Source organism: Streptomyces zingiberis, assembly GCF_012034935.1.
Taxonomy (GTDB): Bacteria; Actinomycetota; Actinomycetes; order Streptomycetales; family Streptomycetaceae; genus Streptomyces; species Streptomyces zingiberis.
Genome location: NZ_JAATEN010000017.1, coordinates 1 through 57,671 on the forward strand (window position 1 = coordinate 1; position 57,671 = coordinate 57,671).

Here is a 57,671-nt window from a genome sequence, read left to right on the forward strand (position 1 = left end):
GCGTTTCGGCCGACCTTGATCGGCTGTTGTTTCCACTGAGAGTCGAGGCGCCCCGTCGGTTCTGCGTCCGAATCGAGGGCGAAGGTGATCTTAACTCCTGCCGGGCGGCCTGTCCAACTGCTCAGGCGCTCGCGGCAATCACAAAAACCTACCTCCCCAGGCTCCCCTTGTCAACAAGGATCCCCTGGGCGAAGAGGAGACTAACAGCTCGGCCGGTGCCGGCGCACATCGACCGCACCGGAAGGACGCGCCTCAGGCCGCGGCGGGCTGCTCCGGACCGCGGTCGGCCGCGGCCACGTCGCCCGTCTCCCCGGCACGGGCGTGCCTGCGGCCCAGGACGAAGACGTAGGCCAGGAACAGCGCCTCGGCCACCACGCCGATGGTGACGCGAGCCCAGGTGGGGAGGGAGGAGGGGGTCACGAAGCCCTCGATGACCCCCGACACGAACAGGACGACGGCGAGGCCGATGGCCATGCCGAGTGCGGCGCGCCCCTCCTGGGCCAGGGCGGTGCGCCGGTCGCGGTGGCCCGGGTCGATCACCGTCCACCCCAGCCGCAGGCCCGTGCCGGCGGCCACGAAGACCGCGGTCAGCTCCAGCAGGCCGTGGGGGAGGACCAGACCGAGGAAGGTGTCCAGACGGCCGGCGGAGGACATCAGGCCGATGCCGACGCCGAGGTTGAGCATGTTCTGGAAGAGCACCCACAGCACCGGCAGGCCCAGGAAGACGCCGAAGACCAGGGAGATGGCGGCGACCTGGGCGTTGTTCGTCCAGACCTGGGCGGCGAAGGAGGTGGCGGCGTGGGTGGAGTAGTACGACTCGTACTGCCCGCCGGGGCGCGTCATCTCGCGGATCTCGGCGGGCGCCGCGATGGCCGATTGGACCTCGGGGTTCGTCGCGATCCACCAGCCGATGGCCGCCGCGACGAGGACCGAGACCAGGGCCGTGGTGATCCACCAGTGGCGCGTCCGGTAGAGGGCGGCGGGGAAGCCCGCGGCGAGGAAGTGCCCGGCGTCACGCCAGCTCGCGCGGCGGGTACCGGCGACGGTGGCGCGGGCGCGGGCCGTGAGCTGGGTGAGGCGGCCGGTGAGCTGCGGATCCGGGGCACTGGACTGGAGCAGCGACAGATGCGTGGCGGTGCGCTGGTAGAGCTCGACGAGTTCGTCGGCCTCCGCTCCGGTCAGCTTGGCGCGGCGGCGGAGCAGGGTGTCCAGCCGGTCCCACTCCGCCCGGTGGGCGGTCACGAAGACATCGAGGTCCATGGACGTCACTCCTGGGGATGCTCGGGACCGGTCCTGCTCCAGCTTGGCAGACCGTGAACTCCCGACGGCAGACTGGTCGCGGGAGCCACCGGGCACGGCGGCTCGGAACCGAGGGAGGAACCGCGTGAGTGAGCTGGTGACCGGTGAGGCGGTGGTGCTCGGGGTCCGCCCGGCGCGGCTGCCGAGCCGCGCCCTGGCCGTCGTCGTCGATCTGGTGGCCGCCTTCTCGCTGTATGTGGCGGTCTCGCTGGCGCTCACGGCCGCGGTGTCCTCGCTGGACGAGGCGGCGGGCGCGGCGGTGTCGGTCGCGACGTTCCTCCTGGTGCTGGTCGGGGTGCCGATCGCCGTGGAGACCCTGAGCCGCGGGCGGTCGCTGGGCAAACTGATGTGCGGTCTGCGGGTGGTGCGGGACGACGGGGGGCCGATCCGGTTCCGGCACGCGCTGGTGCGCGGGGCGGTGGGCGCGGTGGAGATCCTGATGACGTTCGGGGTGATCGCCGTGATCGCGTCGCTGGTGTCGGCGCGGGGCCGGCGGCTCGGGGATGTCTTCGCCGGCACGCTCGTCGTACGGGAGCGGGTGCCGGGGCGGCGCAACGGTCCCGTGCCGGCGGCTCCCGACTGGCTGCGGGGCCGGTTCTCGGGGCTCGATCTCTCCACGGTGCCGGATTCGCTGTGGCTGGCCGTACGGCAGTACCTCACCCGGAAGGAGCAGCTCGACCCGGAGGTGGGCGGACGGCTCGCCGAACGGCTGGCGGCGGACCTCGCGCGGCACACGGGGGCCCCGGTACCGCCGGAGATACCCCCGGCCATGTATCTCGCGGGTGTGGTGGCCGAGCGGCAGACACGGGACGCACGGCGGGTGTGGCCGGGAACGGACGGTGCCGCGGCCCCGGGAGCGCGGCCCGGCGGCGGGGAGGCGGCGGGACGGCCCGGCGGCACCGGTGAGCCGTCCGGGGCGGGGCCGGGGGCGGCCTCCGAGGGGGCTGCCACGCGGCCCGGTACCTCGTTCGTGCCGCCCGGAGGGGCGGTCGGTGCGAGCGCCGGCGGGGCCACCGCCGGTCCGGACCCCTGGGGTGTCTCCGGCGGCGGGGACGGACGGCACGGCGACCCGGACGCGGAGGGAGGGGTCCGGGCAGGGAGCGCACGTCCCGCGGAGGCGCCGCGGGGTGCCGGAGCGGCCGGGACTCCCGGGACGGCCGGGACGGGGTTCGTGCCGCCGGTCTGAGCGGACGGCCTCCGGCGGACGCGCGGTGCGCGGCGGAGGCGGCGGCAGTGGCTGGTGGCCCGGGCGTCGGCGGCGGAGGCTGGTGCCGCCTTGGCGTCGGCGGTACCGGCCGGTCAGGCCGCCGGGGGGAAGGCCGAAGGTGGGGAGTCCAGTTCCTCCAGGTCGACCCCCGGGGCCGCCAGGACGACGTCGCCCGCGATGTGGACCGGTCGCCGTTCGCCGGTGTCCAGGTCCGTGACCTGGTATTCGTCCACGATCAGCGGGCCGTTGTCAGTGGGGTGTGTTTCGCTCCTCGCCAGCGCCCAGGACTGGTCGAGGGTCCGGGGTGCCAGCACGGGGTCGGTGAGGGCGACGACGCGGACACGGACGGCGGGAGCTCCCGGTGCCGGCCGCAGCAGGCGCGCCGTCGCCACGAGGAAGGCGGGGGAGGTCCCGGTGAAGGCCTGGGCCCGGACATGGCCCTCGGTGGCGTGGACGCCGCCGGGGTCGGTGCGTACCCAGGTCAGGCCGTCCAGGGCGGCGCCGCGGACGCGCCAGTCACCGGCCCGCAGTTCCATGCGGATGGGCCGGCCGAGCTGGTCGGTGGTCAGGTCGACGGAGCCCGCCGGGCCGCCCGAAGGGATGGTGGTGCGGGCGGTGTAGCGCCAGCCGGAAGGCCCGGGGGCGCAGTGGAAGTGTTCCTCACCGAGGGGGGTGTGGTCGTGCGGGTCGAACAGGGAGTAGCGGCCGCGGGGCATCAGGGTGTCTCGTGTGCTTCCTCGCCCGGGCGGGCCCCCTGCCTGCGCGCGGGGGCCCGCCGGGTCGGCTCGGCGTTCGTCGGGTCAGTAGCGGTAGTGGTCGGGCTTGTACGGGCCCTCCACCGGCACGCCGATGTACGCCGCCTGCTCCGGGCGGAGCGTGGTGAGCCTGGCGCCGAGGGCCTCCAGGTGGAGCCGGGCGACCTTCTCGTCGAGGTGCTTGGGGAGCACGTAGACGCCGATCGGGTAGGACTCCGGCTTGGTGAACAGCTCGATCTGGGCGATCGTCTGGTTCGCGAAGGAGTTGGACATCACGAACGAGGGGTGTCCGGTGGCGTTGCCCAGGTTCAGCAGGCGGCCCTCGGAGAGGACGATGAGCTTCTTCCCGTCGGTGAAGGTCCAGGTGTGGACCTGGGGCTTGACCTCGTCCTTGACGATGCCCGGGATCGCGGCCAGCCCGGCCATGTCGATCTCGTTGTCGAAGTGTCCGATGTTGCCGACGATCGCCTGGTGCTTCATCCGGGCCATGTCGGAGGCCATGATGATGTCCCGGTTGCCGGTGGTGGTGATGAAGATGTCGGCGGTCTCGACGACATCGTCCAGGGTGGCCACCTGGTAGCCGTCCATGGCGGCCTGGAGCGCGCAGATCGGGTCGACCTCGGTGACGATCACGCGGGCGCCCTGGCCGCGCAGCGACTCAGCACACCCCTTGCCCACGTCGCCGTAGCCGCAGACCACCGCGGTCTTCCCGCCGATGAGCACATCGGTGGCGCGGTTGATGCCGTCGATGAGGGAGTGGCGGCAGCCGTACTTGTTGTCGAACTTCGACTTGGTCACCGCGTCATTGACGTTGATCGCGGGGAAGAGCAGGGTGCCGGCCTGCTGCATCTCGTAGAGGCGGTGGACGCCGGTGGTGGTCTCCTCGGTCACGCCGCGGATCTCGGAGGAGAGCTGGGTCCACTTCTGCGGGTTCTCGGCCAGGGTGCGGTTCAGCACGGTGAGGACGTGCCCGTACTCCTCGCTGTCGGCCGTCGACGGGTCCGGGGCCTCGCCGGCCTTCTCGAACTCGACCCCCTTGTGGACGAGGAGGGTGGCGTCACCGCCGTCGTCCAGGATCATGCTGGGGCCGCCGGTGGGGGTGCCGGGCCAGGTCAGCGCCTGCTCGGTGCACCACCAGTACTCCTCCAGGGTCTCGCCCTTCCAGGCGAACACCGGTACGCCCTTGGGGTCCTCCGGGGTGCCCTCCGGGCCGACGGCCACCGCGGCGGCGGCGTGGTCCTGGGTGGAGAAGATGTTGCAGGAGGCCCAGCGGACCTCGGCGCCGAGCGCCACCAGGGTCTCGATCAGCACGGCGGTCTGCACCGTCATGTGCAGCGAGCCGGTGATCCGGGCGCCCGCCAGCGGCCGGGCCGCGGCGTACTCCGCGCGGATCGACATCAGGCCGGGCATCTCGTGCTCGGCGAGGCTGATCTCCTTGCGGCCGAAGGCGGCCAGGGACAGGTCGGCGACCTTGAAGTCCTGACCGTTCGCAACTGTCGTCATACGGGCTGCTCCTCGAGGTTCGAGTGCGGTACACGGCTGGTCCGCGGCGGCGGGCACACCTGTCCCCCGGCCGCGGCGCAGTCCGTCGGAGGCCCTCTCTCCCTCGGCGGGACCCGGGGACGGGCCCACCGACCGCCATCAGCAGCGACGTCTGTCCGGTCACGAATCTACACCGATCGGCGCAGCGACCCCAGCGCGCCTGCCGGGAACCCGCCACCGGTACGCCTGCCCGGGGAGGGCCGGCCGTATGACCCGGCCGGCCGATGCGGCGGATTCGACCGGTCCACCGGGCTCCGGCCGCCGTTCACCCGGTCCCGCCGGCCCGGCTGTCCGGGCCGGCGGGAGCGACGGGACCCGCAGGAGCGGCGGGACCCGCGGGAGCGGTCATTCCGCGGCGGCCGCCGCCTTGCGGTAGATGTCCGGCTCCAGATAGATCACGCGGGCGATCGGTTCGGCCTCCCGGACACGCGACTCGGCCGCGTCGATCGCGCGGGCGACCTCCGCGGCGGTGTCGTCGTGCTTGACCGCGATCTTGGCCGCGACCAGGAGTTCCTCGGGTCCGAGGTGGAGGGTGCGCATGTGGATGACGCCGGTGACGGTGTCCCCGTCCACCAGCGCCTTGCTGATCCGTTCCACGGCGTCGGGACCGGCGGCCTCGCCGAGCAGCAGGGACTTGGTCTCCACGGCGAGCACCACCGCGATCACGATGAGCAGCACGCCGATGCAGATGGTGCCGACGCCGTCCCAGACGCTGTTCCCGGTGAGCAGCGCCATCCCGACGCCACCGAGCGCGAGTATCAGGCCGACGAGCGCGCCCAGGTCCTCCAGCAGCACCACCGGCAGTTCCGGCGCCTTGGCGCGGCGGACGAACTGGGTCCAGGACTGGCGGCCGCGGAGCTGGTTGGACTCCTTGATCGCCGTCCGGAACGAGAAGGCCTCGGCGACGATCGCGAAGAGCAGGACACCGACGGGCCAGTACCAGTGCTCCAGCGTGTGCGGGTGCTTGATCTTCTCGTAGCCCTCGTAGACCGCGAAGAGGCCGCCGACGGTGAAGAGCACGATGGAGACGAGGAAGGCGTAGATGTACCGCTCACGGCCGTAGCCGAAGGGGTGCTGCGGAGTCGCCTCGCGCCGCGCCCGCTTGCCGCCGAGCAGCAGCAGCCCCTGGTTGCCGGAGTCGGCCACCGAGTGCACGCTCTCCGCGAGCATCGACGAGGAGCCGCTGAAGAGGAACGCCACGAACTTGGCAACGGCGATGGCCAAGTTCGCCACCAGCGCAGCGACGATCGCCCTGGTTCCGCCTGACGCGCTCATGAGTGCCGGTTGTCCTTCCGTCGGGTGCGGCACGGGCGCCGCGCTCTGCTGATGCGGCGCGAGGGCCGCGATGAGGCGGCACATTGTTGCAGCACCGGCTCCGGTCCGGGGTCAGGCGGCCACCGTGGCGCGGAACACGGTTCCCGGGCCCGAGAGTTGGATCTCCTCGCCGGCCGGCACGAAGGCGGACTCTCCCGGGCGGAGCGGGAGTTCACGGCCGTCGCCGGCGGTGAGGAGGGCGGATCCGGCCGTGCAGAGCACGATCTGCGGCCTGCCGGGCGGGAGCCGGCGCGGCGCCTCCCCCTCGGCACGCACGAAGCGGGAGAGGCGGAACTCCTCGGCCGGGGTCTCGTAGGTCTCCTCGCCGTCGACCGCCTCGGGCCGCAGGACGGCCGGCGCGGTGGGCTCGAAACGGGTGACGCGCAACAGCTCGGGGACGTCCACGTGTTTGGGGGTGAGCCCGCAGCGCAGCACGTTGTCGGAGTTGGCCATGATCTCCACGCCGAATCCCCGCAGATAGGCGTGCGGGACCCCGGCTCCGAGGTGCAGTGCCTCACCGGGCCGGAGCTGGACGTGGTGGAGCAGCATGGCGGCGATCACGCCCGGGTCGCCGGGGTGGTGGCGGGCGAGGGAGGCGTAGGCGGCGAGGGCCGCGGCGTGCGGGCCCGGTTCCCCGGCGAGCCGGCCGGCGGCCTCCGCCGCCGCGCGGACGGTCCCGGCCATGGCCTCGGGGTCCGCGGTGAGCACGGCCGTGAAGACCTCCCGGAGCGCGTCACTCGCCGGCGTGGCGGCGCGCAGGATGTCGGCGTAGGGCTTGAGGGAGTCGACCCCGAGGCCGTCGAGGAGCGCGGCGGCCTCCGCGGCCGGGCGGAAGCCGCACAGCCCCTCGAACGGCGTGAGGGCGCAGATCAGTTCGGGCTTGTGGTGGGCGTCCTTGTAGGTGCGGTGCGGGGCGTCCAGCGGCACGCCGCGGCGCTCCTCGTCGGCGAAGCCCGACTCCGCCTGGGCGGGGTCGGGGTGGACCTGGAGGGAGAGCGGCGCGTCCGCGGCGAGCAGTTTCAGCAGGAACGGCAGGCGCGGGCCGAAGCGCCCGGTCACCGCCTCGCCCAGTTCACCGTCCGGGTCGGCGTCGATCACGTCGGCGAGGGTGACCGGTCCGGCGCCGCGGTCCAGCCGGGACGGGGCGCCGGGGTGGGCCCCCATCCACAGCTCGGCCTGCGGCTCCCCGGTCGGCTCGGTGCCGAGGAGGGCCGGGATGGCGGTGGTGGATCCCCAGGCGTAGGGGCGGACGGTGTTGTCGAGTCGGTCCATCACAGTGCTTTCCGGATGAGCTGGGGCGGTGGGGCCGGGGAGCCGCGGAGGCCCGCCGGGACGGTCCGGCGGACGGCCCGCGGTTCACCGGTGGCGCGGCGGCGTGCCCGCGTCCCCCGCGGCGTACGGGAGCGGCCCGGTCCCGGTGGGACGGGACGGCCGGGCCCGGGGGTCGGTGTGCCGTGCCGTGGGGCGTGCGGCCGGCCGCACGCCCAGGGGTCATGATCGCTCGGTGGAGGCGAGCGCCAGGTAAACGGCGGCGAAATCCGTGACGGCCAACAGCTCCGCCGCGGCCTCCAGGACGGTGCCCTCGGCCGGTTCCAGTTCGCTGACCGGGCTGTCGTGTCCCAGGGCGGACTCCCGCGCGGCGGGGGTGGGCGAGCCGGCCGTCAGCGGCTGCTCGCGGAGGAGCACCACGCGGGCGTGGAGGGCGGCCGGGTCCTCCACCCGGTCCCGGAAGAAGTCGTCCGGATCGGCGCCCGCGGCGAAGTCCCCCGACAGCAGCGCGCCGTGCGTCGTCAGCGCCTCCGGCAGGGCCGCGGCCAGCGCGGGGCGCCCGGCGACGGAGGCGAGCGACCGGGCGAAGTGGCGCGCCACCGCCCCGGCCACGGGGCCGTCGCTCCACAGCAGCGGCAGGGAGTCGGCGAGTTCGGCGGCGAGCGTCTTGGCGGGATTGCCGTAGGTGGCCACGGCCGGCCCGCACCGCTCGGCCACCGCGTCGAGCCGGTCGGCGACGAGCTGGACGGTGACCGGCGGCACCGGGTGGAAACCCGTCCGGTCCAGGAGGACCAGGAGGGGCACGAGCATCGCCCAGAGCGTGCCGGGCCGCTCCGCCTCGCCGGTGGCCCGCGGCGGCCGGTCCGGCCGGGCGGGGCCGTCCAGGGGCGGGGCGTCCTCGTTCGGCGGCGGGGTGAGCGGCACCGACAGTCCGTGACGGCCGCCGACCTCGCCGGTGAGGGGTGCGCCGGGCGGGCACACGGAGACGACGGAGCAGCCGCGCCGGTACGCCTGCTCGACGAGGGCGGAGAGGCCCGGTTCGGTGCCCTCGGTGGTGAGGACGATCAGCAGGTCCAGCGGTCCGGCCCAGCCGGGCAGCGTCCAGCGCAGCGCGCCCGGGGCGGCGAGGGCGCCGGTCGCGCGGATACGGCTGACGAGGGTGTTGCCGCCGCTCAGCGCGTCGAGCAGCCCGGTGACCCCGGTGACCAGGCTCCCGGCGGGCTCCGGGCCGGCGACCAGCAGGGCGCGGGGGCGGCCGTCGGGCTTGAGGTCGGCCAGGCCGGCCTCGGCCGCCCCCCGGGCGGCGGTGCGGACCCGGGCCCCGGCCCCGGCGGCGCCGCGCAGCAGCCCCCGGGTGTCGGCGCGGGCGAGTGTCTCCGGTGTGTCGAGGAGCGACTCGTCGAACATCTGGTGGGCCTCCGATCGCCGTGCGGCGGGCGTGCCGGCCGACGGGACGCGCCGGGCCCGTCCCAGGAGCCGTCCGTGCCGTGGTCCGAGCCTAGTGCCCCGGCGGGCGGCGCTCCCCCGTCGCCGGCACGGCACGCCCTCGCGCCTGCCGGGCGCGAGCGCCGGTACACCCGGGGACGCCCCGGCGGGCCCAGGTGGCCCGGGAGGCGGTCCCGGCAGGGGGACGCGGGTGTCAGGCGGGCCGGCGGGCCTCGTCGACGAGGAGCACCGGGATGGAGTCCCGGACGGGGTAGGCGAGTCCGCAGCTCTCACCGGTGCAGACGAGCTCGGTGGCGGCGCCGTCCGCCCCACCGTCACCGGTGTCACCGGTGTCCTCGCGGAGCGGGGCGTGGCAGGCCGGGCAGGCGAGGATGGCGAGAAGGCCGGCGTCGAGCGGCATGGGGGTCCTTCCGGTGAGGTCACCCGCCCCGGGGCGGGATGTTTCGGCCCCGTCAGCGTACCGCCGGGCCGCGCTCCCTCCGGAGTCGCGGCCCGGCGGCCACGGCCGTCACGCGGGCGGGCACGGGCCGCCGGCCACCACGGACGGGCACGGCCCCGGCGGTCACCGTGGACGGCACGGCCCGGCGGCCACCCCTGACGGGCACGGCCTTCCCGCGTGGGGCGGGCGCGCTCAGCCGCGGACGAGGGCGAGCACCTCGTCGCGGACCTTCGCCACCGTCTCCGCGTCCCGGGCCTCGACGTTGAGGCGGAGCAGCGGCTCGGTGTTCGAGGCGCGGAGGTTGAACCACCAGTCGGCGGCGGTGACGGTGAGCCCGTCCAGCTCGTCCAGCTCCGTGCCCGGCCGGCCCTCGTAGGCGGCCCGGACGGCGGCGGCGCGGCCGTCCTGGTCGTCGACCTTGCTGTTGATCTCGCCGGAGGCGGCGTAGCGGTCGTACTGCTCGACCAGGCCGGAGAGCGGGCCGTCCTGCTCGCCGAGGGCGGCGAGGACGTGCAGGGCGGCGAGCATCCCCGTGTCGGCGTTCCAGAAGTCGCGGAAGTAGTAGTGCGCGGAGTGCTCGCCGCCGAAGATGGCACCGGTGCGGGCCATCTCCCCCTTGATGAAGGAGTGGCCGACCCGGGTCCGTACCGGCGTGCCGCCGTTCTCCTTCACGACCTCCGGGACGGACCAGGAGGTGATGCAGTTGTGGATGACGGTGCCGCCACCGTGCTTGGCGAGTTCCCGGGCGGCGACGAGGGCGGTCACCGCGGACGGGGAGACGGGCTCGCCCCGCTCGTCCACGACGAAACAGCGGTCCGCGTCGCCGTCGAAGGCCAGGCCGATGTCGGCGCCGGTCTCGCGGACCTTCGCCTGGAGATCGACGATGTTGGCCGGATCGATCGGATTGGCCTCGTGGTGGGGGAAGGTGCCGTCCAGTTCGAAGTAGAGCGGGACGAGGTCCAGCGGCAGGCCGTCGAAGACGGTGGGCACGGTGTGGCCGCCCATGCCGTTGCCCGCGTCCACCACGACCTTCAGCCGGCGAATGGAGCCCAGGTCCACCAGCCCGCGCAGGCAGGCTGCGTAGTCCCCGAGGACGTCACGCCGGGTGATGGTGCCGGGGTCCGCCACGGGGGCGGGGGCTCCGGACCCGCTCCACTCCTCGACGAGGGCGCGGATCTCGGCGAGGCCCGAGTCCTGGCCGACCGGGGCGGCACCCGCCCGGCACATCTTGATGCCGTTGTACTGCGCGGGGTTGTGGCTCGCGGTGAACATGGCGCCGGGCAGGCCGAGGCTGCCGCTGGCGAAGTAGAGCTGATCGGTGGAGCACAGGCCGATCTCGGTGACATCGGCGCCACGGGCGGCGGCTCCCCGGCCGAAGGCGCGGGAGAGCCCGGGGGACGAGGGCCGCATGTCATGGCCGACGACCACCGCCTCCGCGCCGGTCACCTGGGCGAAGGCGGCGCCGAAGAGTTCGGCGAGCGACTCGTCCCACTGGTCCGGGACCACACCACGCACGTCGTACGCCTTCACGATCTGCGACAAGTCGGGCACTGCCCACCCCTTCCGGGAGTTTCCGGGAGTCCTATCGGTGCGACAAACCTACCCGGATCGGGGGCGCTCACCGCGGCAGGCTCGGAGCACGGGCGCGGGGCCCCCGGGTGGGACGGTGGCGGCGCGCCGGGCCGGGCCGGCGGCCCGCGCCGGCCGCGGCGCGCGGTACAAGAGGCCCGGCGGAGACGGCGGTTCAGGACTCGGGCGAGCGGAGCACCCGCAGATGCCCGCGCCGGGCGACCTCGCGCGGATCGGCCTCCCGGCCTCCGGAACCACCCGTTCCGCCGCCCGCCGCACCGGCGGCGCGCTCCTGCGGGCGGGCCGCCTCACGGACGGCGTTGGCGAGCGCCTCGAGATCGTCACTGCTCGGACGTGACGGGCCGGTGTCGACCGCGAGCCGGACGACCTCCCAGCCGCGCGGCGCGGTGAGCCGCTCGGAGTGGACCGCGCAGAGGTCGTAGCAGTGCGGCTCGGCGTAGGTGGCGAGGGGCCCGAGGACCGCGGTCGAATCCGCGTAGACGTACGTCAGCGTCGCGACGGCGGGACGACCACACGCGGTGCGCGAACATCGGCGTACAGGGCTCACGACGTTGGACGGTACCGCACTCTTGAGCGGGCCGCGACGGATCTCCCCGAGCTCACCCCACCGTGTCGCGCCCCTGAACACAACGGTGTTGACCTGCAGACGGGAAAAACAGGGCGCGGCGGAAGGGCGGCGCGGAGGCGAGGTGTCCCGTTGACGGCGCTTCGTCCCGATCCGGCTCCGGACCGGCTCCGACGCGGCTCCGAACCGAACCGGACCGAACCGAACCGGCCCCGTGACGGTGGCGCGCGGACGGCGGACGGCGGACGGCGGACGGTACCGGCCGCGTGGCGAGGGCCGGCCGGCCCGGTGGTGGGCGCGCCGGGTGCCCCGCGTGTCCGCCCGCGCCCCGCCCCCCGTCACGCGCCGTCCGGTGGGCCCCCGGCACGCCTCGCGGTGAGGTCTCGGGGTGGCCGGGTGAGGGCTACCCTCGGGGGTGATGACCAGTTCCGTGCCCTCTCGTCCCTCCGAGCCCCCGCCGCGCCGCCGCGACCGGCACGGGCGGGGCATGCGCGGGCCGATCGCCCCACCGCAGGTGCCGCTGGCGGTGACCCGGGCGACGGCCTTCACCGACCTGGTGCACGACTCGGTGGAGCGGCTGGAGCGGCACTGGCCGCAACTCTCCGAGGTGGAGTTCGCCGTCCTCGACGTCCCCGTGCTCGACGGCGGCGGGGCGGACCGCTCCGCCGACTGGGAGGACGAGGGGACGGTGCCGCTGGGCCGCGTCAGCGAGGCGGGGGAGGCGGGCCCCGCGCGGATCGTGATCTACCGGCGCCCGGTGGAGATCCGCGCCAAGACCCGCGAGGAGCGGGCACTGCTGGTGCACGAGACGGTGGTGGAGCAGGTGGCCGAACTGCTCGGGCTGGCCCCGGAGTCGGTGGATCCGCGCTACGGGCAGGACTGACGCCGGCGGGAACGGGCCCGGCCGCAGCACCGCCGAGACCCGCACCACCGAGGCCCGCACCACCGAGGCCCGCGGAGCGGCCACGAGCGGCCGGCCGCGAGCGGGGACCGGCCAGAAGCGCGGACGGCCCGGGACGGCGAACGCGCCGGGCCCGTGGCCACGGACGGTGACGGTGAGGGTGACGAACGTCACTCCGCCCCGGCCGTCACCGTCCGCGCGCAGCCGGTGGCCGTCAGCGCATCAGCAGCGAGAGGTCCTCGCGCGCGTCGGGCACGACCACCGTGCCCCGGTCGTCCGGGAGGGTCTGGAGGGTGAACATCGGGGTCTTGCCGGACGGCAGCGCGAGCATCCGCGCGGCGTGGAGGGGACCGCCGGACACCCGTTCCACGGTGAGCGCGTGAACGCCCTTGCCGCCCGAGGGCACGGGGGGATCCACCCGCAGGGTGGTGCCCGCGCGGACGGTGTACTCCTTGCTGACCGGCTCGCCACCACCGCTGCCCGCCGAGGCGGTGACCTTCACCTTCGCCGCCTCGCCGGGTGCGGTGAGCGAGAGGACGGAGCCCTTGGCGCGGTTGTCCGCCGCGGTGGCCCGCCCCTGGACGGGGCCGGCCGCGGGGAGGAAGGCCATCTCGCGGGCGCCGCCCTTACCCCGGATGACCTGGAGGGCGACGGCGAACGGGGCGCTCTCGGCGCCCTCGGCCCGGGTGAGCACCAGGGAGGCCGGCTCGCCCTTGGTGAGGTCGTCGAAGTCGACGGCGGTCACCATGCCCCGCTTCAGATTGAGCGTCTCGTGGCCGGCGGGGGTGAACGAACCCGTGGGACCGGCCAGTTCGACCTTGAGATCGGCGTCGCCGTCACCGGTCGCCAGGGCGACCAGCCGGACGGAGGTGGCGTCCTCCGGGATGCCGGGGAGCACGGCGCTCCCGGTCCCCACCGCGGCGGGGGTGAGCCAGTCGCCGCCGGTGCGCTCGTCGGTGGCGCGGACGGCGGCACCCACCCGCCCGGACCGGGCGACGACGTGCGCCGCGAGATCCGCCGCGCCGCCGGGGGCGAGCGTGGAGAGCAGGACGGAGGTCGCGGAGCGCGGGGGGACGGTGATCCCCTCGCCCGCCTCCGTCTCGACGGGCCCCTTGGCCCCGTGCAGTTCCAGGTCGACGACGGCGGCCGTGTCGTCCGGGTTGGTCAGCTCGATGTAGTCCTGGCGGGTCTCGGCGGCGCTCACGCCCGGGAACCAGAACTCGGAGTCGGGCGCCGCGCAGGCGACGCCGTAGACGCCCCGCCCCTCCCCCGAGCTCACGACCGTGGTCTGCTGGGCGCTCCAGCCGGGGGCGAGGGCGCCGTCGGCGGTGCCCACGAGGGCCGGGGCGCCGCCGCCGTCCGGGGCCGCGGCGGTCACGGGGACGCCGGGCTTCTCCAGCGCCAGGAAGGGGTCCGGCTCGTCACCGGCCTTGCCGGCCTTGCCGTCGTCACCGGCCTTGCCGTCGTCGCCGCCGTCCCCGGACTCCGGCGCCTCCGTGGCGGGCAGGAGCCGGGCGCCGCTCCTGGCGCCGGACCGGTCGCCGGAGCCGCCACCGGGGGTGAAGGCGGTGTAGTCGGTCTCCGCCAGGTCGGAGAGCGAGGGCTGGGGGCAGAGCAGCTCGGAGCGCTCCACGGGCAGCCGGTCGGCCGCGGCCGTGGTGGGCGCCGGTTCCTCGCCGGGGGCGGTCAGGGACGCCACCCCCGTGACCGCGGCCAGCGCGGTGCAGGCGGCGAGCAGGGACAGGGTGGTGCGGTTCACTGCTGGTCGCTCCCGTCGCGGCGGGGGGCGTGCCCGCCCTCTCCGTAGCCCGTGTCGCCCGGTGCCCGGCCGGCGCCGTCGCGGCCGCCGTCCGGGCCGGGGTGGTTCCCGTGGCCGTAACCGTCGGCCCCGCCGTAGCCGCCGGCCTGCCCGTATGCGTCCGTCTGTCCGTATCCGCCGGTCTGCCCGTACCCGTCGGCCGGGCGGTAGCCCGCTTCGCCGCCGTAGCCGCCGCCGTCCGGGTAGGGGCCGGACGGGTAGGGCTCGGCGTACGGGCCGGCGCCGTAACCGCCCTGCTGGTACGGGTCCGCGCCGTAACCGGGGTACGGGCCCTCCTGGTACTGCTGCTGGTCGGCGGCCGCGTAGGTGGCCTGGTCGTACCGCGGTGCGCCCTGGTCCCCGGGGTGCGGGCCGGTCTCCCCGCCCCACGCGTCGTAGGACGGCTGGGACGGCACCTCGGGCGCGTAGGGGGCCGCGGGGTCCTGGGCGGCCCGGAAGGCGTCGAACTCCCCGGCCGTCCCCTGCTCCCCGGGCTGCCCGTGGCCGGCCGTGGTGTGGCCGGCCGTGGCCTGGGCGGCCGTGACGGGCATCGCTTCCGGGTCCGGTTCCGCCACCGCTCCCCCTTCCGGGGCCCGGCCGGCCGCCTCCGCCTCGGCGGCGGCCCGCAGCCGGCGTGCCCGGCGCCCCTCGCCCTCCACGGGCTCCACGGACACCGGCGGCTCGGCCCCGGCCTCGGGGAGGTCGTCGTCGACGTCCCGGCGGCGGCCCGGCAGGGCGAGCACCACGAGGACGAGGGCGAGCAGGCCCTGCGCGCCCAGCCAGAGGGTGTGGCCCAGCGGTGCCTCGTAGCTCAGCTCCAGCCGCCCGCCGGACGCGGGCAGCTCGAAGCCCTGGGCCCACTCGTCCACGGTGGTGGGGGTCAGCGGCCGGCCGTCGAGGGTGGCCGTCCAGCCGGGCGCGGCCCGGTCGGCGAGGCGCAGCACCCGCCCCTCCGGCCCGGCGGGGACGGTGGCCCGGGCCTCGACGGGCCCCGCGGCGACCGGCACCGGGCCGGACCCGCCGCCGCCCTCCGGGTTCTCGACGGTGACGCGGGCGACCCGCCGGTCGAGGCGCCAGAGGGAGCTGCCGTCCTCCTGGCTGAGCCGGGTCAGCCCGGGGGTGTTGTCCAGGACGCGGCGCAGTTCGCGCGGCGCGCCGTCGCGGACCAGGACGTAGCGCACGGCGTACCCGCCGAGCTGGGCGGTCTGGTCGGCGCCGGAGCCGGCGACGAGGTTGGCGACGACGGCGTCCAGCCGCAGGTCGTCCCCGTCCGCCGTGGCGAGGTCGGCGTCGCCGAGGCGGGCGCCGGAGCCGCGCACGAGGGTGTACGAGACGCTGCCGGGCTCGCCGCCGAGGACGAGCGTGCGGGCCTGGTCCTGAGTGCGGCTCTCCTCGGCGACGAACGGCGGCACCTGCACCGGGTCGCGGCGGTCCAGCGGCCCGTCCGCCCCGCCGATCATCCAGCTCGCCGCGGAGAGCAGCGGTGCCGCGGCGGCGGCGAGGGCGACGAGGGCGGCGACCGGCTGGCGCCAGCCGAAGTTCCGCGCGGCGACGCGTTCCCGGGCGTCCTCCGCGCCCACCAGGGCGGCGGCCAGCAGCGCGAGGCCGTAGACGAGCGTGGCCGGCCCGGCCCAGGCGGAGCCGTTGGACAGGGCGGCGAAGAACAGCGCGGCGAGGGCCACCGTCCAGGCGGCACCGGTCGCGCGCCGCCGGTCTCCGCGGAGGAGGGCGGCGAGGGCGGCCGGCACGATCCCCGCGAGCAGCAGGCCGCCGGAGCCCTGGGGGCCGCCGGGGCTCAGCGTCAGCAGGTCCACGGCGGAGGCGGCGCCCGCCCCGTACTCCAGTCCGACCTCACCCAGGAAGGCGGCCGGTGAACCGAGCAGCGACAGCGACCAGGGGGCGAGCACCACCAGGGGCGTGACCAGGGCCACCACGAGCCGCAGCGCGTACGCGGCGGCGCCTTCCCGGCGGCGCACCGCCCGCACCACCAGCAGGGCGCCGAGCAGCAGGGTGAGCGGCCAGACCACCGGGGTGAAGGCGGTGGTGACGGTGAGCAGCAGCGTGTACGCCCACAGGGCGCGCCAGGACGGCCGCGGGGCGCGGGCGGCGCCGGCGTCACCGTCCGCTCCCGCCCGGTCCGCGCCGTCCGCGCCGGCCGCGCCGTCCGCGCCGGCCGCGCCGTCCGCGCCGGCCGGGCCATCGCCGTTCCCGTCCTCACCCGTGCCCCGGCCGGTGTCCTCGGGGTGCTCCCCCCGGTCCCCGTGCGCGTCCCCCGTCCCGCGGCGCGGGCTCAGCCCGCTCGCGGCGACCGCCGCGCGGGCCATCAGCGGCAGCACCACCGCGAGCACCGCGGTACCCAGCCGGCCCCCCGCCAGCGCTCCGGTGACGGCGGGCAGGAAGGCGTAGGCGACGGCGGCCCAGGCCCGCAGCGGCCGGGAGCCGACCAGCGGCCGGGACGCGAAGTAGGCGGTGAGCCCGGCGAGCGGCACCGAGCAGACGAGCAGCACGGTGAGGGCCGCGCCGGTGGAGCCCAGCAGCAGCGTGGCGAGGGTGGCGAGCACGGCCAGGTAGGGCGGCGCGCTCTCGGTGGACCCGGTGCCGACCGGCTGCCAGGCCGCCAGGTAGCGGCTCCACAGGTCGGAGGCCTCGGCCGGGGCGGGCAGCAGCGCACCGCCGGAGAGCGCCCCGGAGCCGAGGAGCCCGCGGCAGGCGACCAGCGAGACCACCAGGAGCAGCAGGAAGAGGACCGGGGCCGGTTTGCGCACGATCCGCTTGAGCCGCGCGAACTGCTCGATCTCCAGATAGTCGGCGTCGTCACCGCCGGGCCCGGACTCGACGGCGCCGTGCCGCCCGCCGGCGGCGAGGTCCGGCTCGGAGCGGCCGGCGAGGTTGCCCACCACCGCCTCGGCGGTGGCCCGGATCGTCGCGCCGGGCGGCGGGAAGAGCGGGCGCAGGTCGGACGGGGCCACCGCCGGGCGGCCGCGCGAGCGCCGGCCGGCGAGGATCCGCCCCGGGCGGAGCAGCACCGCGAAGAGGCCGGCGATCTCGTCCAGCGCCTGCCGGGGCGCCTTGCCGACGAGATACGCCAGGGTCCGCAGCAGCGTGCCGAGAATCATCCGGGGCAGCACGTAGGCGAGCGCGGCGCCCCGGGTGTTGACGAGCATGGTGTAGACGGCACCGGCCTTGTCGACGCGGTGCGGGCCGACCGCCGAGCGGCCGGCGCAGTCGATCGGGCGGCGCTCGCGCGCGGAGGCCTCCGCGTGGCGCAGGACGGCGTCGGGCGCGACGAGCACCTGGTGGCCGGCCGCCTGGGCCCGCCAGCACAGGTCGACGTCGTCCCGCATCAGGGGGAGCCGGCGGTCGAAGCCGCCGAGTTCCTCCCACACGTCACGCCGGATCAGCATGCCGGCGGTGGAGACGGAGAGGACGGGGCGCACCTGGTCGTGCTGGCCCTGGTCCTGCTCGCGGCGGTCGAGCCCGGTCCAGCGGCGGCCGCTGCGCGCGATGCTGACGCCGGCCTCCAGCAGCTGCCTGCGGTCGTACCAGCCGCGCAGCTTGGGGCCGACGATCGCGGTGGACGGGGAGGAGTCGGCGACCCGGAGGAGTTCGGCGAGCGCGTCCGGCTCGGGCGCGCAGTCGTCGTGGAGCAGCCAGATCCACTGCACGGGTTCGCCGTGCGGCAGTTCGGGCATGTCGTACGCCTCGTCGTGCCAGGTCCGGGTGACGGGGTCCCAGCCGCTGGGGCGCTTCAGATAGGGCAGGTCGTCGGGGGTGAGCACCCCGGCGGTGCGGACCGCCTCGTCCACGGCCGTGCCGAAGCCGGAGCGGCGGGCGAGGTGCAGCACCCGGTCGGGCCCGAGGGCCTCGGTGAGCAGTTCGGCGGACGCGTCGGCGCTGCCGGTGTCGGCGGCGATGACGTTCTGGACCGGCCGCTCCTGCCCCACCAGCCCGGCGATCGCCTGGGGCAGCCAGCGGGCGCCGTCGTGGGAGACGAGCACGGCGGTGACGACGTGCCGCGGGTGTGCGGGGGCGGCGGCCGCGGAATGGGCGGCCGGCTGACTGTGCGCCGAGTGGCTGTGCACGGACATCGAGGTACGGGCCCCGGTTCGCTGGACTGTGGTGGACGCGCGCGCTCCGCGGGGAGCCGGGCGCGTCTCGGACGGCCCACCACACTAACGGCTCGGAGCGGGCGTCAGACCCGGCCGCCCGTACAGCAGTCCGCCTCCCACGCCGGTGCGGGGGAGGCGGTGACGAGATCCGTGCGGGGATCTGCGGGGGTCTGTAGGGATATGCAAGGGGGTATGTGGCGGCGGGTACGGAGAACGCGGAGGAGACGTCCGGTCTTCACACCGCGGCCTTCTTCAGCCGCCTGCGCTCGCGCTCGGAGAGCCCGCCCCAGATGCCGAACCGCTCGTCGTTGGCGAGAGCGTATTCGAGGCACTCCGAACGCACCTCGCAGGCGAGGCAGACCTTCTTCGCCTCACGGGTGGAACCGCCCTTTTCCGGGAAGAAGGACTCGGGATCGGTCTGGGCGCAGAGTGCGCGCTCCTGCCATCCGAGCTCCTCGTCCGCCTCCTCGACCAGCAGTTGCTGGAACAGCTCGGTCATGTGCGCCCCTGTCTGTCTTTACGTCCCCGTGATGCTGCCGTTACCGATAACGGCCGAACGACACGAGTGAAATTACAAGTGTGCCGATCCGAGCCAGTCAAGCCGGGATCTGCTATTGGGCCCCTTATTCACTCTGGGGAACCAAGCCTGCCCGTAAAGTGTTCAAATCGTCCTAAAACATGACGTCGCACCTGACCCAACTCCGGTCCACCCCCTCGGTGACGGAGACGCCCGCAGGTGCCCGCGCCGTTCCACCCCACGCCCGCGAGCGGGAGAACGGTCACGCTCCGATCACGGATGCGCAACGCCGCTCGTCGGGCGACTGCTCCGCCGTGTGTCCCGATCGGAAGCGCACAAACCTTTCACCGTTCTCTGGTGTGTCGCGGTTCCAAGATCACAAACTCCCCACGGTTCACCACTCTCCGCCCCCTCCGCCGCCGCACCGCACCGCGGCTCCCCGTGCCGCACCGCACCGCGGCTCCCCGTCACCCGGCGGTCCGGCCCGGACCCCGCCGGGCCCGTGTCCGGCCCACGGCCCCGCGCGTCCGTGGCCCCGTGGTCCCCGCTCACCCGTCCGCCGGCCGCGGCCGCCTGCGCCGGACGAGGTGACGCGCCGCCGAAAGGGTGCCGGCTCGTTTGACAAGCGACGAGCCGAGCGGGTCTGCTGGTCCCATGCCACTGACGCCCGCGCTGTCCCGGACCGGCTCCCGCCTCGCGTGCGGTGACGCTCTCCGCTGTGGACCCGGCTTCCCGTGTGGCTGTTGTGGCGCTCGCCGCGGCTGTCGCTGTTCCTGCCGCTGACCGACCCGCCGTCCCCGGCCGGGCCTCCGCGCCCTCCTCTCGCGGCGCCTTCCTTCTCTTTCTCTCTCTTATCGCTCTCCTCCTCTTTCCTATCGCTCTGCCTCCTCCCCCTTCTTCGCCGACGCCCCGGCCCGGGCGTCCCAGGCCCAGGAACCCACACGCATGAACAGCGACACGAACAGCAGCGCCACGAGCGGCGACGCGACCGGCATGACCGGCGCCGTGCCCGGTGCCCTGACCGGCCCCGTGCTCAGCGACATCCAGATCGGCGGGGACCCGCTCGCCTCCCCCCACCTGCTGCCGCCCGCCCGCCGCCACCCCGCCACCGTCGCGGAGTTCGCCGGGCTCGCCCACGCGATCGCCGCCGACCGCGGCTCCTGGGCGCCCCTCGTCCGGTACGACCCGGTCAGCCGCTGGTACCACCGGCTGCGCACCGGGCCCGGTTACGAGGTGTGGCTGCTCAGCTGGCTGCCCGGGCAGGGCACCGGGGCCCACGACCACGGACCCTCCTCCGGCGTCCTGACCGTGCTGGAGGGCGGGCTGACCGAGCACTCCGGGACGGCGCGGCGCGTCCTCGGCGCGGGCGCGCAGCGCGTGGTCGCGCCGGGCCGGGCCCACGAGGTCGTCAACGACGCGCTCGTTCCCGCCGTCAGCCTGCACATCTACTTCCCGGGGCTGACGGAGATGCCGATGCACGCCGGCGCCCGGGGCGACGCCGCCGTGCTCTCCGGCGTCCCGGTGTGCCGCGCCGCGACCGGCACGGGCCGGGGTTCCGGCGGCCGGGCCGTGGGCCGCGCCTGACGGCGCCGCCGGGAGGCGCCCCGTCCCACCCCACCGGTCCGTGGCGGCCGCCGGCCGGCTGACACACTGAACCCATGCGCATTGTGGTTCTGGCCGGGGGGATCGGCGGCGCCCGCTTCCTCCGCGGTCTCAAGGCGGCGAGCCCCGGCTCCGACATCACCGTCATCGGCAACACCGGTGACGACATCCACCTGTTCGGGCTGAAGGTGTGCCCGGACCTGGACACCGTGATGTACACGCTCGGCGGCGGCATCCACGAGGGGCAGGGGTGGGGCCGAGCCGACGAGACCTTCGCGGTCAAGGAGGAACTCGCCGCGTACGGCGTGGGGCCCGAGTGGTTCGGCCTCGGTGACCGGGACTTCGCCACCCACATCGTCCGCACCCAGATGATCGCGGCGGGCTATCCGCTCAGCGCCGTCACCGAGGCGCTGTGCGCGCGCTGGCAGCCGGGGGTGCGGCTGCTGCCGATGACCGACGACCGGGTCGAGACCCATGTGCTGATCGACGACCCGGAGGCCGCCCCCGGCGCGGACGGGCAGAGCGGGCGCCGGGCCGTGCACTTCCAGGAGTACTGGGTGCGGCACCGGGCCGCCGTGCCCGCGCACGCCGTCGTGCCCGTCGGCGCCGACCAGGCCAAGCCGGCGCCCGGGGTGCTGGAGGCCGTGGCGGCGGCCGACGTCGTGCTCTTCCCGCCGTCCAACCCCGTGGTCAGCGTCGGCACGATCCTCGCCGTCCCCGGCATCCGGGAGGCCATCGCCGACGCGGGGGTGCCGGTGGTCGGCCTCTCCCCCGTCATCGGCGGCGCCCCGGTGCGGGGCATGGCCGACAAGGTGCTGGCCGCGGTGGGCGTGGAGTCCACGGCCGCGGCCGTCGCCCGCTTCTACGGCTCGGGGCTGCTCGACGGCTGGCTGGTGGACAGCTCCGACGCGGGGACGGCCGGGGAGGTGGAGGCGGCGGGCATCCGCTGCCGCGCGGTGCCACTGCTGATGACGGACGTGGCGGCCACGGCCGCCATGGCCCGCGAGGCGCTGGCCCTGGCCGAGGAGGTGCGCGCGTGAGCGGGCCCACCCCGGATCTCCCGGCCCCCGCCGGCTCCGTCGTCCCCGCCGCTCCCGCCGGCTCCGTCGCGCCCGCCGTGCCCGGCTACCAGGTGTGGGCGCTGCCGGGGCTGCCGGAGGTACGGCCCGGGGACGACCTGGTGAAACTGATCGCCGGGGCCGCCGGTGCGCCGGGGCTGCCGGGCCTCGCCGACGGGGACGTCGTCCTCGTGACGTCGAAGATCGTCTCCAAGGCGGAGGGCCGGGCCGTCCGGGCCGCCGGCCGGGAGGAGGCCATCGACGCGGAGACCGTGCGCGTGGTGGCGCGCCGCGGCCGGCTGCGGATCACCGAGACCCGGCACGGGCTGGTGATGGCCGCCGCCGGCGTCGACGCCTCGAACACCCCCGCCGGGACGGTGCTGTTGCTCCCCGAGGACCCGGACGCCTCCGCGCGGGCGATCCGGGACGGGCTGCGCGAGGCCCTGGGGGTCACCGTCGGCGTCCTGGTCACGGACACCTTCGGGCGGCCCTGGCGCAGCGGGCTGACGGACGTCGCCATCGGGGCGGCGGGCGTACGGGTCCTGGACGACCTGCGCGGCGGCGTGGACGCGCACGGCAACGGCCTGACCGCGACGGTCACCGCGACCGCCGACGAACTGGCCGCCGCCGGCGACCTGGTGAAGGGGAAGACGGGCGGGCTGCCGGTGGCCGTCGTCCGCGGCCTGCCCCACGTCGTGATACCAGCCATACCGGGGAACGGGCCGGACACGGCCCGCCCGGAGCGGGGGACGGACGGCGATGACGGGACGGGCGGCGGGGACGCGAACGGCGCCGCGGCCGACCCCGGCGCCCGCGCCCTGGTGCGCGACGCCGCGGACGACATGTTCCGGCTGGGCACCTCCGAGGCGGTACGGGAGGCGGTGACGCTGCGCCGCACCGTCCGTGAGTTCACCTCCGAGCCGGTGGACAGCGCCGCGGTGCGCCGGGCGGTCGCGGCGGCCGTCACCGCGCCCGCGCCGCACCACACCACCCCCTGGCGGTTCGTGCTGCTGGAGTCGGCGGAGGCCCGCACCCGCCTGCTCGACGCCATGCGCGCGGCCTGGATCGCGGATCTGCGCGGGGACGGGCTCTCCGAGGAGGCCGTCGAACGGCGGGTCCGGCGCGGGAACGTGCTGCGCGACGCCCCGTATCTGGTGGTGCCCTGCCTGGTCATGGACGGGGCGCACCGCTACCCGGACGAACGGCGGCGGACGGCCGAGCGGGAGATGTTCACGGTGGCGGCCGGCGCCGGGGTGCAGAACCTCCTGGTGGCGCTGGCCGGGGAGCGGCTGGGCTCGGCCTGGGTGTCCTCCACCATGTTCTGCCGGGACACCGTCCGGACGGTGCTCGGGCTGGCAGCCGGCTGGGACCCGATGGGAGCGGTGGCGGTCGGCCACCCGGCGGCCCCGCCCCGGGAGCGGCCCGCGCGGGACGCCGGGGACTTCGTGGTGGTGCGCTGAGGCCGGGGCCAGGGCCGGGACCGGGACCGGCGGCGGCGCTCAGAGGCGCCGGATGTCGCCGACCGGGAAGCGGGGCGCGCGGCGGGGCGGCACGCGCCCGCTGAGCAGGATCAGCCGGCAGGCGCGGTGGCGCTGTCCCGCGTAGGGGGCGAGGAGTTCCAGCATCCCCGCGTCGTCGGTGCCCCGGGCGCCGGTCAGGGCGTAACCGACGGTCCCGGGCAGATGGAGGTCGCCGACGGTGACGGCGTCCGCCGCGCCGTTGGAGCGCTGCAACACCTCGGCGGCCGTCCAGGGGCCGATGCCCGGGATCAGCCGCAGCCGCGCCGAGGCGGCCGGGAGGTCCATGGCGGCGGCCTCCTCCAGCCGGCGCGCGACCCGGGCGGCGCGGACCACCGTCGCGGAGCGCTTTCCGTCGACCCCGGCCGTGTGCCACTCCCAGGAGGGCAGCAGCGCCCAGCCGCGGGCGTCCGGCATGACGCGCATCCGCAGCTGCTCCGCGCCCGGCGCCGGCTCGCCGTGCCGGAGCAGCAGCAGCCGCCAGGCGCGGTACGCCTCGTCCGAGGTGACCTTCTGCTCCAGGACCGAGGGGACCAGGGACTCCAGGACCAGACCGGTACGGGCCAGCCGGAGCCCGGGGTTCCGCCGGTGGGCCTCGTGGACCAGGCGGTGGCGCGGGGTGAACCGCTCGGGCTCGTCCCCGGCGCCGCAGAGCGCGGGCACCCCGTCGAGCAGCCACTCGGCGCCCGGCCCCCAGGCCCGCGCCTCGATCTCGCCGGAGCCCGACCGCGCCAGCCGCAGCGTGCCCGGCCCGGCGGGGGTACGGCTGGCCCGCCAGATCGCGCCGTCGGGCGTGGTACGGAACGCCGGGTCGCCGGGGCCCCGGCGCAGGACGCCCACGGTGCGCGCGACGTCCAGCGGCCACGGCGGCGTCCAGCGCCGGACGCGGGGCGCGGCGGCGCGGGCGCCTCCGGTCCGGACCGGGGGCGCGGCGGCGGTGGGATCCACGGGACGGGCACTTCCTCATGGGGCGGGGGCTCGTGGGGCGGGGCTCATGGGCCGGGAGCCCACGAGGGGGATGGTGCCCCCCGAGGGTAAGCGCCGCGTCCGTCCACGCGGGCGGCCGGGTCCGGAGGGTCACCGCTCACGGAACGGCGCCCCCGCCGGGCACGGGGCCGGCGGGGGTGTCACCGCGCGAGGCCGTCGGGCGCGCGCCCGGGCCGCCCCTGGCCGCCCCGTCACCGGCCGTGGGAGCGGAAGGTCAGCGGCGGGTCACTGGTCGGAGGAGAAGCGGATACCGGCGGCGGGGATGTGGGTGTCGCACCAGACCCGTACCCCGTCGCGGAGTTCGTTGTCCGCGCCGACCGTCGCGCCGTCCCCGACGACCGCGTCGTGCAGCAGCGTGCGGGGGCCGACGACCGCCCGCGCGCCGACCAGCGAGTCCGTGATCCGGGCACCCTCGCCGATGACTGCGCCCTCCAGGACGGTGCTGCCGTCGACGCTGGCCCCGGCGCCGACCCGGGCTCCCGCGCCGATGACCGTGCCACCGGTGAGCTTGGCGTCCGGCGCGACCTCCGCCCCGTCCAGGACGAGCCGGTCCCCGCAGGCGCCGGGGACGGCCGGGGACGGGGCGCGCCCCAGCACGAGGTCGGCGGAGCCGCGCACGAAGGCGCGCGGGGTGCCGAGGTCGAGCCAGTAGGTGGAGTCGACCATGCCGTGCAGATGCGCCCCGGCCTCCAGCAGACCGGGGAAGGTCTCCCGCTCCACGGAGACGGGCCGTCCCTCCGGGATGGAGTCGATCACCGAGCGGGCGAAGACGTAGGCGCCCGCGTTGATCTGGTCGGTGACGATCTCCTCGGGGGTCTGCGGCTTCTCCAGGAACGCCGTCACCCGGCCGTCCCCGTCGGTGGGCACCAGGCCGAAGGCGCGCGGGTCCTCGACCCTCGTCAGGTGGAGGGTGACATCGGCGCCGGCCGTGGTGTGGGTGTCCACCAGGGCGCGGATGTCCAGGCCGGTGAGGATGTCCCCGTTGAAGATCAGCACGGGTTCGTCCGGCCCCGAGCGGAGACGGGAGGCGACGTTCCGTATCGCGCCACCGGTGCCCAGGGGGTCGGTCTCGGTGACGTACTCCAGGTGCAGGCCGAGATCCGACCCGTCGCCGAAGTACGGCTCGAACACCTCGGCGAGGTACGAGGTGGCGAGCACCACGTGGTCCACACCGGCCGCGCGGGCCCGGGCGAGCTGGTGGCTGAGGAACGGGACGCCGGCCGCCGGGACCATGGGTTTGGGCGTACGCACCGTGAGCGGGCGCAGCCGGGTTCCCTTGCCGCCGACCAGGAGGATCGCTTCAGTCACCGTTGTCTTCTCTGCTTCCTGCCAGGGCCGGTGGGTGGGGACGGCCGCCAGTCTATGCAGCCGCCCGGGACGTCAGCGGCCCTGGAGCCGCGCCGCGAGCGCCCGGATGGCGGGGAGCCGGGCGTAGAGCCGCTGTCCGGGGCAGGCGGTGGAGAACCCGTCCCGGTGACCGGAGACGACGTGGAGCGTCACCCGGGTTCCCCTCCGGAAGTTCCCGTTGCCCTCGGAGATCCGCGCCCCGCGGGCCGCCGGGTTCCTGCCGTACAGGCCGAGCTTCCAGGCCGTGAGCTTGGCGACGGCCTGCTGTGCGGCGGCGGAGGGCCCCGCGGAGTCGAAGGTGCCGAGCACGGCGATGCCCATGCTGTTGTGGTTGAAGCCGAGGGTGTGGGCCCCCTGGACGGGCCGGGTCACCCCGCCGGCGCGGCCCTCGTAGATGGTGCCGCACTTGTCGACGGCGAAGTTGTACCCGAGGTCACGCCACTTCAGGGAGATGACGTGGTAGCGGTAGATGCCGCGCAGCACGGCGGGGGCCTGGGCGCAGGTGTAACCGTTGCCGGTGGCGCTGTGGTGGACGAACGCGGTCCGCACCGTGGTGGTGTAGCGGAACTGCCGTTCGCGCCAGCTCTCGTCGGCTCCCCAGCCGCGGCGGATGACGATGCCGGGGCGCGGGCCGACGCGGCGGCTCGCGGCGGAAGCGCCGGTCGTGCCGGCCGCGCCGGCCGCGCCGGCGGTTTGGGTCGCGCCGCTCGTTTCGGCCGCGCGGCGCGAGCCGGCGGAGTCCGCCGCCACTCCGGACGCCTGAGCCGCGTGAGCCGCGTGAGCCGTCCGAGGTGCCTGAGCTGCCTGAGGTGCGTGAGCCGCCTCGGTGGTCGCCGCCCGGTCCAGGGGCGGGATCCGGGTGGAGCCGGGGGCCGCGAGGGCCGCGTTCGCCCGGGCGCTCTGCCGCTCGGCGCGCTGCCGCTCCGTACGTTGCCGTTCCGTACCCTGCCGCTCCGCACCCTGCCGCTCGGTGGCGGCCGTGCCGCCCGGGCGGCGGGACGGCGCCGGCCCCTGCCCGGGGTCGACCAGTTCCAGCCGCAATCCCGGCGGGAGCGCGCGGGGCGCCCGCTGCGTGGTCCGTTCCGGCAGGACGCGCGCCTGCACGCCGTCGCTCTCGCCGACCCAGAGCGGGGCGGTGCCGCCGCGCGGTCCCGCACCGGCGGACCCACCCGTTCCGGCTGTCCCGGGGGTGCCGCCGGGTGACGGGTCCGGGGCGTACTCGGAGGCGTCCGGCGCGTCCTCGGGGTGGGCGGCGAGGTCGCGCCAGCCGCTCCACTCCCCCGAGGCGGTGGAGCGGGTCCGTACCTGGACCCGACCGTGGAGGCCGGCGGCGGCGCCGGTCCAGACAGCACCCACCAGGGAGTACGGGCGGACGGTCCGCGGCGGGAGGGTCCGCACGGCGGGACCGGCGGACCGGGCGACCGGGGCGGCCAGCGGCAGCGACTGGGTGGAGCCGGGCCGCTGCGGCGTGGGCGCGGCCCGCTCACGCGGCGCCGGGGGTGCGGCGGCCGCCGCACCGGCGGGCAGGACCAGGGGGAGCGCGAGGGCGGCCGCGGCGGCCCCGGCGACGGAGGCGAGGACGGCACGGGAGCGGCGCGAGGACACCACGCCACCCTTATCACTCATACCAGTCATATTGTTCATATCGGCCATGCTGGCCACAACGGCTACATCTGTCTATTCGTAAGGTGACCCTCCGTCGACACGGTGCCGTCCCGGGCCATCCGTCCGGGTCACGCGCTCCCTCCGCCCCTCCCTCCGGATCATCCGGCCGGTGAACGCGGCCAGTTGTACGGCCCAGGTGGCCGCGTACGCTTGCCCGGGTGAACGCAACCGATCGCACCCCGGCCGACCTGCTGCGATCCGCGCTGACCGCGGATCCGGCCCGCCCGCTGGTCACCTTCTACGACGACGCCACCGGCGAGCGCGTCGAACTGTCCGTCGCCACCTTCGCCAATTGGGTGGCCAAGACCGCCAATCTCCTCCAGGGCGACCTCGCCGCCCAGCCGGGTGACCGCGCGGCCCTGCTGCTCCCCGCCCACTGGCAGACGGCCGTCTGGCTGCTGGCCTGCTCCTCCACCGGGGTCATCGCCGACCTCGGCGGCGACCCGGCCGCCGCCGACCTCGTCGTCACCGGGCCGGACACGCTGGAGGAGGCGCGGGCCTGCCGCGGCGAACGGGTGGCGCTGAGCCTGCGCCCGCTGGGCGCGCGCTTCCCCGAACCGCCGCCGGGCTTCGCGGACTACGCGGTGGAGGTGCCCGGACAGGGAGACTCCTTCGCGCCGTTCGCCCCGGTGGACCCGGACGGGCCCGCACTGGCCTTCCGCGGGGACGGGGAGCTGACCGCCGCGCAGGCCGTGGAGCGGGCCGCGGCCGACGCCCTGACGCGCGAGTACACCCCGGTCTCCCGGGTGCTCTCCGGACTGGCGTACGACTCCTGGGACGGCGTCTCCGCGGGGTTGCTCGCCCCGCTCGCCGCGGGCGGATCCGTCGTCCTCTGCCGCCACCTGGACCGGCTCCCGGCGGAGACGCTCGAACAGCGGCTGGAGAGCGAGCGGGTGACCGCCACGGCGGGCTGAGGACCGGGCGGGCGCCTCCACCGCGGCCCGCTCCCCCCGGGCGCTCCCGACGGACACCCGGGGGGACGGGCGCGCGGGGGGCCCGGACGCCCCCCGGGTGGACCGCGAGCACCGCCGATGGCCGAAAACCGCCAGGGCACACGTACAACCAAGTGGCCACATCCGCCGTCTTCACCTGTGACCGGCGGCTCCCCGCGCGGTACGCCACTGCCGCCGCCGGAAGCCGTGAGGGATGGATCCACCGTGACCGACACCGCCACCCCCTCCGCGGAGCCGGAGAGCGGCCCCGCCGACAGCGGCCCGCCGCAGCCCGGGCCCCCCGCCGAGGCCGCCGCGGAGGACGGTGAGCCGGGCCCCATACGCCGGCGCCGCCGCTGGCTCCGCTGGACGGCCGTGGGCGCCGCCGTGACCGTCCTCGCGGCGGCCGGCACGGCCTGGACGCTCTACGAGCGGCTGGACGCCAACATCCGCACCGACCCGGAGATCTCCCGCGAGCTGGACCGGCACGCCGCGGACCGTCCCGCCTCCGTCGTGCGCGAGGCGGTGAACATCCTGCTCATCGGCTCCGACGACCGGGGCGGCGGCAACGCCCGCTACGGGCGGGACAGCGGCACCCAGCGTTCGGACACCACGATGCTGCTGCACCTGTCCGCCGACCGCTCGCACGCCACGGCGGTCAGCATCCCGCGCGATCTGATGGTGGACGTCCCCGCCTGCACCAAGCCGGACGGTTCCCGCACCGCGCCGCAGTTCGCCCAGTTCAACTGGGCCTTCCAGTTCGGCGGGGCGGCCTGCACGATCCGCACGGTGGAGGAGCTGACCGGCGTCCGGATGGACCACCACGTGATCGTCGACTTCACCGGTTTCCGGAAGATGGTGGACGCGATCGGCGGCGTGGAGTTCTGCCTGGAGGAACCCGTCGACGACGACGAGGCCCACGTGAAGCTGCCCGCCGGGCCGCAGACGCTGGACGGCGAGGAGGCCCTCGGCTACGTCCGCGCCCGCTACAGCCTCGGCGACGGCACGGACACCGCGCGGATGACCCGGCAGCAGGAGTTCCTCGCCACGGTGATGGAGCAGCTCCGCGCGAAGGGGACGCTGCAGAACCCGGCGGAGCTGTACGCGCTGCTGGACGCCGCGACCTCCTCGCTGACCACCGATTCCGGGCTGGCCTCGCTCGGCAGCCTCTACGAGCTCGCGGAGAGTGTGCGCGGGCTCCCGGAGGACGGGATCCGCTTCCTCACCGTGCCCCGGCAGCCGTATCACCTGAACGTCAACCGCGACGAGCTCGTACAGCCTGACGCGTCGGAACTGTTCGAGGAGCTCCGGAACGATCTCCCCGTGACGGCCGGCGGCGAGGGCACGGAGAACGAAGAGGACCGGGGAGAGGACCCGGGAGAACGGCCGGAGGCCACGGCGGGCTCCGGCGCGGACGGGGCGAGCACTCCGGGGCCCACCTCGGACGGCCCGGCGGCCTCGCCGTCGGGCTCCGCGACCCCGCCGGGATCCTCTCCGACGGCGACCGCGGAGGCCGGAAAGAGACCCCTCTGCGGGTGAGAATCCGGAAGTTGTCGAACAGCACAGAAAAAAATGCCGACTTTGCCCGCTTGTCAAGACGTTGAATGCGTCACCGCCGTCGCCGAGCGGTGAACCGGGCGGATAGTGTGAGCGACCCGACGCGCACGACCAGCGTGTTCGGACACCGGCAGCAGGACCAGCCGAGCGCCCGCGAGGGGGGCGGGCGCCGCGTGGCACCGACGGAGGACTCAGCGAACCGTGGACGCGCAAGGCCGTGGGCGGGCGGACGACATCGACCCCGCTGACCAGTGGGTGCTCGACCCGGACACCGGAAACTACGTTCTGCGACTACAGGCTCCCACGGAGCGACCGGCCGCGCCCGGCCCGCGCAGAGCCTCCGGACCGCCGGCCGCCGCGTCCGCCGCGTCCGACCCGGCCGGCGCCACAGGCCAGGGCCCCCCGGGCCAGGGCGCCCGGGGCACGGCGCCCCGCGCCGGCTCCCGCCGTGCCGCGCAGGCCGCCCCGGAGCGGGAGGAGTCCCGGGCCGGGGCCGCCCCGCAGCGGGGCCGCCGGGCCGCCGGGCGCGCCGCCCCGAAGACGGCCGCGGGCAGCAACCGGCGCAAGCGGCGCCAGCAGAAGGCCGGCCGGAAGAAGGCGCTGCTGTGGACCGGCGGCGTGATGGCCTTCGTCCTGCTCGCCGGCGGCGGAGGGGCGTACTACGTCTTCGAGCGGATCAACGGCAACCTCAACACCGTGGACGTCGGCGACGCGGGCAGCGACACCATCACCGACGGCCCCATGAACATCCTGGTGCTGGGCACCGACGTCCGGACGGGCAAGGGCAACGAGGGCTACGGCGACAAGGGCAGCGTCGGCCACGCCGACACCACGATCCTCTTCCATGTCTCCGAGGACCGGACCAACGCCACCGCGCTGAGCATCCCGCGCGACATGCTGACCGACGTCCCGGACTGCCCGACCAAGCAGGAGGACGGCTCCACCGAGGTCATCCCGGGGGAGCGAAGCGTGCGCTTCAACACCAGCCTCGGCCAGAGCGGCCGTGACCCGGGGTGCACGATGCGCACCGTCGAGGGGATAACCGGCCTTGAGGTGGACCACTTCATGATGGCCGATTTCAACGCCGTCAAGACGCTGTCCACCGCCGTGGGCGGCGTCGAGGTCTGTCTGGCCAAGCCCATCGACGACCCCAAGTCGCATCTGAAGCTCAGCGAGGGCAAGCACGTCGTGGAGGGCGACGACGCGCTGGCGTTCGTCCGCACCCGTTACGGCCTTCAGTTCGGCAGCGACCTGGACCGGATCAAGCTCCAGCAGCAGTTCCTCAGTTCCATGATCCGCAAGATGAAGTCCGGCGACACCCTCACCGACCCCAAGAAACTGTGGGACCTGGCGGACGCGGCGACCAAGGCGCTGACGGTGGACACCGGCATCGGCTCGGTCAACAAACTGATCGCCCTCGCGAACAACCTGAAGAAAGTCAACATCAAGAACATCTCCTTCGTGACCGTGCCGGTCCTCGACTCCGAGGACAAGGCCTCGGTCGTGCTCAACAAGCAGCCCGCCGACCAGCTCTTCGCCATGCTCCGCGACGACATCTCCCTCACCGAGGTGAAGAAGAAGGAGAAGGCCGAGGAGAAGGCGGAGGAGAAGGCCAAGACGGAGGGGCCGAAGGCCGAACCGTCCGAGGTGCGGGTCGACGTCTTCAACGGCGGGGCCCCCATCGGCGCCGCGCAGACCACCGTGGACTGGCTGCAGAACACCGAGGGCGTCAACCGCTCGGCCAACGGCGGCAACTCCGGGTCCCGGAAGACGCTGAAGAAGACCGTCCTGGAGTACACCCCGGACCAGGCCGACCAGGCCCGGGCGCTGGCGGAGATGATGGGGCTGTCCGCCGCGGCGATGAAGCCGTCGAAGGACGGCGGCGGCTCCGCGGAGACGGGGTCCATGACCCTCACCCTCGGCGAGGACTTCACCGAGCCCGGGGTGCCGCTGACCGCCCCGAGCAAGGCGCCGGAGAACATCCAGCGGGTCGAGGCGGACCAGCAGGTGTGCGCCAAGTGACCGGCAGACGCCGGCCCCCCGGGGCCGGCCACGAGTGATCCAACGGGGAGGCCCGATGCGGCGGACGACACATGCGCGCGGGGGCGGAACGGAACGGGACCGGCCCGAGGCGGCCGACCTCGGGTGGGACGACAGTCTCTACGACGGCCCGGCCCACGCCGGCGGCCGCCCCGGGCCGGACGCCGTCCCGGCCGCGCACGGCCAGACCGGCCAGACCGGCCACAGCGGCCACAGCGGCCACAGCCGGGACGGCGTACCCGCCGTCGCCGACGGGCGCGACGGCACCGGTGACCCCACCGGCCAGGGCCTCGCGGAGGCCGCGCCACCGCCCCGGCGGCCCGGCGGGGGCCGCCGGATGCTGCGCTGGTCGGCCACCGTCCTCGCGGTGCTGATACTCGGCACGGCGGGCGCCGGCTACCTCTACTACGAGCACCTCAACGGCAATCTCGAGAAGGACCTGCTCAACCTGGGCGACAACCGGCTCGACAAGGCCGCGCCGGACGCCGACGGCAACCGGCCGCTCAACATCCTGCTGCTGGGCTCCGACAGCCGGAACTCCGCGGCGAACGTCCGGCTCGGCGGGGCCCGCGCGGACGCCGGGCGCAAGCCGCTCGCCGATGTGCAGATGCTGCTGCACGTCTCCGCGGACCGGAAGAACATGTCGGTGATCAGCGTCCCCCGCGACACCCGGGTGACCATCCCCCGGTGCACGGACCCCGAGGACGGCAGTGTCTACGGGCAGACCAGCGCCACCATCAACACCAGCCTCCAGCACGGCGGCCCGGGCTGCACCGTCGCCACCTGGGAGGAGCTCACCGGCGTCCCGGTCGACCACTTCATGATGATCGACTTCGCAGGTGTGGTGGACATGGCCGACGCGGTCGGAGGAGTCCCGGTCTGCGTCCGGGACAACCTCCAGGACCCCAAGAGCGGACTGCGGCTGAAGGCCGGGGAGACGGTGGTCAAGGGGGAGCGCGCCCTGCAATGGCTGCGCACCCGCCACGCCTTCGAGAACGGCAGCGACATCGGCCGCGCCCGGGCCCAGCACCAGTACATGAACTCCATGATCCGCCAGCTGAAGTCCGGCACCAAGCTCACCAACCCGGGGCAGCTGCGGGGTCTCGCCGAGGCCGCCACCAAGGCGCTCACCGTGGACGAGGGCCTGGGCAGCGTCGGCAAGCTCTACGACCTGGCGGGCGAACTCCGGAAGGTGCCGACCGGCCGGATCACCATGGCGACCATGCCGTGGACGGAGGACCCGCAGAACCCCGCGGCCCACCTGATACCTGAGCCCGGCGACGCCGAGCAACTGTTCTCCCTGGTCCGCAACGACATCGCGCTGGACGGCAAGGACCGCGGGAAGACCGGCCGGAAGAAGGCCGAACCGAGCGACCCCGCCGCGCCCCCCGCGGAGATACCCGTCACCGTGCAGAACGGCACCGGCACCGCCGCGCAGGCCGCCGTACCGGGCCGGGCCGCCGCCGTCGCACAGCAGCTGGCCGGGAAGGGCTTCACCCGGGCCGCGGCCGACGCGACCCCCAAATCCCAGGCGGACACCACCGTCGCCTACCCCACCGACGAACTGCGCGGGGACGCCCGGGCCGTCGCGGAGGCGCTGGGGCTGCCGGCCGGCGCGGTACGGCCCGCCCCCGCCGGGGCGGCGCAGGTCACCGTGGTGATCGGAACCGACTGGCGGACCGCCGGCGCCTATCCCCCGGAGAAGGGGGCGGGCGAGAAGGACGACAAGGCCCCGGAGAGCGCCGACGCCCTGGGCGGGGACGACACCTCGGCCTGCATGGACGTGAACCCGCGCCACACGTTCTGATCCACCGCCCCGTCAGCCGCGGGGCACGTATGCGGCGCGGGGCCACGGAGTGACGAGGGGCACCGCGCGACTCCTCGGCCTCCGGCGGGGGCACGCATGCCATGGCGCCGGGACGGGCCGCACCCTCGGCGCCGGCCTCCCGTGCGGCACCCCGAGGCGGCGGTGGGCGGGGAGCGCGCTGCCGGCGCCACCCGGGTGACCGGCGGCAGCCTCCGGCGCCCGGACGGCGAGGGCCCGCCGTGACTCCCCGCGCCCCGGGCCCCGTCCACGCCCGCGTGCCGGGGACGGGCCGGGCCGGCCGCGCTCCGGGCGGCCCGGGGCTCCGCCCTGGCTCCGTCTCCGGCCGGTCAGGCCCCGTCTCCGCTCAGGCCCCGCGCTCGGGTCCGTCCGCCGGTCCGGTGCCGGCCGTTTCCCGGCCCGCCTCCGCTTCCGCGGTCACCGCCGGGCGGCGGCTCGCGATCACCTTCCGCGCCAGGGAGCGCGGGCTGGTGAGGAAGCCCCAGCCCCAGGACATGTGCATGGTGGCCAGCGCCACCGGGATCCGCAGCCGCGCCGCGAGCGGCAGCCCCCGCCCGGCCGGCACCGAGCCCGCCGTGACGGCGGCGAGGTATCCGGCGGGAACGACGAAGCCCCAGGGGGTGAGCGCCGCGCCGACGACCGTCCCGGCCGCGATGGCCAGCACGGCGGCCGGCGGCGCGAGGTAACGGAGGTTGATCGAGCCCTGGTGGTAGCGGGCGACGACATGGCGCCAGCGGCCGTAGTCCTTGTACTGCCTGGCCAGCGCCCGCACCGTCGGCCGCGGCCGGTAGGAGACCCGCAGCTCGGGGGAGAACCAGATCAGGCCGCCCGCCTCGCGGATGCGGAAGTTCAGCTCCCAGTCCTGGGCGCGGATGAACTCCTCGTTGTAGCCGCCCTGCTGCTCCAGGGCGGCGCGGCGGAAGACGCCGAGGTAGACCGTCTCGGCCGGGCCGGCGGCGCCGCCGGTGTGGAAGGCGGCGTTGCCGACGCCGATCTTCGAGGTCATGGCGGCCGCCACGGCCCGCTCCCAGTCGTTCTCGCCCTCGGCGTGCATGATGCCGCCGACGTTCTGCGCGCCGGTCTCCGCGAGCAGCCGGACGGCGGTGGCGATGTAGTCCGGGGAGAGCATCCCGTGGCCGTCGACACGGACCACGACCGGATGGCGGGAGGCCTTGATCGCCGCGTTGAGGGCGGCGGGGGTACGGCCGGTGGGGTTGGGCACCGTGTGCACGCGGGGGTCCTCGCGGACCAGCTCGGCGGCGATCTCGTCGGTCCGGTCCGAGGACGGGCCGAGGGCGATCACGACCTCGAGTTCACCCGCGTACTCCTGCCGCAGGATGTGCCCGACGGCATCGCGCAGATGCCGCTCTTCGTTGAGCACCGGCATGATCACGGAGACGGCCGGCGGCGGCTGTTCAGGGGAGGCGTTCATCGTTTCTCACGTTACCGCGAACGGGCGACGGGGCCGCAGCCACCCGGCGGCCACCGGCGGGTACGCCCCGCCCGGGGCGCGACCGCCCGGGTGTCCGGCGGCGGCACGGGGAGAGGCGCCTGGCACGGAAATGCGGTACGACGATCGTACGGACCTCCGGTGAGGTCCCGCTCCTCCTCGTCCCGCGACCTTCCCTCCTCGCGCGCCCTTCCTCCTCCTCGCCGTTCCCCGCCTCCCCCTCCCCCTCCCCCTCCCCCTCTTCGTCCCGCCTCCCCGCTTCTCCCCACTCCGCCCTTCCCCGCCCCTCCCCGCCTCGGCAGCCCCCTTCCCTGGCTCCGCTCCCCATCTCCCGCCCCGGCACGGCACGGCGCGGCGGTCCCCTTCCCCGCTCCTCCGGCCTCCGCCCCGCACCACCCAGCCCTCGCTCGCCACCGCCCCTGCCCGTCTCCGTGCCGCTCCTCACCCGTAGCCCTCTCCACTCCGGACCGCGGAGGTGCCCGTGACACCCCCTGTGCCGACCTCGGACCGCGGCGGTGACTCCGGTCCCGACGGCCCCGACGGCCCCGGCCCGTGCCCCCGTGACGCCGTGGGCCCCGTCCCCGACGGCGGCGGACCCGCCGATGGGCGAGGACGGCGCGCCCGGCACCGCAAGCCCCGCCGGGCGCGCTGGGGGCTGCGGCTGTCCTGCTGCGCGTCCGCGCTCGTCCTGGTGGCCGCGGGGGCGGGGCACGCGGTGATGGCCGGGCTCGGGAGCACCATCGAGCGGGTGGACCCCTTCACCGGCCTCTCCGGCCGTCCCGACCGCTCCCGGCAGGACGGTTCCGGGGAGGCGCTCACCTTCCTCGTCGTCGGCACGGACGGCCGCGACCGGATCACCGAGGAGCAGCGGCGGAGGTTCCGCCTGGGCGGGGAGCCCTGTCACTGCACGGACACGATCCTGCTGGTGCACCTCTCCGCGGACCGCCGGCGGGCCGACGTGGTGAGCATCCCCCGCGACACCTACGTCGGCCTGCCCTTGGACGGTGAGGCACCGGACGGCCGCGCGAGGGGCGAGGCGCGGGGCGGAACCGGCGGCGGGGCGGACCGCGGCCAGGAGGCCGGGACGGAACGGGGTCCCGCCGGCACCACGGCCCCCGGCCCCGGCAGCGGGGCGGACGGCCCCGGCCCGGACAGCGGCGAACCCACCGCGGGCTCCGATTCCGGCGTCGGGTCCGGCCCCGGCCTCGATGCCGGCCCCGGCCCCGGCCGGACCGGCACCCGCGCCATCAAGATCAACTCGGCCTACGCCGAAGGCGGACCCCGGCTCACCGTCCGCACGGTGGAGCGGCTGACGGGCGTCCGCGTCGACCACTACCTGGAGGTGGACTTCGCCGGCTTCATCCGGACCGTCGACCACCTCGGCGGAGTCGAGGTGTGCACACCCGTGCCGCTGCGGGACGAGCGGAGCGGCCTCGACCTCCCGGCCGGCACCAGCCGGCTGGGCGGCGGTGAGGCGCTGGCCTACGTCCGGGCCCGCCATGTCGACGCCGAGGGGGATCTGGGGCGGATGCGGCGCCAGCAGCGGTTCCTGGCCGCCCTCGTCGACCGGGCGGCGCGGAGCGGAGTGCTGCTCAACCCCGTGAAGCTGACCGGGGCGGCCGAGGCGCTGCTCGGCTCGGTCCGGGCGGATCCGGGGCTCGGCACCGCGGAGCTGATCGGCCTCGGGCGGGCGATGCGCGGGCTCACGGCGTCCGCGTCGGAGTTCGTCACCGTGCCCGTGGCCGACCCGGACCACCGGGTGCCGGGCATCGGCTCGACGGTGCTCTGGGACGCGGCGGCGGCCGAACAGATCTTCGCCGCGATGCGCGAGGACCGCCCGCTGCCCGGGGCGGCCCGGCGCCACCACACGGGCCCCGCGGGGAGGGGGCCCGGGCCCGCCGCGGCCCCCTTCCGGGAGCCGGACGGCACCCCGCCCCCGGCCGCGGGAGGCGACGGCTCCCCGGAATCCCCCGGGGGAGTGACGGAACCGACGGAGCTCCCCGGCCCCGGCGGCCCCCCGGAACCTCCCGGACCGTCTCCGGACCGGCCCGCACCACCCGAGCGACGCGACGGCGAGCCCCAGCCGGACGCCCACGGCGACACCCCGGACGGCACGGCGGACGGCACCGCCGGCGGCACACGGGACGCCACCCCGGCCCATGGAGCCGCCTGCCCCTGAGACACCACGGCGCGAGGCCGCGCCCGTGACACCGCGGAGGTGAGATCGCGGAGGTGAGATCGCGCGGCGGGAGCCGTGAGACCACCGCCGCCCGTCAGTCCGTCAGCCCCTCCGCCCGTCCGTCCGTCCCGGGACGATCAGTCGTCGATCCCCTCGGCGGCGCGCTTCTCGCGCAGTTCCTTGATCGCCCTGCGGCGCGCCAGCCGGTGCGTCCGGCGGATCTGCGCCTCCTGGTAGCGGCGCTTGTCCCGTTCCGACTCGGGCGCCACCTGCGGCACCGGCCGCGGCTTGCCGTCGGCGTCGACGGCGGTGAAGACCAGGTAGGCGCTGCCGACCTGAGTGGCGGGCGTCGACTCGTTCCAGCGCTCCGCGACCACGCGGACACCGATCTCCATCGAGGACCGCCCCGTCCAGTTGACCTGTGCCTTCACATGCACGAGATCACCGACCCGGACCGGCTCCAGGAAGACCATCTCGTCCATCGAGGCCGTGACGGCGGGCCCGCCCGAGTGCCGTCCGGCGACCGCGCCCGCCGCGTCGTCGACCAGCTTCATGATCACGCCACCGTGCACCGTGCCCAGAAGGTTGGTGTCATGGGCGGTCATGATGTGCGAGAGGGTGGTCCGGGAGGCGCTGGTCGGCTTCGTCGGAACCGTCGGATCTGCGGAGAGGGCCTGATCGGTCATGCCTTCAACTGTATGCTCCGCCCTTCCCCGCCCCGTCCGTGCTCGGACTGCATCAGCTCTGCTACAGCCTTGTCCGGGTATTGCTTGTATCCAGCACCGAATCTGGGAGGAGCCCCCCTCCGCCGTGCACACTTCCCCCTATGAATGACTGGCCCCAGGGATGGAACGCGGACGGTGGCGGCTACGGGCGCGGTGGCCCGAGACCCGCCCAGCAGCCGGCGCACGGGATGCAGCCCACCGCCGCGCCCCCGTACGGCCACGTGCCTCCGCAGCAGTCCCAGGGCTACGACGACCGCTACGACGGCTACAACACCGGCCAGGTCTACGGGGGCGGCGGCGACCCGCAGGGCCCGCCGGCGCCCGCACGGCGCGGCCGCTTCAAGCGCATCCTGGTGACCGTGCTCATCGTCCTGCTGCTGGTGAGCGTCGGCACCTACTTCTGGGCCGACTCCAAGCTCCGGCGTGAGGTCGATCTCAGCATCGTGAAGGACCGGCCCGAGGCCGGGGAGGGCACCAACTACCTGATCGTCGGCTCCGACAGTCGCGAGGGCCTCTCCCCCGAGGACCAGAAGCGGCTGCACACCGGCAAGGTCGAGGGCAAGCGCACCGACTCGATGATGATCCTCCACGTCGGTGCCAACGGGAACACCATGGTCTCCCTGCCACGTGACTCCTACGTCACGATCCCCGAGTTCACGGGGTCCGAGAGCGGCAAGAACTTCCCCTCCCCCGGCCAGGCCAAGCTGAACGCCTCGTACTCCACGGACGGCGCGCCGCTGCTGGTCCGCACCGTGGAGTTCAACACCGGGCTGAAGATAGACCACTACGCGGAGATCGGATTCGGCGGTTTCGCCGAGATCGTCGACGCGGTGGGCGGTGTCGAGATGGACATCCCCCGCGACCTCAAGGAGAAGAACTCCGGCATCGACCTGAAGAAGGGCCGCCAGACCCTCGACGGCGAACAGGCGCTGGCCTTCGTCCGCCAGCGCTACGGCCTGGCCGGCGGCGACCTCGACCGGACCAAGAACCAGCAGAAGTTCCTCTCCGCCCTGGCCTCCCAGACGGCCACCCCGTCCACGGTCCTGAACCCGTTCAAGCTCTACCCGGTGATGGGCGCGGGCCTGGACACGCTGATCGTCGACGAGGACATGAGCCTCTTCGACCTCGCCTCGATGTTCTGGGCGATGAAGGACGTCACGGGCGGCGGCGGCAAACAGATGAACATGCCGATCGCGGGCCCCGCCCCGGGCGGCTCCCTGAAGTGGGACATGCCGAAGGTCAAGCAGCTCGTCTCGGAGCTCAAGAACGACGACCCGGTCACGGTCACCGACTGACCCCACACCCACCCCGCGCCGCCGCCCCAGACACCCCCGACGCCCCGCTCGCCCCCGGCGACCGGGGCGTCGGCGCGTCCGCCAGATCCGTCAAACATGTGGCGGCGTACGATTTCAGGAATCACCGCACGGCAGCGTCTTCCTGTAATTGGGGACATAGGATTCCACAAGATCTTCCAGCGCCTCCCGGTTGACATTCTGATCTCCCGGGACAGGAGTCCGGGCCACGACGGAATAACGGCTCCCGCCCTTCGGACCTCCAGGACACTCGAATACGACGGCAGCACCATCCGCCCACGTCGCCATGTTTCCGTTTATATTTACTGCCGACACATTCTGCACCGCTTCGTCTGCGGCGTCACGCACGGTGAAATTCGCTGCACGCCAATCGCCGTACAGGACGATTGAAGCTCTGCCGTCAATTCGGAGAGTGCACGAATATTCGGCGCCACCCTGGCCGTGAGGTTTTTCTCTCTGCCTGGCCTCTTCCCCGTTTACGAGAAAAGGTTCGACAAGTGACGGGTTCACCCGAACACCGCATAGATTGTCCGGCGTGGCGTAACTACGCTTTGGATCATTGCCGCAGGCCGACAGACCCGCGACAAGACCAGTGATCAACAAGGTGCCCACTATCCGCGCCGTCAACCCTTGATGGACAGGCCCCACGACACCCCCTCCACATGACTACTACCCGCCTGAATCGCGGCGACATCAGAAAGGACTCGTACGGTATCGCCGTCGACTCCACCCCTCCTTCCCGCACGAACAACCGCCTCCCGGGCCGCTTCGATCACCGCATCCCGGCCACCCGCGTATGCGGCGCCTGCTTTCACCTGCGCTTCGGTGGCCGTGTCCTGGGAGACACCCTTCACAATGCTCTCCTGAATGTCTTCGGAAAGCCATCCGATGACATTTCCCGCGGCAGGCACACGCGAGGCGGCAGCGTCAATTCCGGCACCAAGGATACGGTCCACCCATTTCTGCTTGTCGGCAACCGATTCATTGAATGCTTCATCCGAAGCTGCATGGTATTCGTGGACAGCCTCGATGCGAGCCTCGCTCATGATGCCCGCCATCAATGCACCTGGGGCCAGTACGCTGCGCAAACGCTCGGCATCGTAAGCGCCCGGCCGCTCACCCCCGTTCACCGCCTCGTCCACCAATTGAGAGGTGAGCGCTCGCTGAGCGGCAGTGATCGAGCCGTACGCCTCCGGATCCTGGGAAATGACGGACAGGAGAGACTGAATACTCTCGTTGCGGAAATTTGCAGACTCCCCGAATGGGCGGAAAATGGAATCTTCTCCGGAACTGTAGAGCGCCCGCTGAACATCCGGCATATATTCAGCGACGATGTTTCCGAGGCTGTCACGCATCGCGTAAAGCGGACCAGAATCTGCGGATATTTCTCCGTTTTCGTTACGTCGAAGCATCTCCTGGTTGATCCCGAAAAGGTCTACCACCTGAACGGCTAGTTCTGCCTGCTCGGCGGTGTGTTTAACAGCAAACACCGATGGGTCCACGTCATACGGTCGCCCAGTTGTTGCGGCCTCCAAGGCGTGCCCCAAGGCGTCAGGACCTCCGGTGGCTGCGGCAGGACCGTCAGGGTACGGAAGTAGGCTGTCAGCGGGCCACTTGAACTCCTCATCCGCGAATACATTCAAGTACTGCGTGAAGTCAGCCTCTGCGGACCGGTCCGCCGTCCCGTCTTCCCGGTAGACCGTCGGGGTGTCGGTGAAGAATTTCGTAGCCGCCTCCGGACTGTGGCCCAGAGCTTCCAGGACGCTGTTGAGGGGAATGTATCCCGCACCGTTCTTCCCCGAGGGGTTGAAGCCGTAGTCCTCATCACCGGGCAGCGTCGGCTTGTTCCACAGGAATCGGCGCAGGTCCTCGCGGTGGAGCTGGGTGACATGTTCGGCGATCGGGTTGAGGAATTCCGGGTCGTAGTTTCCGTAACGGAGCAGACCGCCGAGCACCTGATATCCCAACGGGCTCTCGAAGGCTCCCCGCTCCAACTCGATCGGCTGGGTACCGAGTCGCCGGAATTCGGCACCCCAGCTCTCCGGCAGGTGATATTTCCTGCCCTCAAGACCCTTGGGAGCATCCGGTTCGGTGGCGTTCGCCAGCGCGTGGCCCATGTTGCGCTGCAACTCCCGCACGCCGGCCAACCGTTCGGGGTTGTCGCCCTCGGTACCGTTGATGGACATCCGGCCGTAGAAACGCAAAGCCTCCTCCGGTCCGCCCAGCCCTTCGTAGAGAAGGGTGGCGAATCTGCCGTTGGGTTCGCGGCCGTTGTGCTTGACCAGAGTATTGAACTCGGCAAGCTGCCGGTTACTCATGTCCGGCCCCAGCGCTGCCAGTTCCAGAGCACGTTCGGCCTGCGCGTCGTCGAGCGATGTGTACCGGGCGTGACCGAAGTCATGGGCATTGCCACCGTGGCTCTTCCGGAGAGCACGGGCGACGGAAGTGTCGATCTCCTCGGCCCGGGCGACAAGCCGGTTGATGCGACTCTCCAGCCGGTCCTTCGCCTCGGTCTGCTCCGGCGTGAACTCTGCGGCAGCCGTCGGACCGCCGGGAAACACACAGCGGACCGTGCCGTCGCGGAGATCGGTCACCCCACAGCCGATGACTGCCGCATCCTCGTCATAGGCCTTGCGGAGCGCCGACCGGACCTCGGTCAAGTCGGACTGCGCGTCTCTGAGGACGCTCCAGATGCTCTTGGCCTGAACATGTGCGTCCCGGATCTCCCCCGCGGTCTTGCCTACGAACGGTTTGGTGACCCCGGCGTTCACTCCGGCCCAACGGGCCCGCTCGGAGCGCTTGTGCATGCCCTCCGAAGCCTCGGTCGCCAGTTCATCCAAGGCGTCGGCCATCGCCTTCCAGGCACCGACCGCTTCACCGAGACCGGACAACGGCACCTGGTACACATCGCTGAAGGTGAGTCTTGACATGCCGCTTCCCTCACTGGAAGTACTGGCTGATCTTGGAGACGGGCATGGCCGTGCCGTCACGGTTCCGCAGGGAAGCCTCGATGTCCGCCTCGTCCTCGGAGTGCCGCTTCCGCGTGAAGTCCAGGTGGTTGGAGATGTGGGCGAGCGCTTGGAGCAGCGTCTTGGCCTGGCTGTCCCAGATCTCGACCGTGAGCGAGAGAGCGGCCCCCGTGGCGAAGTTGTGTGCCGTCAACTGCTGAGCGGCGCGCATGCTCGAGCCGGCACCGTCCTTGCCGGCTCCGGCGCCGGCGATGTCGGCAGCCTTTCTGAGGTCACCGTGGAGCTTGAAGGCATCATTGCCCACCCGGCCGAGATCGTCCTGACGGACGACGAGATCCTCAGCCCCACCGCCCCCTCCTCTCGAGGCGTTGTTCAACCTGGTTCGTGTGGATGCCTCCGCCTTGAGGCGGGTCCACTCCTCGTCGAACGACACTCGTCCCCCACGGTTTCTCCGGCCAGTCACGGTCCGAGCGCGACTGCGTACGCGAAGCTACCGGATTCCGGAGAGAGCTACCACGAGGGGTGGCCGCCTTCACGAATCATGCGCGGATCGCCGGCAGGCCCCGAGGTGAGTCCCGCGCCGCATCCACAGCCCCGACATCGGCGGGGTCGCCCACAAGCGCATCGCCATCCGCCTCGGTGAACGGCGAATGCCCCCGCCGGGCCGACCGCGGGGGCATTCATCTCCGGGGCGCTGCGGGGGCCCGGAGCGCCGGTCGGTCACCTGGGCAGGTTGCGGGCCATCACGATGCGCTGGACCTGGTTGGTGCCCTCATAAATCTGCGTAATCTTGGCGTCGCGCATCATGCGCTCCACCGGGTAGTCCCGGGTGTAGCCGTACCCGCCGAGGAGCTGGACGGCGTCGGTGGTGACCTCCATGGCCGCGTCGGAGGCGAAGCACTTGGCGGCGGCGCCGAAGAAGGTCAGGTCGGCGTCGACCCGCTCGGACTTGGCGGCGGCGGCGTAGGTGAGCTGGCGGGCGGCCTCGATCTTCATCGCCATGTCGGCCAGCATGAACTGGACGCCCTGGAAGTCGGCGATCGGCTTGCCGAACTGCTTGCGCTCCCGGACGTAGCCCTTGGCGTAGTCGAGGGCGCCCTGGGCGATGCCGAGGGCCTGGGCGGCGATGGTGATGCGGGTGTGGTCGAGGGTCTTCATCGCGGTGGCGAAGCCCGTGCCCTCCTCGCCGATCATCCGGTCGGCGGGGATCCGGACGTTGTCGAGGTAGACCTCACGGGTGGGCGAGCCCTTGATGCCGAGCTTCCGCTCCGGGGCGCCGAAGGAGACGCCCTCGTCGGACTTCTCGACGACGAACGCGGAGATGCCGCCCCGGGTCCGCTTCTCCGGGTCGGTGACGGCCATCACCGTGTAGTACTCGCTGACGCCGGCGTTGGTGATCCAGCGCTTCACGCCGTTGAGCACGTAGTGGTCGCCGTCGCGGACGGCGCGGGTCTTCATGCCGCCGGCGTCCGAGCCCGCGTCGGGCTCCGACAGACAGTAGGAGAACATCCCCTCGCCCCGGGCGAGCGGTGTCAGGTACTTCCGCTTCAGCTCCTCGGAGCCGGAGAGCGCCACGGGCAGCGAGCCGAGCTTGTTGACGGCGGGGATGAGGGAGGACGAGGCACACACACGGGCGACCTCCTCGATCACGACGACGGTGGCCAGGGCGTCGGCCCCGGCACCGCCGTAGCTCTCGGGGACGTGCACCGCGTGCAGGTCGTTGGCGGTGAGGGCGTCCAGCGCCTCCTGGGGGAAGCGGCCCTCCTCGTCCACCTCGGCGGCGAAGGGCGCGATCTTGGCCTCGGCGAGCGCGCGCACCGACTCGCGGAGCATCTCGTGCTCCTCGGACGCCCGGTAGAGGTCGAATTCGGTGGACGACAAGAGCCCTCACTCCCAGCTGCTAACTACCGTTAAGTAACGTGATTCTAGTGCGGCGCCCCGGACCGGGCATAGGTGACGTGGGCGACAGCGGGGACGACCGCGGGGACGGCGGCCCGCCCGCCCGGCCGATATGCTCGCCGCAATCCGCTGGCACGCGTATACGGAGTAGCGATGGCACCCAAGATCACCGTGATCGGCACCGGCTACCTAGGCGCCACCCATGCCGCCGCCATGGCCGAACTCGGCTTCGAGGTCCTGGGGCTGGACATCTCCCCCGAGAAGATCGCGACGCTCTCCGCCGGCGAGGTCCCCATGTACGAGCCGGGGCTGGAGGAGCTGCTGCGCAAGCATGTGGCGGGCCACCCGGGCGCCAGCGGGCGCCTCCGCTTCACCACCTCCTACGAGGAGGTGGGCGAGTTCGGCGACATCCACTTCGTCTGCGTCAACACCCCGCAGAAGCACGGCGAGTACGCCTGTGACATGAGCTACGTCGACAGCGCGTTCGCCTCCCTGGCGCCGCATCTGCGCCGCCCCGCGCTGGTCGTCGGCAAGTCCACGGTGCCGGTGGGCAGTGCCGAGCGGCTCGCCGCACTCCTGACGGAGCAGGCCCCGGCCGGGGAGGGCGCGGAACTGGCGTGGAACCCGGAGTTCCTGCGCGAGGGGTTCGCCGTCCAGGACACCCTGCACCCCGACCGGATCGTCATCGGTGTGACGAGCGAGCGCGCCGAGAAGCAGCTCCGCGAGGTCTACGAACGGCCGCTGGCCGAGGGCTCGCCGCTGGTGGTGACCGACTTCCCGACCGCCGAGCTGGTGAAGGCCGCCGCCAACTCCTTCCTCGCCACCAAGATCTCCTTCATCAACGCCATGGCCGAGGTCTGCGAGGCGGCCGGCGGTGACGTGGCGAAGCTGGCCGAGGCCCTCGGCCATGACGACCGGATCGGGCCCAAGTTCCTGCGGGCCGGTATCGGCTTCGGCGGTGGCTGCCTGCCCAAGGACATCCGGGCGTTCATGGCCCGGGCGGGCGAACTGGGCTCGCCGCAGGCGCTGGCCTTCCTCCGCGAGGTCGACTCGATCAACATGCGGCGCCGCGGCCACATGGTCGAACTGGCCCGCGAGGCGGCCGGCGGTTCCTTCCTCGGAGTACGGGTGGCGGTCCTCGGGGCCGCCTTCAAGCCGGACTCCGACGACGTCCGCGACTCCCCCGCGCTCAACGTGGCCGGGCAGATCCACCTCCAGGGCGGCCAGGTCACCGTCTACGACCCCAAGGCCATGGAGAACGCCCGCCGGGTCTTCCCCACCCTCGGCTACGCCCCGAGCGCCCTGGAGGCCGCGCGCGGCGCCGACGTGGTGCTCCACCTCACGGAGTGGCGGGAGTTCCGTGAGCTGGACCCGGCGGCGCTCGGCGAGGTCGTCACCGGACGGCACCTCCTGGACGGGCGCAACGCGCTCGACGCGGACCGCTGGCGCGAGGCCGGCTGGACCTACCGCGCCCTGGGACGGCCCCGGGCCTGACCGGCACGAGCCTGTTCAGGCCGGTGGAGCGGGCCCTGCGTCCCCGGAAAACTCACCTCGCCGGGAGCGGTGCGCCGCTCGGCGGAGCGTCGCGGGTGACACCGCACCGTGACGGGTTTCGTCCGGGGGCCCCGGGTCAGCCGTAGGGGTGTCGGCCCGGCCCCGGGCGGCCGGGGGGCGGGAACCTCGGAGCTGAAGGAGAGACCATGGCCGTCGCACGCAAGGGCTGGACCGTCATCGACTGCCCCGACCCGGACGCGCTCGCCCGCTTCTACGCCGACCTGCTGGGCGGGGAGCCGCGGAGGGGGGCCGGTGGGCAGGAGGAGCCGGTCTCCGACCGCTGGGTGGAGCTGACCACCGAGGACGGCTGGAAGCTGGCGTTCCAGCGGGCCGAGGACTTCGTCCCGCCCCGGTGGCCCTCGGGAGAGCGTTCCCAGCAGATGCATCTCGACGTGTACGTGGACGACATCGCCGCGACGGAGCCCGCCGTGCTGGAGCTGGGGGCCCGTGCCCTGGACACCGACGACGAGGGCGGGAAGCGGGGCTTCCGGGTCTACGCCGACCCCGCGGGGCATCCGTTCTGCCTCGTCCGGCAGAGCTGAGCGCCCCAGCGGCACGGGGCGGCGCCCTTCCGGCGCGGGGCGGGCGACGCGACCCGGCTCCGGGCGGCGCGAGGCGGCGCGGACCGGCGCGGCCCGGGCCGGCGCGGCGCGCGATGCTCCGGCCGACGGCGCCGGGTCCCGCGGACCTCAGCCGGTCCCGGCACCCGGCGGCCCGGGCGGCCACCGGCTTCCTGACCGGCCGGCCCGCCCGCCCGCCGGAGCCTGCCTCCGGAGCCCTCGCGGCCGTGCCGGAACCGGGCGGTCCGCGGCGTCCCGCCCCCTCTGCCCGTCCCCTCTGCCCGCCCCGGTCCGCGAGGCCCGGTCCGCCGGTCCGCCGGGCCACCGGGCCACCGGACCGCCAGGGAGGGCGAGCGGGTCACCCGCCTCAGATCATCCGGCCGGTCCGTCGAGTTCCTCGATGGTCGCGTTGGACGGCCCGCGCCGGGTGCGCAGCTCCCGGGCGACGTCCTCGGCGGCGCGCAGGGTCCGGACGGCGTTCTGCCAGGTCAGCTTGGCCAGATCGGACCGCGACCAGCCACGGCGGAGCAGTTCGGCGATCAGGTTGGGGTAGCCCGCGACGTCGTCCAGGCCGGCCGGGGTGAAGGCGGTGCCGTCGAAGTCGCCGCCGATGCCGAGGTGGTCGATCCCGGCGACCTCGCGCATGTGGTCGAGGTGGTCGGCGACGGTCGCGGGGGTGGCCACGGGGCGCGGGTGGCGCTCCTCGTACATCCGCTGCACGCGCATCGCGGCCTCGGTGGTGTCGAGCGGGTGGAGGCCGTGCGCCTTCATGTTGAGGTCGGCGGCGTGCGTCCACGCGATGGCCTCGGGCAGCACGAACTTCGGGACGAAGGTGACCATCGCCGTGCCGCCGTTGGCGGGCAACTGCTCCAGCACGTCGTCGGGGATGTTGCGCGGGTGGTCGCAGACGGCGCGCGCGGAGGAGTGGGAGAAAAGGACGGGCGCCTCGGTGACGCGCAGCGCGTCGCGCATGGTGCCTGCCGAGACGTGCGAGAGGTCGACGAGCATCCCGAGGCGGTTCATCTCCCGGACGACCTCCTCGCCGAAGCGGCTGAGGCCGCCGATCCGTTTCTCGTCGGTCGCGGAGTCGGCCCAGGCGATGTTGTCGTTGTGGGTGAGGGTCAGATAGCGGACGCCCAGCGCGTACAGGGCGCGGAGGGTGCCCAGGGAACAGTGGATGCTGTGCCCGCCCTCGGCGCCCATGAGGGACGCGATCCGGCCCTCGGCCCGGGCGGCCTCGATGTCGTCGGCGGTCAGGGCGCGGCGCAGGTCGGCGGGGTGGCGGGCGAGGATCTGGTCCACCGCGTCGATCTGTTCGAGCGTGGCACTGACGGCGCGGTCACCGTCGTAGTCGGAGCGGACGAAGACGGACCAGAACTGCGCGCCGACGCCGCCCGCCCGCAGCCGGGGGATGTCGGTGTGCAGGCAGTCGCTCTGGTCGGTGGCGAGGTCGCGCCGGTCCAGGTCGTAGCGGACCTGTTCGCGCAGCGCCCAGGGCAGGTCGTTGTGTCCGTCCACGACGGGGTGTTCGGCGAGAAGCGCTCGGGCTTCGGCGAGGTGGTCCGGTGTCCGGTCGAGATCGGTCATGATCCCATCCTCACCCGCGATCCGGCCGTTCTCGACCGAGCGCGCACGATCACCTTCGGTCGGCCACCGTCCGGCCCTTCCCGGACCCCTGTCCGGCCCCGGACCCTCGCGCCCGTCAGCCGCCGAAGCCGAAGCCGCCCGCGCCGCCCGTCCGGGCCCGCAGCCGCCGCCCCTTCTCCGCCGCCTGCTCCCCCAGCTTCCGCTGGAACTCCCGCATCCGCTCCCGCAGCCCGGGGTCGTGCGCCGCGAGGATCCGGACCGCCAGCAGCCCGGCGTTGCGCGCTCCCGCGACGGAGACGGTGGCGACGGGCACCCCGGCCGGCATCTGCACGATGGAGAGCAGGCTGTCCATGCCGTCAAGGTGTTTCAGCGGCACGGGGACGCCGATCACCGGGAGCGGGGTGACGGAGGCGAGCATCCCGGGGAGGTGGGCGGCGCCGCCCGCGCCCGCGATGATCACCTTCAGGCCGCGGTCCGCCGCCTCCTCCCCGTAGGCGATCATCTCGCGCGCCATGCGGTGCGCGGAGACGACCTCCGCCTCGTAGCCGATCCCGAACTCGGCGAGGGCCTCGGCCGCGGCCTCCATCACCGGCCAGTCGGAATCCGAGCCCATGACGACGCCGACGACGGGTGCGGGGGCGGTGGCGCTCATTCGGTGATCGTCCCTCGGAGGTAGCCGGCGGCGTGCCGGGCGCGGTCGAGGACCTCGGACAGGTCGTCGCCGTAGGTGGTGACGTGGCCGACCTTGCGGCCGGGCTTCACGTCCTTGCCGTACATATGGATCTTGAGCTGGGGGTCCCGGGCCATGCAGTGCAGATAGGCGGAGTACATGTCCGGGTAGTCGCCGCCGAGGACGTTGACCATCACGGTCCACGGCGCGCGGGCCCCGGGCGCGCCCAGCGGCAGGTCGAGGACGGCGCGCAGGTGGTTGGCGAACTGCGAGGTGACGGCCCCGTCCTGGGTCCAGTGGCCGGAGTTGTGCGGGCGCATCGCCAGCTCGTTGACGAGCAGGCGGCCGTCCCGCGTCTCGAACAGTTCGACGGCGAGATGGCCGGTGACGCCGAGTTCACGGGCGATGGTCAGCGCCATCCGCTGCGCCTCGGCCGCACGCTCCCCGGAGAGGTCCGGTGCGGGCGCGATCACGGTGTCGCAGACCCCGTCCACCTGCACGGACTCCACCACGGGGTAGGCGACGGCCTGGCCGTGCGGCGAGCGGACGACGGAGGCCGCCAGCTCGCGGGCGAAGTCCACCTTCTCCTCGGCGAGCACGGGCACGCCCGCCCGGAACGGCTCGGCGGCCCCGGCCTCGTCCCGGACGACCCAGACGCCCTTGCCGTCGTAGCCGCCGCGGACGGTCTTGAGGACCACCGGGTATCCGTCGCCGCCGGTGGCGCCCTCGGCCGCGAAGCGGGTGACGTCGGCCGGGTCCGTGACGATCCGGTGGCGGGGGCTCGCGATGCCGATCCGGTCCAGCGCGGCCCGCATCACCCCCTTGTCCTGCGCGTGGACCAGCGCGTCCGGGCCGGGACGGACGGGGACGCCCTCCGCCTCCAGCGCCCGCAGATGCTCGGTCGGCACATGTTCGTGATCGAAGGTGATCACGTCACAGCCTTGTGCGAAACGCCGAAGGGTGTCGAGATCGCGGTGGTCCCCCACCACCACGTCACGCACGACCTGGGCCGCGGACTCCTGCGGGGAGGCGCTGAGCAGCTTGAACCTGATGCCGAGCGGGATGCCCGCCTCGTGGGTCATACGGGCGAGCTGGCCGCCGCCGACCATGCCGACTACCGGAAATGTCACCGGTCCAGGGTATCCGCCCGCCGGTGGTGCCCCGGCGGGCGGATACTCGGAGGATCCTCCAAGCACCCGGCCACCCGCCCGCGGCGGGGCGCTGTCGCCTTCCGGGCGCGAACCGGCGAGCGACGCGCCACGGCCCTGGATAGCATGAGGAGCCGGACCACCCAGCACCCAGGCCGCCGAGCGACGGAGCCAGATCACCCCCATGACCGGACGGCCGACGAGACTGCGCCAGCGCCTACGGCGGCTCGCCCGCGAAGCCGCCAAGTTCGGGACGGTGGGGGCCTTCGGCACCGTGGTCAACATCCTGGTCTTCAACCTCTGCGTGCACGGCTTCGGGCTGGCCGTCGTCCGCTCCGGGGTGATCGCCACGGCCGTCGCGACCTTCACCAACTACATCGGCAACCGGCACTGGACCTACCGGGCCCGGGACAAGAGCGGGCAGAGCCGGGAGCTGGGCCTGTTCCTCTTCTTCAACCTCATCGGCCTGATCATCGAGAACGGCATCCTGGCGCTCTCCCACTACGGCCTCGGTTTCACCTCCGCGCTCGCCGACAACCTCGCCAAGAACGTGGTGGGGGTCGGCGCGGCCTCGGTGTTCCGCTTCTGGTCCTACCGGACCTGGGTGTTCCGGGGGCGGCCGGAGCGGGAGACCGTCACGGTCGGTACCTTCCCCGCCGGCGCGGCCGGGCCCGCCGGCGCGGCCGGCGGGCCGGGCGGTGCCGGCCCCGTCGGGGAGCAGGAACGCCCGCTGGGCTGAGCGCGGCTTGCCGTGCGCCGGCCGGGGAACGACGAGGCCTACGGGGCCGACCGGACCCGCGGGCCCGCCTACCTCACGAGCCCGCGCACCTCAGGAGACCGCACCTCACGAGTCCGCGCCCCACGAGACCGCCCGGCTCAGGAAGACCGCGAACACCGGTGGCCGCTGCTGCAGCAGTTCGAGCCGGCCGCCGTCCGCCTCCGCCAGGTCCCGGGCCACCGCCAGGCCGATGCCCGTGGAGTTGCGCCCGCTGACCGTGCGCTCGAAGACGCGCGCGCCGAGTTCCGGGGAGACGCCCGGGCCCTCGTCCGCGACCTCGACGACGACCTGGTTGCCGGTGACCCGGGTGCGCAGCGCCACCGTCCCCGCCCCGTGCATCAGGGAGTTCTCCACCAGCGTGGCCAGCACCTGGGAGACGGCGCCCGGGGTGCCCACGGCCCGCAGCCCCTTCTTGCCCGAGCAGACCACGGCCCGGCCCGCGCTGCGGTAGGCCGGCCGCCACTCCTCCACCTGCTGCTTGACCACCTCGTCCAGGTCGAAGGAGACACCCGAGCCGCTGCGCGGGTCGCGGGAGTTGGTGAGCAGCCGCTGGACCACGTCGGTGAGCCGCTCGACCTGCCCGAGCGCTATGGCGGCCTCCTCCTTCACGGTCTCCGGGTCGTCCGTGGCGGAGATCTCCTCCAGCCGCATGGAGAGCGCCGTCAGCGGGGTGCGGAGCTGGTGCGAGGCGTCCGCGGCGAGCCGCCGCTCGGCGGTGAGCATCCGCGCGATCCGTTCGGCGCTGGCGTCCAGGACATCCGCGACCCGGTCGAGTTCGGGGACGCCGTACCGGCGGTGACGCGGCCGGGGGTCGCCGGAGCCGAGCCGCTCCGCGGTGTCGGCGAGGTCGGTGAGCGGGGCGGTCAGCCGGCGTGCCTGCCAGAGCGCCAGCAGCAGGGCCGCCAGGACCGCGAAGAGCGAGACGGCGCAAATGATCAGTACGGCGCGGACGATCTCGTCACGGACGGCGGCGGAGGACTCCCGGACGGTGATCCGTTCCCCTTGCTCACCGGTGACCCGGGCCTCGATGGCCTCGCCGCCGGGGCGGTCGCCGATCTCGATCGTCCCGCCGCCGGGGAGGTCGACGCGGGCGTAGCGGCCCGCGGTCACCTGGTCGTGGAGGAGGTCGCGGCCGATCTCCTCACCGCTGTCGCCGCCGGCGAGCCGGCCGTCCACCACGCTCATCAGGCGGACCGCGTCGGACTCCACGCTCTCGTGCGCCGACTCCATGATCGTGCGGGACTCCACCAGGACCAGGGAGATCCCGAACACGGCGATCACCACGAGGACCACGGCGAGGGTGGAGTTGATCAGACGACGGCGCACGGTGCCCTCCGGGGCGAGGGCCTGGCGGGGTTCCGGGGACGGTCGCGCGGGCCCGCGGGGTCAGCTCTTCTCGAAACGGAATCCGACACCGCGCACGGTGGCGATGTAGCGGGGGTTGGCGGCGTCGTCGCCCAGCTTCTTGCGGAGCCAGGAGATGTGCATGTCGAGCGTCTTGGTCGAGGACCACCACGTGGTGTCCCAGACCTCGCGCATCAGCTGGTCCCGGGTGACGACCCGGCCGGCGTCCCGGACCAGCACCCGCAGCAGGTCGAACTCCTTGGCGGTGAGCTGGAGTTCCTCCTCGTCCATCCAGGCGCGGTGGGACTCGACGTCGATCCGCACCCCGTGGGTGGCCGGCGGCTGCGGGGCCTCGGCCACGCCCCGGCGCAGCAGGGCCCGCACCCGGGCCAGCAGCTCGGCCAGGCGGAAGGGCTTGGTGACGTAGTCGTCGGCGCCGGCGTCGAGGCCGACCACGGTGTCCACCTCGTCGGCGCGGGCGGTGAGCACCAGGATCGGGAAGGTGTGCCCCTCGGTGCGGAGCCGCCGGGCCACCTCCAGCCCGTCCATGCCCGGCAGCCCCAGATCGAGGACGAGGAGATCGACGGCGTCCCGCAGGCCGGTGTCGAGCGCGCCGGGGCCGTCCTCCTTCACCTCGACCTCGTACCCCTCGCGGCGCAGGGCGCGGGCGAGCGGCTCCGAGATGGACGCGTCATCCTCGGCGAGCAGTACACGGGTCATGGGGTGATGGTAGTCCGCGCGGGGTGGCGGCCGGGGTGGTCCCCGGGACCCGGTGGCCCCGGGGGACTGCCGGGGCCACCGGGGCCGGAAGGGACCGGGCAGGACGTGATCCGTCTCTCGTACGGGGCCGCAACGGCCGGCGCCGGTCGCCGCGGGCGCCGGCCTGGCGTTCCTGGTGGCCTCCCGCCGCATCCGGGCGCGGATGGGCGACGTCCGCCGACCGGTCCCGCGGACCCGGCGGCCGGCGACGTTCCGGGAGGGGGCGGCCACGCGGTGCACGGCGTGGCCGCCCCCGTCCGGAGGAGACCGGAGCGGCGGAAGGACCGGCTCGGGCCGCCTCCGGCCACCCCGGAGAAAAAGCGCGGAGAAAAATCCGCTCGGCGGGATTGGAGCCCGCCCTCCCGGGTACTCAGCCGGTCCTTGCGGGCGGGAGCCCGTTCGGCCCGGCCCCGCCGGGACCCGGGCCCGCCGGACGATCCGGCGGACCGGAGCAGGTCGGCGCAGGGGAGCGCGGAGCAGGGCAGGGCAGGGCAGGGCAGAGCAGGTCAGCGCGGATCAGGGAGGGGTACGGGGTTGAGGGGCGCGGGGCTCGGGACCGGTCGCGGCGGGAGCCGGCCGGCCCGTCGGGCTGCGCGCGTGACGACGCGGCGCACCGCGGTGCGGTGCGCCGGAGCGGTACGTGCGTGGCCGGGCGCCGGCCGTCTCGTCATGCCAGGGGCCGGGGCACCCGCCGCGGCGCCGGTCGCCCTCCCGGCCCCGGCGCCCCTGAGAAGGGCGGAGCCGTGCGGCGTCCCGGGGCGCGGGACACGGCGGCCGGGCCGGTCACTCCGGTGCGGTGAGCTCCGCCCAGACGGTCTTGCCCATCCCGTCGTCCCGCCGTACGACCCCCCAGTCCTTGCAGAGCCGCTGGACGATGAACATGCCGTGGCCACCGGGGCGGCCCGCGCGGTGCGGGGTGCGGGGCTCGGGGGAGCCCTCGCCGTGGTCCGTGATCTCCAGCCGCAGCACCTTCCCGGCGGCGCCGAGGCGGAGTTCCTCGGGGCCCTCGGCGTGCAGGCAGGCGTTGGTGACCAGCTCGGAGACGACCAGCAGGACGTCCTCGGCGGCGGCACGCTGCTCAGGGGTGCCGGCCGGCAGCCAGCCCCAGTCGTGGAGCGCCTCGCGGGTGAAGTCCCGCGCGGTCGGCACGATCCCGCTGACGCCCTCCAGGCGCAGGGTGCGCACCTGTCCGAAGCCGGCCAAGGGCGGTGGGGACGCTGGATCGCCCGGATCCGGACCGCGATCGCCCGGCGACAACGGGCGAGTGGTGCTCATCAGCGCTTCACCTCACCGGTTCGCCGATAGACAGGTTGTGGGTACCCGACGGTTTCATCAGATTCAGCTGTCTCCTGCCCGACCTCTCCAGGGGAACACCCACATATTCGAGATATTCGTGTCACGTGGTGTGACGGGCGTAACGGTTCGTCCACGGAGCGGGCGGGGCGGTCGAAGGGGTGGATCAGTCGGCCGGTGAGTCGGCGAGCGCTTCCTCAAGGGTGCCGTGGACGGTGAAGACCGCTTCGGCGCCCGTGATCTCGAACACCCGCGCCACGACGGGGAGCATTCCGGCCAGGTGGACCGAGCCTCCGGCGTCCTCGGCCCGGAGCCGGGCGCCGAGCAGCACGTTCAGACCCGTGGAGTCGCAGAACTCCAGCTGGGAGCAGTCCACGACCAGGCGGGACGTCCCCTGGTCGAGGCATTCGTCCAGCGGTCCCCGCAGCGCGTCGGCGGTGTGGTGGTCGAGCTCACCGGCCGGCGTCACGACGGCAGTGGGGCCGTGGTGGCGCACCTCGACGTGCAGTCGGCCCTTGTTCGTACTGCCGACTGTCCCGCGGTCCATGCGCACCCCTTCCGGTTAATGGCGACGGCAGAGCGAAGACTACGCCTTCGATACCGCTCCCGGTAGTCGAACTTCCCCACCAACTACGCAAATACGGACAATTACCCCTTGCTTTGCCACCGGGGAAGCGGGTAGGGCTAGAAGGGACACGTAGGTCACGTCGGCTCGGAGGCGCCGCACACCGCAGGACACGACCGGCTCCGGCAGCCATACGCCGGGAACGATGGAGGATTTTTCCATGTCACGCCAGCTCGACGAAGCGCGCACCGCGTACGGCTCCGCGTCGTACGACCCCGCGTACGAACCCCCCGGGACGCCCGGGATCGCGGCGCTCGCTGCGTCGGCGGCCGCCGACGTGGAGTCCGCGGCTCCGTTCCCCGTGCCCGCCGGCCTCTCCGGCCACCGCGACCTCACGGGCCTCACGGGCCTCGCCGATCTCCCGGCGGCCGGGGGGATCGCGGGGCTCCCCGGGGCGGCGCCCGGTGAGACGGTGGAGCCGCTGGACGCCCGGGCCCTGTCCCGGACGCTCTTCGCCCGGCTGGAAGGGCTGGAGGAGGGTACCCACGAGCACGCCTACGTCCGCAACACCCTCATCGAGCTCAACGTGGCCCTGGTGAAGTTCGCCGCGTCGCGCTTCCGGTCCCGCAGCGAGCCGATGGAGGACATCGTCCAGGTCGGCACCATCGGGCTGATCAAGGCGATCGACCGGTTCGAGCTCAGCCGCGGGGTGGAGTTCCCCACCTTCGCGATGCCGACGATCATCGGTGAGATCAAGCGCTTCTTCCGGGACACCAGCTGGTCGGTGCGGGTGCCCCGGCGCCTTCAGGAGCTGCGGCTGGACCTCGCCAAGGCGGGCGACGAACTGGCCCAGCGGCTCGACCGCTCGCCCACGGTCGCCGAACTCGCCGAGCGCCTCTCGATCACCACCGACGAGGTCGTGGAGGGCATGGCCGCGAGCAACGCCTACACGGCCAGCTCGCTCGACGCCCAGCCCGAGGAGGACGACAGCGAGGGCGCCCTCGCCGACCGTCTCGGCTACGAGGACCACGGGCTGGAGGGCATCGAGTACATCGCCTCCCTCAAGCCGCTGATCGCCGAACTCCCCTCCCGGGACCGGCAGATCCTGTCCCTGCGGTTCGTCGCCAACCTGACCCAGGCGGAGATCGGCGAGGAGCTGGGCATCTCGCAGATGCACGTCTCCCGGCTGCTCTCCCGGACGCTGAGACGGCTGCGCTCAGCGCTGCTCGTCGAGGAGTGAGCGCGGCTCCCCCTCCCCCGTCTTCCCCTCAGCTTCCCCTTCCGGCACATCGCTTCGGCAGCACGGAGAAGCCCGTCCCCCGTGGGGCGGGCTTCTCCGTGTCTTCCCCCGCGCCCGCAGCGGTCCCCCGGGCCGGCGGTACGGCGGCGTGGCGGTGCGGGCGGAGCGGTGGGGCCGTGGCTCAGTGGACCCGTGCGCCGCGCCGCCAGACCGCGGACACCAGGGGCACCCCCGGCCGGTAGGCGAGGTGCACGGGGGACGGCGCGTCCAGCAGCAGCAGATCCGCCCGCGCCCCCGGCGCGAGCCGGCCGACGTCGGTGCGGCGGAGCGCGGCGGCCCCGCCGGCCGTCGCCGCCCACACGGCCTCGTCGGGCGTCATGCCCATCTCCCGCACCGCCAGGGCGATGCAGAACGGCATCGAGCTGGTGAAGGACGAGCCGGGGTTGCAGTCGGTGGAGAGGGCGACGGTGGCGCCCGCGTCGAGGAGACGGCGCGCGTCGGGCCAGGGAGCGCGGGTGGAGAACTCCGCGCCGGGCAGCAGGGTGGCCACCGTGCGCCCCTGGGCGAGGGCGTCGACGTCCTCGTCGGTGAGATGGGTGCAGTGGTCGGCGGAGGCGGCGTCCAGCTCGACGGCGAGCCGCACCCCGGGGCCGTACGAGAGCTGGTTGGCGTGGACGCGCGGGACGAGGCCGCGCGCGGCTCCGGCGGTGAGGATCGCGCGGGCCTGGTCGCCGTCGAACGCCCCCCGCTCGCAGAAGACGTCCACCCAGCGGGCGTACGGGGCACAGGCGTCCAGCATCGGGCCGGTGACGAGGGCGACGTAACCGGCCGGGTCGTCCTCGTACTCGGGCGGCACGATGTGCGCGCCGAGGAAGGTGGTCTCGTCGGTGTGCGCGGCGGCGATCCGCAGGGCGCGGGCCTCCTCGCCGGGGCTGAGCCCGTAGCCGGACTTGGTCTCGACGACGGTGGTGCCCTGGCGCAGCGCCTCGGCGACGTAGCGGGCGACGTTGGCGTGCAGCCGCTCGTCGCCGGCCGCGCGGGTGGCGGCGACGGTGGTGCGGATGCCGCCCGCGGCGTAGGGGCGCCCGGACATCCGCGCGCCGAACTCCTCGGTGCGGTCCCCGTCGAACACCAGATGGGTGTGGGAGTCGACGAAGCCGGGGAGGGCGGCGCGTCCCCCGGCGTCCACCCGGGCGTCGGCCGTGGGGGCCCGTCCGGCCGGACCGGCCCAGGCGACGCGCTCGCCGTCGAGGACGAGCGCCGCCTCCCGCACCAGCCCGAGCGGGCCCTCGCCCAGGGCGGGATCGTTGGTGACCAGCACCCCGATACCGGTGACGAGGGTGGTGCCGGACGGCACGGACGCGGGGACGGCGCCGGTGGCGGCCGGGACGGACGGCGGGACCGCGGGGGGCGCGCCGGCGGGGGCCGGTCCCCCGCCCGGCCCCGGCTCCTGCCCCGCGGGCTCCGGCCGCCGGCCGCCGGGGCCGCCGGGGCCCTCGGGGCCCTCGGGGCGGCGGGACGCGCGGGGTCCGGCGGTTCCGGACGGGCCGGCTCCGGGTGAGTTCACGGTGTCTCCTCGGTCGGGTGCGGCGGCTCCGTGGCGCTCCGGCGCACGGCGGTCGGCGGTCGGCGGTCGGCGGGGTGCCCCGGCGGGTCACCGCTCGTCCAGCAGGCCGGCGATCGAGCGGGCCAGGGCGGCGGGGACGTCCTCGACGAGCCGGTGCACCCCGTCGCGGACCACGGGGCGGCCGGCGACGACCGTGTGCCGGATGTCGGCGGCCGTCGCGGCGAACACGGCCGTCTCGGCGGCCAGGGCGGGCGGCGGGCCCGCCGTGCGCACCGAGTCCAGGGCGACGGTGGTGAGGTCCGCGAGGGCGCCGGGCGCGATCCGGCCCGCCTCGGGCCAGCCCAGCGCGGCGTGCCCGGTTGCGGTGGCGGCGGTCAGCAGCCCGGCGGCCGTCCAGTGGCCGCGGGTGCGGGAACCGAGCCGTTCGTCCAGTTCCAGGGCGCGCGCCTCCTCCAGCAGGTCGATGACGGCGTGGCTGTCGCTGCCGAGGGAGAGGGGGCTGCCCGCGTCGCGCAGGCGGGCGGCCGGGCCGATGCCGTCGGCGAGGTCCCGCTCGGTGGTGGGGCAGACGCACACGCCGGTGCGGCCGCCGCCGAGCAGGGCGATGTCCGCGTCGGTGAGGTGGGTGGCGTGCACGGCGGTGGTGCCCGGGCCGAGGACCCCGTGGTCGGCGAGGAGCCGGGTGGGGGTGCGGCCGTGGGCGCCGAGGCAGGCCTCGTTCTCGGCCGGCTGTTCGGAGAGGTGGACATGGAGCGGTGCCCCGCGTTTCCGCGCCCAGGCGGCGACCACC

Annotated in this window: 45 protein-coding genes (1 of these 45 running past the window's edge); 15 read left to right on the forward strand and 30 right to left on the reverse strand. The window is 74.2% G+C overall.

The features are described from left to right. Window positions 1-252 precede the first annotated feature (252 nt). A complete protein-coding gene (locus HCK00_RS19670; protein WP_168103334.1) occupies window positions 253-1,260 on the reverse strand; it encodes a stage II sporulation protein M in 1,008 nt (335 codons plus the stop codon). 124 nt (window positions 1,261-1,384) lie between these two features. Here HCK00_RS19670 and HCK00_RS19675 point away from each other — a divergent pair, with 124 nt between their 5' ends. Then, a complete protein-coding gene (locus HCK00_RS19675) occupies window positions 1,385-2,485 on the forward strand; it encodes an RDD family protein (RefSeq protein WP_168103335.1) in 1,101 nt (366 codons plus the stop codon). A gap of 113 nt (window positions 2,486-2,598) precedes the next feature. Here HCK00_RS19675 and HCK00_RS19680 read toward each other — a convergent pair whose 3' ends face one another. From HCK00_RS19680 to HCK00_RS19715, 8 genes are all read right to left on the reverse strand, one after another. After that, window positions 2,599-3,222 (reverse strand): hypothetical protein, encoded by a 624-nt coding sequence (locus HCK00_RS19680; protein WP_168103336.1) that lies wholly within the window; start codon window positions 3,220-3,222, stop codon window positions 2,599-2,601. 84 nt (window positions 3,223-3,306) lie between these two features. Continuing rightward, window positions 3,307-4,764, reverse strand: coding sequence for an adenosylhomocysteinase (ahcY, locus tag HCK00_RS19685; protein ID WP_168103337.1), 1,458 nt, complete (start codon window positions 4,762-4,764; stop codon window positions 3,307-3,309). Between the two features lie 384 nt (window positions 4,765-5,148). Then, on the reverse strand, window positions 5,149-6,078 hold the full coding sequence (locus HCK00_RS19690; RefSeq protein ID WP_168103338.1) for a cation diffusion facilitator family transporter: 930 nt from the start codon (window positions 6,076-6,078) through the stop codon (window positions 5,149-5,151). Between the two features lie 111 nt (window positions 6,079-6,189). Beyond that, entirely contained in the window at window positions 6,190-7,389 is a 1,200-nt protein-coding gene (gene manA, locus HCK00_RS19695; RefSeq protein ID WP_168103339.1) for a mannose-6-phosphate isomerase, class I, read from the reverse strand. A gap of 219 nt (window positions 7,390-7,608) precedes the next feature. Beyond that, complete coding sequence (locus HCK00_RS19700) at window positions 7,609-8,793, reverse strand: SIS domain-containing protein (RefSeq protein WP_168103340.1); 1,185 nt, start codon at window positions 8,791-8,793, stop codon at window positions 7,609-7,611. 232 nt (window positions 8,794-9,025) lie between these two features. Then, entirely contained in the window at window positions 9,026-9,232 is a 207-nt protein-coding gene (locus tag HCK00_RS19705) for a Trm112 family protein (RefSeq protein ID WP_168103341.1), read from the reverse strand. Between the two features lie 231 nt (window positions 9,233-9,463). Then, window positions 9,464-10,822: a phosphomannomutase/phosphoglucomutase gene (locus HCK00_RS19710; RefSeq protein WP_168103342.1), complete on the reverse strand. Its 1,359-nt coding sequence runs from the start codon at window positions 10,820-10,822 to the stop codon at window positions 9,464-9,466. Window positions 10,823-11,015: 193 nt separating this feature from the next. Continuing rightward, a complete protein-coding gene (locus tag HCK00_RS19715; RefSeq protein ID WP_375781983.1) occupies window positions 11,016-11,489 on the reverse strand; it encodes a DUF3499 domain-containing protein in 474 nt (157 codons plus the stop codon). Window positions 11,490-11,844: 355 nt separating this feature from the next. On the opposite strand from HCK00_RS19715, the gene HCK00_RS19720 reads away from it, so the two are divergent. Then, window positions 11,845-12,309: a metallopeptidase family protein gene (locus HCK00_RS19720; protein WP_168103343.1), complete on the forward strand. Its 465-nt coding sequence runs from the start codon at window positions 11,845-11,847 to the stop codon at window positions 12,307-12,309. A 232-nt stretch (window positions 12,310-12,541) separates the two neighbouring features. Here the strand turns inward: HCK00_RS19720 and HCK00_RS19725 are convergent, their stop codons facing one another. The 3 genes from HCK00_RS19725 to HCK00_RS19735 all read right to left on the reverse strand — a co-directional run bounded on the left by HCK00_RS19725 (window position 12,542) and on the right by HCK00_RS19735 (window position 18,733). Further along, window positions 12,542-14,086, reverse strand: a complete 1,545-nt coding sequence (locus tag HCK00_RS19725) for a DUF5719 family protein (RefSeq protein WP_168103344.1) — start codon at window positions 14,084-14,086, stop codon at window positions 12,542-12,544. Next, entirely contained in the window at window positions 14,083-18,213 is a 4,131-nt protein-coding gene (locus tag HCK00_RS27800; protein WP_240965737.1) for a glycosyltransferase, read from the reverse strand. Before HCK00_RS27800 ends, HCK00_RS19725 begins: the two co-directional genes overlap by 4 nt. A gap of 256 nt (window positions 18,214-18,469) precedes the next feature. Next, complete coding sequence (locus tag HCK00_RS19735) at window positions 18,470-18,733, reverse strand: WhiB family transcriptional regulator (RefSeq protein ID WP_004952403.1); 264 nt, start codon at window positions 18,731-18,733, stop codon at window positions 18,470-18,472. Between the two features lie 1,047 nt (window positions 18,734-19,780). On the opposite strand from HCK00_RS19735, the gene HCK00_RS19740 reads away from it, so the two are divergent. From HCK00_RS19740 to HCK00_RS19750, 3 genes are all read left to right on the forward strand, one after another. After that, complete coding sequence (locus HCK00_RS19740) at window positions 19,781-20,335, forward strand: cysteine dioxygenase (RefSeq protein WP_311765404.1); 555 nt, start codon at window positions 19,781-19,783, stop codon at window positions 20,333-20,335. Between the two features lie 74 nt (window positions 20,336-20,409). Next, a complete protein-coding gene (cofD, locus tag HCK00_RS19745) occupies window positions 20,410-21,393 on the forward strand; it encodes a 2-phospho-L-lactate transferase (RefSeq protein WP_168103345.1) in 984 nt (327 codons plus the stop codon). Between the two features lie 77 nt (window positions 21,394-21,470). Then, window positions 21,471-22,871: a coenzyme F420-0:L-glutamate ligase gene (locus HCK00_RS19750; protein WP_311765405.1), complete on the forward strand. Its 1,401-nt coding sequence runs from the start codon at window positions 21,471-21,473 to the stop codon at window positions 22,869-22,871. Window positions 22,872-22,910: 39 nt separating this feature from the next. Here the strand turns inward: HCK00_RS19750 and HCK00_RS19755 are convergent, their stop codons facing one another. The 3 genes from HCK00_RS19755 to HCK00_RS19765 form a co-directional block, all read right to left on the reverse strand. Beyond that, window positions 22,911-23,876 carry a DNA-3-methyladenine glycosylase family protein gene (locus HCK00_RS19755; RefSeq protein ID WP_375781984.1) on the reverse strand — a complete coding sequence of 322 codons (966 nt, stop codon included), beginning with the start codon at window positions 23,874-23,876 and terminating at the stop codon, window positions 22,911-22,913. Between the two features lie 264 nt (window positions 23,877-24,140). Beyond that, window positions 24,141-25,223, reverse strand: a complete 1,083-nt coding sequence (gene manB / locus HCK00_RS19760) for a mannose-1-phosphate guanylyltransferase (protein ID WP_168103347.1) — start codon at window positions 25,221-25,223, stop codon at window positions 24,141-24,143. A gap of 72 nt (window positions 25,224-25,295) precedes the next feature. Continuing rightward, window positions 25,296-26,888, reverse strand: coding sequence for a peptidoglycan recognition protein family protein (locus HCK00_RS19765; protein WP_168103348.1), 1,593 nt, complete (start codon window positions 26,886-26,888; stop codon window positions 25,296-25,298). 197 nt (window positions 26,889-27,085) lie between these two features. On the opposite strand from HCK00_RS19765, the gene HCK00_RS19770 reads away from it, so the two are divergent. The 4 genes from HCK00_RS19770 (at window position 27,086) to HCK00_RS19785 (ending at window position 33,263) form a co-directional block, all read left to right on the forward strand. Beyond that, entirely contained in the window at window positions 27,086-27,841 is a 756-nt protein-coding gene (locus HCK00_RS19770) for a TIGR03089 family protein (protein ID WP_168103349.1), read from the forward strand. Between the two features lie 243 nt (window positions 27,842-28,084). Then, the gene (locus tag HCK00_RS19775; protein WP_375781985.1) at window positions 28,085-29,398 is read left to right on the forward strand and encodes an LCP family protein; all 1,314 of its coding nucleotides are present in this window, start codon (window positions 28,085-28,087) and stop codon (window positions 29,396-29,398) included. A gap of 219 nt (window positions 29,399-29,617) precedes the next feature. Further along, a complete protein-coding gene (locus tag HCK00_RS19780; protein ID WP_168103351.1) occupies window positions 29,618-31,438 on the forward strand; it encodes an LCP family protein in 1,821 nt (606 codons plus the stop codon). Window positions 31,439-31,493: 55 nt separating this feature from the next. Beyond that, window positions 31,494-33,263: an LCP family protein gene (locus HCK00_RS19785; RefSeq protein WP_168103352.1), complete on the forward strand. Its 1,770-nt coding sequence runs from the start codon at window positions 31,494-31,496 to the stop codon at window positions 33,261-33,263. A 364-nt stretch (window positions 33,264-33,627) separates the two neighbouring features. On the opposite strand, the gene HCK00_RS19790 is transcribed toward HCK00_RS19785, so the two are convergent. Beyond that, window positions 33,628-34,713, reverse strand: a complete 1,086-nt coding sequence (locus tag HCK00_RS19790) for a glycosyltransferase family 2 protein (RefSeq protein WP_168103353.1) — start codon at window positions 34,711-34,713, stop codon at window positions 33,628-33,630. 736 nt (window positions 34,714-35,449) lie between these two features. Between HCK00_RS19790 and HCK00_RS19795 the strand changes: the two genes are divergently transcribed. After that, the gene (locus HCK00_RS19795; protein ID WP_240965778.1) at window positions 35,450-36,910 is read left to right on the forward strand and encodes an LCP family glycopolymer transferase; all 1,461 of its coding nucleotides are present in this window, start codon (window positions 35,450-35,452) and stop codon (window positions 36,908-36,910) included. A 137-nt stretch (window positions 36,911-37,047) separates the two neighbouring features. Here HCK00_RS19795 and HCK00_RS19800 read toward each other — a convergent pair whose 3' ends face one another. Then, on the reverse strand, window positions 37,048-37,596 hold the full coding sequence (locus tag HCK00_RS19800; RefSeq protein WP_168103355.1) for an acyl-CoA thioesterase: 549 nt from the start codon (window positions 37,594-37,596) through the stop codon (window positions 37,048-37,050). A gap of 140 nt (window positions 37,597-37,736) precedes the next feature. Between HCK00_RS19800 and HCK00_RS19805 the strand changes: the two genes are divergently transcribed. Beyond that, the gene (locus tag HCK00_RS19805) at window positions 37,737-38,930 is read left to right on the forward strand and encodes an LCP family protein (RefSeq protein WP_168103356.1); all 1,194 of its coding nucleotides are present in this window, start codon (window positions 37,737-37,739) and stop codon (window positions 38,928-38,930) included. Between the two features lie 114 nt (window positions 38,931-39,044). Here the strand turns inward: HCK00_RS19805 and HCK00_RS19810 are convergent, their stop codons facing one another. The 4 genes from HCK00_RS19810 to HCK00_RS19825 all read right to left on the reverse strand — a co-directional run bounded on the left by HCK00_RS19810 (window position 39,045) and on the right by HCK00_RS19825 (window position 43,798). Beyond that, window positions 39,045-39,551 (reverse strand): hypothetical protein, encoded by a 507-nt coding sequence (locus HCK00_RS19810; protein ID WP_168103357.1) that lies wholly within the window; start codon window positions 39,549-39,551, stop codon window positions 39,045-39,047. Between the two features lie 20 nt (window positions 39,552-39,571). Then, the gene (locus HCK00_RS19815) at window positions 39,572-41,878 is read right to left on the reverse strand and encodes a DUF6571 family protein (protein ID WP_168103358.1); all 2,307 of its coding nucleotides are present in this window, start codon (window positions 41,876-41,878) and stop codon (window positions 39,572-39,574) included. 10 nt (window positions 41,879-41,888) lie between these two features. Then, complete coding sequence (locus tag HCK00_RS19820; protein WP_168103359.1) at window positions 41,889-42,350, reverse strand: hypothetical protein; 462 nt, start codon at window positions 42,348-42,350, stop codon at window positions 41,889-41,891. Window positions 42,351-42,637: 287 nt separating this feature from the next. Then, window positions 42,638-43,798: an acyl-CoA dehydrogenase gene (locus HCK00_RS19825; RefSeq protein WP_277348264.1), complete on the reverse strand. Its 1,161-nt coding sequence runs from the start codon at window positions 43,796-43,798 to the stop codon at window positions 42,638-42,640. A gap of 171 nt (window positions 43,799-43,969) precedes the next feature. On the opposite strand from HCK00_RS19825, the gene HCK00_RS19830 reads away from it, so the two are divergent. Further along, on the forward strand, window positions 43,970-45,310 hold the full coding sequence (locus HCK00_RS19830; RefSeq protein ID WP_168103360.1) for a UDP-glucose dehydrogenase family protein: 1,341 nt from the start codon (window positions 43,970-43,972) through the stop codon (window positions 45,308-45,310). 206 nt (window positions 45,311-45,516) lie between these two features. Continuing rightward, window positions 45,517-45,912, forward strand: coding sequence for a VOC family protein (locus HCK00_RS19835; protein ID WP_168103361.1), 396 nt, complete (start codon window positions 45,517-45,519; stop codon window positions 45,910-45,912). A 390-nt stretch (window positions 45,913-46,302) separates the two neighbouring features. On the opposite strand, the gene HCK00_RS19840 is transcribed toward HCK00_RS19835, so the two are convergent. The 3 genes from HCK00_RS19840 to HCK00_RS19850 form a co-directional block, all read right to left on the reverse strand. Further along, window positions 46,303-47,517 (reverse strand): dipeptidase, encoded by a 1,215-nt coding sequence (locus tag HCK00_RS19840; RefSeq protein ID WP_168103362.1) that lies wholly within the window; start codon window positions 47,515-47,517, stop codon window positions 46,303-46,305. 115 nt (window positions 47,518-47,632) lie between these two features. Further along, a complete protein-coding gene (purE, locus tag HCK00_RS19845; protein WP_168103363.1) occupies window positions 47,633-48,169 on the reverse strand; it encodes a 5-(carboxyamino)imidazole ribonucleotide mutase in 537 nt (178 codons plus the stop codon). Then, complete coding sequence (locus HCK00_RS19850) at window positions 48,166-49,317, reverse strand: 5-(carboxyamino)imidazole ribonucleotide synthase (RefSeq protein ID WP_375781986.1); 1,152 nt, start codon at window positions 49,315-49,317, stop codon at window positions 48,166-48,168. The genes purE and HCK00_RS19850 overlap by 4 nt, the downstream gene beginning before the upstream one ends. Window positions 49,318-49,519: 202 nt before the next feature. On the opposite strand from HCK00_RS19850, the gene HCK00_RS19855 reads away from it, so the two are divergent. Beyond that, a complete protein-coding gene (locus HCK00_RS19855) occupies window positions 49,520-50,074 on the forward strand; it encodes a GtrA family protein (RefSeq protein ID WP_168103364.1) in 555 nt (184 codons plus the stop codon). A 105-nt stretch (window positions 50,075-50,179) separates the two neighbouring features. Here HCK00_RS19855 and HCK00_RS19860 read toward each other — a convergent pair whose 3' ends face one another. From HCK00_RS19860 to HCK00_RS19875, 4 genes are all read right to left on the reverse strand, one after another. Next, window positions 50,180-51,439, reverse strand: a complete 1,260-nt coding sequence (locus HCK00_RS19860) for a sensor histidine kinase (RefSeq protein WP_168103365.1) — start codon at window positions 51,437-51,439, stop codon at window positions 50,180-50,182. 60 nt (window positions 51,440-51,499) lie between these two features. Next, window positions 51,500-52,177: a response regulator transcription factor gene (locus HCK00_RS19865; protein ID WP_168103366.1), complete on the reverse strand. Its 678-nt coding sequence runs from the start codon at window positions 52,175-52,177 to the stop codon at window positions 51,500-51,502. Between the two features lie 822 nt (window positions 52,178-52,999). Further along, window positions 53,000-53,491 (reverse strand): ATP-binding protein, encoded by a 492-nt coding sequence (locus tag HCK00_RS19870; protein WP_168103367.1) that lies wholly within the window; start codon window positions 53,489-53,491, stop codon window positions 53,000-53,002. Between the two features lie 184 nt (window positions 53,492-53,675). After that, window positions 53,676-54,056: an STAS domain-containing protein gene (locus HCK00_RS19875; RefSeq protein ID WP_168103368.1), complete on the reverse strand. Its 381-nt coding sequence runs from the start codon at window positions 54,054-54,056 to the stop codon at window positions 53,676-53,678. A gap of 238 nt (window positions 54,057-54,294) precedes the next feature. On the opposite strand from HCK00_RS19875, the gene HCK00_RS19880 reads away from it, so the two are divergent. Further along, on the forward strand, window positions 54,295-55,314 hold the full coding sequence (locus tag HCK00_RS19880) for an RNA polymerase sigma factor SigF (protein ID WP_168103369.1): 1,020 nt from the start codon (window positions 54,295-54,297) through the stop codon (window positions 55,312-55,314). Window positions 55,315-55,495: 181 nt separating this feature from the next. On the opposite strand, the gene hutI is transcribed toward HCK00_RS19880, so the two are convergent. Continuing rightward, entirely contained in the window at window positions 55,496-56,671 is a 1,176-nt protein-coding gene (gene hutI, locus HCK00_RS19885; RefSeq protein ID WP_168103428.1) for an imidazolonepropionase, read from the reverse strand. 297 nt (window positions 56,672-56,968) lie between these two features. Continuing rightward, window positions 56,969-57,671, reverse strand: partial view of a formimidoylglutamate deiminase gene (locus HCK00_RS19890; protein WP_168103429.1) — the 3' portion only. It continues 686 nt past the right edge of the window; only the last 703 of its 1,389 coding nucleotides appear in the window; its start codon lies beyond the right edge, outside the window — the gene reads right to left on this strand; the stop codon is at window positions 56,969-56,971.

Bases quoted from the DNA above. Each gene is read 5' to 3' on its own strand.
- cofD (WP_168103345.1), top strand. From the start codon at position 20,410: ATGCGCATTGTGGTTCTGGCCGGGGGGATCGGCGGCGCCCGCTTCCTC.
- manA (WP_168103339.1), bottom strand. From the start codon at position 7,389: ATGGACCGACTCGACAACACCGTCCGCCCCTACGCCTGGGGATCCACC.
- HCK00_RS19765 (WP_168103348.1), bottom strand. From the start codon at position 26,888: ATGAGTGATAAGGGTGGCGTGGTGTCCTCGCGCCGCTCCCGTGCCGTC.
- HCK00_RS19680 (WP_168103336.1), bottom strand. From the start codon at position 3,222: ATGCCCCGCGGCCGCTACTCCCTGTTCGACCCGCACGACCACACCCCC.
- HCK00_RS19720 (WP_168103343.1), top strand. From the start codon at position 11,845: ATGACCAGTTCCGTGCCCTCTCGTCCCTCCGAGCCCCCGCCGCGCCGC.
- ahcY (WP_168103337.1), bottom strand. From the start codon at position 4,764: ATGACGACAGTTGCGAACGGTCAGGACTTCAAGGTCGCCGACCTGTCC.
- HCK00_RS19870 (WP_168103367.1), bottom strand. From the start codon at position 53,491: ATGAGCACCACTCGCCCGTTGTCGCCGGGCGATCGCGGTCCGGATCCG.
- HCK00_RS19835 (WP_168103361.1), top strand. From the start codon at position 45,517: ATGGCCGTCGCACGCAAGGGCTGGACCGTCATCGACTGCCCCGACCCG.
- HCK00_RS19855 (WP_168103364.1), top strand. From the start codon at position 49,520: ATGACCGGACGGCCGACGAGACTGCGCCAGCGCCTACGGCGGCTCGCC.
- HCK00_RS19795 (WP_240965778.1), top strand. From the start codon at position 35,450: ATGGCCGGGCTCGGGAGCACCATCGAGCGGGTGGACCCCTTCACCGGC.
- HCK00_RS19815 (WP_168103358.1), bottom strand. From the start codon at position 41,878: ATGTCAAGACTCACCTTCAGCGATGTGTACCAGGTGCCGTTGTCCGGT.
- HCK00_RS27800 (WP_240965737.1), bottom strand. From the start codon at position 18,213: ATGTCCGTGCACAGCCACTCGGCGCACAGTCAGCCGGCCGCCCATTCC.
- HCK00_RS19840 (WP_168103362.1), bottom strand. From the start codon at position 47,517: ATGACCGATCTCGACCGGACACCGGACCACCTCGCCGAAGCCCGAGCG.
- HCK00_RS19800 (WP_168103355.1), bottom strand. From the start codon at position 37,596: ATGACCGATCAGGCCCTCTCCGCAGATCCGACGGTTCCGACGAAGCCG.
- HCK00_RS19785 (WP_168103352.1), top strand. From the start codon at position 31,494: ATGCGGCGGACGACACATGCGCGCGGGGGCGGAACGGAACGGGACCGG.
- HCK00_RS19805 (WP_168103356.1), top strand. From the start codon at position 37,737: ATGAATGACTGGCCCCAGGGATGGAACGCGGACGGTGGCGGCTACGGG.
- HCK00_RS19830 (WP_168103360.1), top strand. From the start codon at position 43,970: ATGGCACCCAAGATCACCGTGATCGGCACCGGCTACCTAGGCGCCACC.
- HCK00_RS19735 (WP_004952403.1), bottom strand. From the start codon at position 18,733: ATGACCGAGCTGTTCCAGCAACTGCTGGTCGAGGAGGCGGACGAGGAG.
- HCK00_RS19865 (WP_168103366.1), bottom strand. From the start codon at position 52,177: ATGACCCGTGTACTGCTCGCCGAGGATGACGCGTCCATCTCGGAGCCG.
- HCK00_RS19875 (WP_168103368.1), bottom strand. From the start codon at position 54,056: ATGGACCGCGGGACAGTCGGCAGTACGAACAAGGGCCGACTGCACGTC.
- HCK00_RS19705 (WP_168103341.1), bottom strand. From the start codon at position 9,232: ATGCCGCTCGACGCCGGCCTTCTCGCCATCCTCGCCTGCCCGGCCTGC.
- HCK00_RS19670 (WP_168103334.1), bottom strand. From the start codon at position 1,260: ATGGACCTCGATGTCTTCGTGACCGCCCACCGGGCGGAGTGGGACCGG.
- HCK00_RS19790 (WP_168103353.1), bottom strand. From the start codon at position 34,713: ATGAACGCCTCCCCTGAACAGCCGCCGCCGGCCGTCTCCGTGATCATG.
- HCK00_RS19690 (WP_168103338.1), bottom strand. From the start codon at position 6,078: ATGAGCGCGTCAGGCGGAACCAGGGCGATCGTCGCTGCGCTGGTGGCG.
- purE (WP_168103363.1), bottom strand. From the start codon at position 48,169: ATGAGCGCCACCGCCCCCGCACCCGTCGTCGGCGTCGTCATGGGCTCG.
- HCK00_RS19700 (WP_168103340.1), bottom strand. From the start codon at position 8,793: ATGTTCGACGAGTCGCTCCTCGACACACCGGAGACACTCGCCCGCGCC.
- HCK00_RS19880 (WP_168103369.1), top strand. From the start codon at position 54,295: ATGTCACGCCAGCTCGACGAAGCGCGCACCGCGTACGGCTCCGCGTCG.